This window comes from Gordonia araii NBRC 100433 (genome assembly GCF_000241265.1).
Classification (GTDB): Bacteria; Actinomycetota; Actinomycetes; order Mycobacteriales; family Mycobacteriaceae; genus Gordonia; species Gordonia araii.
Window position 1 is genome coordinate 1 of sequence record NZ_BAEE01000050.1, and the last position, 54,679, is coordinate 54,679.

Here is a 54,679-nt window from a genome sequence, read left to right on the forward strand (position 1 = left end):
GAAGGTCGAGGGTGACCTGCGCCGCGAGGTGCAGGCCGACATCCGCCGCAAGATCGAGATCGGTTGCTACCAGGGTCTGCGGCATCGTCGCGGCCTCCCGGTCCGCGGTCAGCGCACCAAGACCAACGCCCGCACTCGCAAGGGCCCGAAGAAGACCATCGCCGGGAAGAAGAAGTAATGCCTCCTAAGTCACGTAGCGCTGGCCCCAAGAAGGGCACCCGCCGCCGCGATAAGAAGAACGTCCCGCACGGCCACGCGCACATCAAGTCGACGTTCAACAACACGATCGTTTCGATCTGCGACCCCAACGGCAACGTGATCAGCTGGGCGTCGTCGGGTCACGTGGGCTTCAAGGGCTCGCGCAAGAGCACCCCGTTCGCCGCGCAGCTCGCCGCTGAGAACGCGGCTCGCAAGGCCCAGGAACACGGCGTCAAGAAGGTCGACGTGTTCGTCAAGGGTCCGGGCTCCGGTCGCGAGACCGCGATTCGCTCGCTGCAGGCCGCCGGCCTCGAAGTCGGCACGATCTCCGATGTCACCCCGCAGCCGCACAACGGTTGCCGTCCGCCCAAGCGGCGCCGGGTCTAGCGGGAAGGTAAGGACTAGAAACAATGGCTCGTTATACCGGACCCGCAACCAAGAAGTCGCGCCGTTTGCGCGTCGACCTCGTCGGCGAAGACAAGGCGTTTGAGCGCCGTCCCTACCCGCCCGGCCAGCACGGCCGCGCGCGGATCAAGGAGACCGAGTACCTGCTCCAGCTGCAGGAGAAGCAGAAGGCTCGCTTCACCTACGGCGTGATGGAGAAGCAGTTCCGCCGCTACTACGAAGAGGCGAACCGTCGCACCGGCAAGACCGGCGACGAACTGCTGAAGATCCTCGAGACCCGTCTCGACAACGTGGTCTACCGCGCCGGGCTCGCCCGCACGCGTCGCCAGGCCCGTCAGATGGTCAGCCACGGACACTTCACCGTCAACGGCGTGAAGGTCGACGTCCCCAGCTACCGCGTCAGCGCCTACGACATCATCGATGTCCGTCCGAAGTCGCTGTCGACGGTGCCGTTCCAGATCGCCAAGGAGATCCAGGGCGATCGGCCGGTGCCGGCGTGGCTGCAGGTCGTGCCGTCGACTCTGCGCATCCTCGTGCACAACGTGCCCGAGCGCGCGCAGATCGAGGTGCCGCTGACCGAGCAGCTCATCGTCGAGTACTACTCGAAGTAGCCGCTGATCCGGGGCCGTGCGGCCCCGGATCGGTCCGCCGCCTCCCGGCCATGCCGGGTCGGGGCGGAACGAACGCAAAAGCCAACAGCCACAAGGCTGTTCGGTCCACTTCTAGGCCGTCAAATAGCGGGCGGCCACAAGGAGAGAACAACCAACAATGCTCATTTCACAGCGACCCACCCTGTCCGAAGAGGTCATCGCCGAGAACCGCTCGAAGTTCGTCATCGAACCGCTCGAGCCCGGTTTCGGCTACACCCTGGGCAACTCGCTGCGCCGCACCCTGCTGTCGTCCATCCCGGGCGCCGCAGTCACCAGCGTCCGCATCGACGGTGTCCTGCACGAGTTCACGACCGTCGCCGGGGTCAAGGAAGATGTCACCGAGATCATCCTGAACCTCAAGGGCCTGGTCGTGTCCTCCGAAGAGGACGAGCCGGTCACCATGTACGTCCGCAAGCAGGGTCCCGGCGACGTCACGGGCGCTGACATCGTGCCGCCGACCGGTGTCACCGTGCACAACCCGGATCTGCACATCGCGACCCTCAACGACAAGGGCAAGCTCGAGATCGAGCTGGTCGTCGAGCGGGGCCGCGGCTACGTTCCGGCCGTGCAGAACAAGGCCACCGGCGCCGAGATCGGCCGCATCCCGGTCGACTCGATCTACTCGCCGGTCCTCAAGGTGACCTACAAGGTCGAGGCCACCCGTGTCGAGCAGCGCACCGACTTCGACCGCCTGGTGCTCGACGTCGAGACCAAGAACTCGATCACCCCGCGCGACGCGTTGGCGTCGGCCGGTACGACCCTGGTCGAGCTGTTCGGCCTGGCGCGCGAGCTCAACGTCGAGGCCGAGGGCATCGAGATCGGCCCGTCGCCGATCGAGGCCGACCACATGGCGTCGTTCAACCTGCCGATCGAGGACCTGGAGCTGACCGTGCGCAGCTACAACTGCCTCAAGCGCGAGGGTGTGCACACCGTGGGCGAGTTGGTTGCCCGGACCGAGTCGGATCTGCTCGACATCCGCAACTTCGGCCAGAAGTCGATCGACGAGGTCAAGGTGAAGCTGCACGCCATGGGCCTGTCCCTCAAGGACAGCCCGGCCAGCTTCGACCCGTCGCAGGTCGCGGGTTACGACCCGGCCACCGGCACCTGGTCCGACGATGCGGGCCTCGATGACGGCGGCGAGGATTTCGCTGAGACCGAGCAACTGTAAGCGGCTGTACCAAAACCCCGACCCACTCGTGAGAGTCGGTCACCTCTGAGGAGAAGACAATGCCCAAGCCCACCAAGGGTGCCCGCCTCGGCGGGTCGGCCAGCCACCAGAAGGCGATCCTGGCGAACCTCGCCACCTCGCTGTTCGAGCACGGCCGCATCACCACCACCGAGGCCAAGGCCAAGCGCCTGCGCCCGTACGCCGAGAAGCTCATCACCCACGCGAAGGCCGGCACGCTCGCCGATCGCCGCCAGGTGCTGAAGTTCATCCGCGACAAGGACATCGTGCACGTCCTGTTCGCCGAGATCGGCCCGTCCTTTGCCGAGCGTCCGGGCGGCTACACCCGCATCATCAAGACGCTTCCGCGCAAGGGTGACAACGCCCCGATGGCCGTGATCGAGCTCGTTCGCGAGTCGACCGTGACCACCGAGGCCAACCGCGCGAACCGGGTCGCCGCGTCGAAGAAGGCCGACGACAAGCCGGCCAAGGCTGACGAGGCGAAGGCCGACGAGAAGCCGGCCAAGGCCGCGAAGGCGAAGGCCGATGACGAGCAGGCCGCTGAGGCGGACGCCAAGCCCGCGAAGGCCGTCGAGACCGAAGCCGCGGCCGACGAGCTGCCGGCCGGCGCGCACGCGCCGCTGGCCGACGGCGGGGAGCCCGAGGGCTTCCCGATCAAGGGCAACGCTTCGTCGAAGCTGTACCACCGTCCCGGCACCCGCTTCTACGAGAGCACCGAGGCCGAGATCTGGTTCGCGACCGACGCTGACGCCGAGGCCGCCGGTTACCAGCTGCCCCCGTCGCAGCGCGACGAGGACTAGTCTCGCGACGATCGTCAGATCGTCGTGCCTGATCAGATGACGTCGAACCCCGCTACCGATTCCGGTGGCGGGGTTTGTCGTCTGCGGTTAGACGTCGGCTACGACGGCACCGACTTCCACGGCTGGGCGGCGCAGCCGGGCCGCCGCACCGTGGAGGGCGTCCTCACCGATGCACTGGGCACCGTGCTGCGCGAGTCCGTCAACCTCACCGTCGCCGGCCGCACCGACGCCGGGGTTCACGCGACGGGGCAGGTGGCCCACTTCGACGTGCCGCGCGCGGCGCTGGACACCCGGTCGATCCACGGCGACCCGTCCACGCTGGTCCGGCGTCTGGCCAAGATGCTGCCCGACGACGTACGGGTCAAGGCGGTGGAGGACGTCTCCACGGATTTCGATGCCCGGTTCGCCGCGTTGCGCAGGCACTACGTCTACCGGCTGTCCGACGCGTCGTGGGGAGCGGAGCCGGTGGCAGCGCGCACGACCGCCGACTGGACGCGACCGATCGACCTCGAACTGCTCAACGCCGCGTCGGCGACTCTCGTCGGTCTGCACGACTTCGCCGCCTTCTGCCGGTTCCGTCCGGGGTCCACGACGATCCGCGACCTACAGGCCTTCGAGTGGCGCCGCGACGGCGACGGGGTGCTGGTCGGGCGGGTCACCGCGGATGCCTTCTGCTGGTCGATGGTCCGCTCCCTGGTCGGGGCGGTCGCGACGGTCGGCGAGGGTCGCCGCGACGTCGATTGGTGTGCGGGGCTGCTCGCCCAGACGAGTCGCAGCGCAGAGGTCCCGGTGGCCCAGGCGCGGGGTCTGTGCCTGACCGGCGTCGACTATCCGTCGCCGGACCAGTGGGCGGCGCGAGCCGAGAAGACCCGCGACCTACGGGATCCCGGGCAGGTAGACGGGGACGTCGGGCAGGTGTCCGTGCAGGTGGACCAGGACTCCGGGCAGGTCGACCAGGACTCCGGGCAGGTCGACCGGGATTCCGGTGGAACGGGTTGTTGCGGCGGCTAGCGAAACCTCCGCCGACCGTGCCCAGATTTCCGCCGACCGTGCCCACAATCCCGCCGACCGTGCCCACAATTTCGCCGATCGTGCCCACAATTCCGCCGACTGGGCGTCGGCGCGACGCGATTGCCGCGCTGTCTCAGGCGGCCGCGAGCGACCGGGCGTAGGCGACGCGGTTGCTGATGTCGGCCATCGACGCCGGGCTGACGGCCGGAATGTTGCTGACATGCGTGCGAGTGCCGTCGGTGACGACGACCTGGATGTAACCGGAGGTGACCTGGTCCTTCATCAACAAGAACAGCAAGCTCAGCGCGCAGATGAGGACGAAGCCGACCAGCGCGAGAATCAGGCCGGTCTGCGAGATCTGCTCGGTCGTCACCGACATGTCGGTCACCGACCACTGAGTGTTCGCGATGGGGAAGGTGCCCGTCGGGGTGATTACGTGCGTCTGGGTGACGGTGATGTCGCCGATGACGACCAGGGGCTGGCCGTACCCGCCATCGGGTGCCGGAGTCGGAGCGTTCGCGAACCCGGGCTGCGCGCCCGGAGCCGGGTACGTCGGGTACCCGGGCGGCGTCGGCATCGGCTCGTAGGGCCCGTTCGGTTGCTGCTGGGGGTCGGTCACCGGCCCATCGTGCCACATCACGGGCCTGCTGTGTCCACTACGTAGCGCTGCGCTCGATCGCCATCGCCTCGTAGACGTCGCTGCGGGTTTCGGCGCTGAGCGCGCCGGTGCTGTCCTGCTCGACCGGGTCAGCGCCGTCGAGGAGCATGGTGCGCCAGGCCCGCGGGTCGAAGGTGCCGGGGCTGCTCGTCGCGATGAAATCGTCGACGAGGCGGGCGAACCTGTCGGGCTCGTCGCGGAACGGGAAGTGGCCGCAGCCGTCGAAGGTCGCGAGCCGTGCGCCAGGAATGGCGGCGTGGGCGAGTTCGGCGTGCCGGTACGGAATCACGGCGTCGTCGGTGCCCCATGCGACCAGCACCGGGATGTTCGCCGTCAGGTAGCTGCGATCGAGCATGGACACGTGCTGGCCGCGCCAGTCGACGACCGCCCGCAGGGTCCGGCCGAAAGCGGCGCGCGCATCAGGCGGGCTCAGGTCGCGCAGGATGCGCATGAGGTCGGCCCGGTCGATCAGGTGGCGACTAGGTGAGAGCGGCTTGGCCGGGCCGGGCAGCAGCGGGGAGGCGGCCAGCGCGCGGGCCGCGGTGTCGAGCGCCGTCATGACTCCGGGAACACGCAGGAGTGCCAATGCCTGACTCGTCCCCGGCAGCGTCGCCAAACGTAGTGCGGGCGACACGTCGCGGGTGACGCCGCCGGCCGAGACGAGTACCAGTCGCGACACCATCGACGGGTACTGGTAGCTGAACTGCATCGCCACGCCACCGCCGAGCGAGTGGCCGACCAGGGTCACCCGCTCGTGGCCGAGAACCCACAGCAGGTCGCGGACGCCGTTGGCGAATGCCGCGACCGAGTAGTCCGCACGCGGCTTGTCGGAGAAGCCGTGGCCGAGCAGATCGGGAGCGATGACGGTGTAGCGCGCCGCGAGCCTGGTCATGATCGGCTCCCACGTCGACGAGTTGTCGCCGATACCGTGGATCAATACGACGACCGGCCCGCTGCCCACGATGCGATAGGCGCGTCGATAGCCGTGAATCGTCCGGTAGCGAAGGCGGATTCGGGGCCGGCCGACGGCAGGTGTGCTGCCGACGTGAATCGCGTCGATGGTCATGACGACCTCCTTGCTTCGACGTGGTACCCCGAGTCAACCGCACAGCGGACGGTCGTGCGCGTCGGCAGCACCGATGTAGCAAGGTTTTTACATTCGCCCCGTCGACCGGGAAGCAACGGAAGTCCGGTTTCCTTGTGCCGTGCCGACCGGTCTTGTGTACTGACGACCATGTCTTCCACCCGATCGTCGGAGATCACGCTGCCCTCGTTGCTCGGCGGCGCCTGGAAGTTGTCCCGCGACCTGCCCCGGATGGCCGGACAGCTTCCATCGCTGATCAATCTCAGTCCCAGTCGCAAATGGACCATCGGCAAAGCGTTCGCGAAAGCGGCCGCCGCCCACCCGGATCGACCGTTTCTGCGCATGGGTTCGTCGATACACACCTACGGCGAGTGCAACCGCCGGGCGAACCGGTGGGCGGCGGTCCTCGCCGACAACGGGGTCGGCAGGGGCGACGTCGTCGCCGTCATGGCCCGCAACAGTGTCGAGGTCGTGATCGCGGTGCTGGCGACGGTGAAGCTCGGGGCCATCGCCGGCATGGTCAACTACAACCAGACCGGCGAGGTTCTCGATCACAGCCTCGGGCTGTTGGCGCCGCCCGGTGAAACGCGCCGAGGTGCCCGTGTATTGATTACCGACGGCACGTGCGACGGCAACCTCGCGACCGCGTCGGCCCAAGCGGTGCCCCCGACGCGGTTGACGTTCGCCGACCTCGACGCGACCGGGAATGATCTGGCAGTCGCCGATCCGGCCGTCAACGCGAATCCCGCGGTCACCGCGGCGCTGCCCGCCGACATTCCGGCGTTCTACATCTTCACCTCCGGTACGACGGGTTACCCGAAGGCCTCGATCATGAGTCACTCCCGGTGGCATTTCGTGATGGCTGGAATGGGTGCCGCGATCCGGTTGCGCAGCGACGACGTCATGTACTGCGCCTTGCCGCTGTACCACAACAACGCCTTGACGGTCTCGTTCGGCGCCGTGCTGGGGGCGGGGGCCTGTTTGGCGATCGGCGAGAAGTTCTCGGCGTCGCGCTTCTTCGACGACATCATCGCCAACGATGCGACCGCCTTCTGCTACATCGGTGAACTGTGCCGCTACCTGCTCGCCGTCGAGCCCAAGCCCACCGACCGGGCCCACCGCGTGCGGCTGGCCGCGGGCAATGGTCTGCGCCCGGACATCTGGGACGAGTTCCAGCAGCGGTTCGGGATCGAGCGCATCATGGAGTTCTACGGGGCCAGCGAATCCAACATCGGATTCGTGAACCTGTTCGGCCAGCGCAAGACGGTGGGCTTCTCGCCGTTGCCGCATGCCATCGTCGAGGTGGACGTGACCACCGGCGAGCCGTTGCGCGACGCACGCGGTCGTTGTCGGCGCGTGAAGAAGGGCGAGCCCGGCCTGTTGCTGGGCCGCATCTTGCCGGTGGCGCGACTCGACGGCTACACCGATCCGGCGGCGACCGAGAAGAAGATCGTGCGCGACGTGTTTCGTCGCGGCGACGCCTACTTCAACACGGGCGACCTGGTGTATTCGCAGGGCTACGGACATATCGGGTTCGCCGACCGGCTCGGCGACACCTTCCGGTGGAAGGGGGAGAACGTAGCCACGACCGAGGTCGAGAACGTTCTCAACGGTGTGGACGGCATCGCGGAGTCCGTCGTATACGGGGTCGCGGTGCCCGGTGCCGACGGTCGCGCCGGGATGGCCGCGGTCGTCGTCGGCGACGACCTCGACTGGGAGGGGCTGGCGCGCGCGGTGCGGGCGAAGCTCCCCTCCTACGCGGTGCCGTTGTTCGTGCGCGTCGTGCCTGAGCTCGAGCACACCTCCACGTTCAAGGCGCGTCGTGTCGAACTGCGCGAGGAAGGGTATTCGCGAATCGGCGACGACGAGGTTCGCGTCCTCGACGGCGATGCCGGCTACGTGCCGTTCTACCCGGAGTTCGTGTCGAACCTGACCGCGGGGAGAAGGTAGGAACCACTGCTTGCTGCGAAAGCAGGTCTATGCAATCGCGCGATGAATGATAGTATGTCTACTACATTCAGTCCTACTGTGAATACGAAGGAGTGCGATGAGATCAACGGACGAGGATCTAGACGGCGAGGTGGCGGTCGACGTCGACGGCCTGCGCATGCGATACGGATCGACCGACGTCCTGCACGATGTTTCGTTCCGGGCACGACGGGGCGAGGTGCTGGTGATGCTGGGTCCGAATGGAGCCGGCAAGACGACGACCGTCGAGATCCTCGAGGGGTTCCGCGGGCGCTCGGCGGGCCGAGTGGTCGTCCTGGGAACCGATCCCGAACACGGCGACGAGAGGTGGCGCTCGCAGATCGGCGTCGTGCTGCAATCGTGGCGCGACCATGCGAAGTGGCGCGTCCGCGAACTCATCAACCACCTCGGCTCGTTCTATCGTCCGTATTCCACCGACACCATCGGCAGGCCGCGCGACAGTGACGAGCTCATCGAACTCGTCGGTCTCACCGACCAGCGCGACGCCAAGGTTTCGACGTTGTCCGGCGGTCAGCGGCGCAGGCTCGACGTGGCGATCGCCATCGTGGGCAAGCCGCAGCTCTTGTTCATGGACGAGCCGACCGCGGGACTGGATCCGGCCGCCCGCCGCGATTTCCACGACCTCGTTCATCGGCTGGCGGACCTCGAAGACACGACGATTCTCCTGACCACCCATGATCTGGACGAAGCGGAGAAGGTCGCCGACCGCATTCTCATTCTGGCCGGCGGCCGGATCATCGCCGATGGTTCGGCCGACGAGTTGTCCCGCCTCATCGCCGGGGAGGCCGAGGTTCGCTGGACCGCCGACGACCAGCGGTTCGTTCACACGACGACCGAGTCGACCAAGTTCGTACACGAACTCTTCAAACAGCACGGCGACGGCATCGGCGAACTCGAGGTCCGGCGCGCCAGTCTTGAGGACACCTACATGACGTTGGTCCGCCGCCACGAATCCGGCGAGTCCCTCGGCGAGCGATTCGCCCCTCGTTCAAACCTCGTGGAGGTAACCCGATGAACCCCACCAGCAACGCCGTTCGGGCCGGTTTCGTCCGCGGCGGCGTAGAACTCCGGCAGGTGTTCACGCACGCGCCCGACCTGATCGGTCAATTCCTGACACCCGCGATCACCCTCGCCGTGCTGTACCTCCTGCGCGACCGTCAGTACGCGGACAGCGATCTCTCCATCGCGCAACTCGCGCTCCCCGGCCTGATCGCCACCATCGTCGTGTTCAACGGGCTGTTCGCCGTCACGAACGTCCTGGTCCTCGACCGCGAGGACGGAACCCTGCTCCGGGCGAAGACGGCGCCGAACGGGATGGTCGGCTACTTCGTCGGCAAGGTCGTCACGGCGACCGGTTCGGTGCTCCTCCAGGTGGCGGTCGTGCTGCTGGCGGGAATGGCGATCATCGGCGGGTCGTCGTTCGACGGTGCCGGTGCGTGGGCGACGTTCCTGTGGGTCGTGCTCCTCAGCCTGCTCGCGGCGCTGCCGGTCGGCGCCATACTGGGGAGCATGCTCGACGGACCCCGCGCGACTTTCCTGTTGACCATGCCGCTGATGGGCCTGGTCGGCATCTCCGGGATCTTCTACCCGCTGTCCGCGCTCCCCGGTTGGCTGCAGGGCGTCGCGCAGGTGTTCCCGATGTACTGGAGCGGGCTCGGTATGCGGTCGGCTTTGCTGCCGCCCGAGGCGGCCTCGGTCGAACTCGGCGAATCTTGGCGCCACGTCGAGACCGCCGCGGTCCTGGGTGTGTGGGCTGTGGTCGGATTCGCGGTCGCGCCCGTCGTGTTGCGACGAATGGCGAGTCGCGAATCGGGGTCGAGCGTCGCGGCGCGGCATGAGAAGGCGATCCAGCGTGCCTTCTGAAGTCATCTACAACCGCATCGCGATGTTGCGGGCCGAGCGCGGGATCTCGCGACGAGAGCTGGCGCAAGCTCTCGGCGTCCACTATCAGACCGTCGGCTACCTGGAGCGCGGCGAGTACAGCCCGAGCCTGCACCTGGCACTGCGCATCGCGGCCTACTTCGAGGTGGCGGTGGAGGTGGTCTTCTCGACGGAACCGTTCCCACGGCTGGGTTCGGCAACCGGGACGGCATAAGCCCGGGCGGGAAGGCTGCCGGTTGCGCCCGCCCGATCATCCGATGGAACCGTTCGGCCCTCCGGTGCGTCTAATCCCATATGCGGCGAGACGCGCCGCGAGGGGGAGGGGCAATGACGACCGGTGCGATATCCACCGCGCACGAATGGGTTGACTCGCGGACCACGACGCAATCGCGATCCGGTGCCGTCACGGTGACGACCACCGCTCAGGGGCTGCCCGTGGCCATCCGCCTCGCCGATTCGGCGATGAGGCTTGGCGCCGATGCGCTCGCCTCGCAGGTACTGGCACTGTGCGAGCAGGGCCGGATCGCGGCCAGCGTGCGGCTACGCGAACTTCTGGCCGCGGACGGGGTCGACGACGAGGTGCTCGCGACGATGTCGCTGGCCACGACGGATGACTTGGCCAGGGTCCAAGCCGTCGACGACGAGCAGGCGTGTGCGCCGCGGACCTGGTTTCGGTGACGCGATGGCTAATCCGCAACTCGACGAACTCCTCGCCCAAGCCACGGTCGCGGCCGGGCGAATGGCCGACCTCGCCGATGGCTACGCCGCGCTCGTCGGTGAGGCGAGCGACGCGAACAAGCTGGTCGTCGCACGGGTCGACGGATCGGGTGCGCTCGTCGGACTCGATCTCGACTCGGCCGCCATGCGGCTGGGTTCTGCGGACCTGGGTGAGCTGATCGTGTCGACGGCGATGGTCGCCGCGCAGCGGGCCTATGCGCAACGGGCGGCGCTCACCGACGATTTCAATCGCGAGTTCGGCGAACTCGCTTCATACGATCCGGCGAATCAGGGGGAACGTCGATGAGTTCGGTGACGGTGTTCGGCGGAGCACTGGAGGGTTTGGCGGCCACCTCCGGAGCCATGGGGACGGCTCTCGCGACGGGCGGAGGGGTCAACGCGGCGGCCAACACCGCAGCGATGGCCGCGGTGTTCGGCGTGATCGGCCAGGAGTTCGTCGCGGCCTTCGTCGCAGCCCAGGCGGCGCATCTCGCGGCGGTCGGAAACATCGCGGCCGTACACGCCGGGACGGCCGCGTCGCTGTTGGCCGGGTCCGTCGAGTTCTCCGCAGCCGATGCGGCCGGTGCCGCCATGGTTCGGTGAACAGCGTTCCCGGCCCGGCCGCGGGCACGTCGACGGGGGAGCTGACAGTGGAGGGAGCGTTGCGCTCCGCTGGGTTGGGGCCGGTCCTCGACGCGCCGGTGTCGCAGGTGCTGAGGTCGCTCGGACTGCCGTCGTTGCCCGCCGTGCCTCCCTTGCCGCCGCTGCCCGGATTGCCGCCGCTGCCGGTGCTCGACCTGACCGCTCTGCTGAAGCCGCTCACCGACCTGCTCGGGGCGTTCGGAACCGCCGACCTCGCCGGTGCCGGTGACCCGAGCAAGATCTTCAGCGGCCTGTCCACCCTGCTCGATCTCACGGTGCAGGGGACCACCGCCGCCCTCCGCGCGGTCGACCAGGTGTGGACCGGTGCGGCGTCGACCACGGCTGCCGCGAAGATGGGGAAGACGGCGGCGGAGACCGCGATGGTGTCGCGGCAGGGCAGCGCGATGTCGGTCGACATCACCGCGGCCGGAGGCATCGTGGCGACGGGACTCGCCGCGTTGCAGGCGGTTATCGTCAAGACCGTCGGTTTGGTGGCAGCGACGATGCCGGTCATCTGGACCCCACCGGGCCAGGCTGCCGCGCTCGCCGCCATCGGCGCGGGGCTCGCCGAGGCGACCGCGGTGGTCACCGCGACCAAGGTCCAGCTGCTCGCGCCGACCGCCACGATGGCGGCCAACGGTGCGCCCGTCGCGGTCGGCGGCGCTCCGGCAGCGGGAAGCTCGCCCTTCGGAATCGCCGCGACGGTCCTCGACTCGGTGGCCGGGCCGTTGAAGGCCGCGACCGGGGTGCTCGGCTCGGCACTGGCGGCCGGTGCCCGCGGCACCGTCGGGGCGAAGGCGGTGAAATCGGCGGCCGACCGGACGGGTACCCGAGCTGAGAAAGACAAGTCTGGAAACTGTCGAACCGACGGGCAGCGCGACGGCGCCACCGGGCTCGCCGGTGTGCGGGGATCCGCGGTTTCCGGGATGGGCGGCGGTGGGCGTGCCAGCGGCCTCGGCGTCGCCCGGGAGGTGACGGCCGAATACAGCGCCCGCACCCCGGTGCCGGGAGGCACGGAGCCGGCGGCGGTATCCGTCGCGCCTCATGCGACGCCGGGTGCGACGGCGACCGCGGGATCGGGGGCAGCGGTCGCACCGATGGGAGCGGCCGGTGCGCTCGGTGCCCATGCGATGGGACGAGTCGTCGGCGGTGCGGCGATCGTTCCCCGATCCGACGAGGCCGTCGCCGACTGCGACCAGACCTGGGCGCCTGCCGTGTTCGGGGACGATCAGCGTCCGCCATCCGATCCCGCGGCAGATGTCGATACGACGAGCGAAAGGCTCGCGGCACTCAAGGAGGAGTTGTTGTCATGACGTCGAATCTGACCGCCGACCTGTCGGCCATGGCCGATGTTGCCAAGGCACTCGACGACGTCGCGTCGTGTCTCGACACCTTGGTCGCTGACCGCGCCGCCGGGTTCGCTCCGTCGTCCGCCGGCGACGACGAAGTCAGCCGGGCGGTAGCAGGGGCATTGCGCAGCGCGGGAGAGCGCCTGGGTGTCGACGCTGCCGACGGAGCCGCGCAGCTCCGGGCCTTCGCCGTCGCCTTGCGCTCCCAGGCCGAGGCCATGAGGGCGGCCGACGCCGCCGAGGTCTGACCCGTGGACCCGCGGACCGGTTTCACCGGCGTTGATTGGTCGGCACGCCCGGCCGAGCGACTGCGCGCTGATTTGATGGCCGGGGCCGGGCCGATTCCGCTCGGTGACTGCGCACAGGCCTGGGCGAGCGCGGCCGACGACCTGGCCGCGCTGGTGATCCGCACCCGCCGGGCCGCCGCGGCGATATCGGCGCATTGGGACTCTCCGGGCGCGAGCCAGGCGGTGACGGTGCTCGGCCGGTTGCCGGGGTGGCTCGACGCGCTTGCGCGCCGGGCCCAGCAGGAACGCGACCTCGCTCGTGCGGCGATGAGTGCGGTCGAGGCGGCCAGGTTGTCGATGCCGGCCGCCGCGGTGCTCGACGATGCTCGTGCTCGCGTCGTGGCGCTCGGCAACACGATCGGATTCGCCGCCATGATGACCGGTGGTGTGGCCCGCTCCGAACGTGCGCTGGCGGAATCGGCTGCTGCCGCCGCCAGGGTGATGGCCGACTACGAACGCTCGTCGACCGAGGCGGCGACCACTCCGCGCCCACCGCTGCCCGCCCCGGTGCTTACGCGTGCGGACGGCGCGAGTGCGCCGGCAACCGCTAGCCGTGGGGCCTCCGGGGGTGCTGGCGGAGCCGTCGCCGCATCGGTACCCCGGGTCCTCGGCGCCTTTTCCGCACCCCGATTCGCCGGCGGCCGTGTGGTGGGTGACGCCCGGAGTGGGGACGGGCAACGTCAGTCGCAGACCGCGGCGGGTGACCCCGCGCACCGCGTCGGCGGGGTGGGGCCAGTGGCGCCGCCCGCGGGGACTGCTGGCTCGTCGCGCGGTGCCTCCGCGTCGACGGATACCGCGTTCACCGTGCCGCTCGCCGCCGTCGACGACGCTTCCGACGAACCACTGACCTGGGCGGAGTTGACCACCCACGACCAGGTGCGGGTGTGCGGGGAGCCGACGAAAGACTCGGATCGCACAACCGTGTGATCCGGACCGAGAAAGAAGGGGGAACACCATGCCCGGATCAGGGCTCAACCTCGACGTCGCGGCGTCGATGGCGTCGACCAAGTCGGTCGCCGGGATCGTCGATGAAATGCAGCAGGTGATTCGCGCCATCCAGCAGGCGTCGCAGAACGCCGCGACCACCTGGAAGGGGAGGGCGTCGGGGGCGTATGACACGACGCATGCCGACTGGAGCGCGAGTGCCACCAAGCTGAACGTCGCGCTTGAGGACATCAAGGCCAAACTGACCTCGTCGTTCGCCGGCTACGGCGACGAAGACGACTCGGGTGCGGCGACCATCACCGGTTCGTTGGCCGTCTGAGACGGCGGGGAGGGGAGAACCATGAGTGTCATCCAGTACGACTTCGGCGCGCTCGACGCGTTGACCAGCGACCTGAACCGTAACTTCGCCCGACTCGAACAGTTGTCGGGCCAGTTGCGCACCCAGGTGAACGCCTTGGCCTCGCACTGGCAGTCCGTGCAGGGCGCGCAGGCCTACCAGGAGGCTCAAGCCCACTGGGATCGCGTTTTCGACGAGTCACGCGGTCGCCTGAACAACCTGAGCAATGCGGTCTCCAAAGCGTCTTCGACGATGGGGAACACCGACATGCGGGTGGGTCGCACCTTCGCGGTCTGATTCGTCGGGGGCCGCCGCCACCCACGCGGGTGGCGGCGGTCGTTCCGGCGTCGCCACGAGGGGAATCGGCCGGGCGTCGCGCGTCCGCATCGGCGTGCGCCTAAGCTTCGTGGGGTCTGTCCCACAACGAAAGGTCCGCACCGATGGCCGGAGGACTCGCGGCGCTCCTCGACGATGTCGCAATGCTGGTGAAGCTGACCGCCGCCTCCATCGACGACGTCGGTGCTGCCGCCGGCAAGGCGAGCACGAAGGCGGTGGGCGTCATCGTCGACGACGCTGCCGTCACCCCGCGCTACGTGCAGGGCATCTCGCCCAAGCGCGAGCTGACGATCATCGGGAAGATCGCGCGTGGCTCGATCCGCAACAAGCTCGTCTTCATCCTCCCGGCGATCATGCTGCTCAGCCAATTCGCGCCATGGGCGCTGACGCCGCTGCTCATGATCGGTGGAACGTACCTCTGCTTCGAGGGCGCCGAGAAGATCTGGGAGAAGATCACCGGCCATCACTCGGAGGTGCAGACGCCCGCCGCGCAGGCGGGGCCCGATCAGGAGAAGACCCTGGTCGGCGGAGCCGTCCGCACCGACTTCATCCTTTCCGCCGAGATCATGGTCATCGCCCTGAGCGAAGTGGCCGACGAGAGCTTCTGGATGCGTCTCGGCGCCCTGGTCGTCGTCGCCTTCTTCATCACCGCCCTCGTCTACGGGGTCGTCGCGGTGATCGTGAAGATGGACGACGTCGGGCTGGCGATGGTGCGGCGACGCAGCAAGCTGGCGAGGCGCACCGGTCGGTACCTGGTGCGCGCGATGCCCGTCCTCATGGCTGTGCTGTCCTACGTCGGTGTCATCGCCATGTTGTGGGTCGGCGGTCACATTGTGCTCAACGGGATTCATGAGCTCGGCTGGGACCCGCTCTACGACTTCGTGCACCACCTCCAGGAGAAGGCGGCCCACGCCGCGCCGTTCTTCGGCGGCTTCGTCGGCTGGCTGGTGAATACCTTCTTCTCCGCCATCCTCGGCTTCGTCGTCGGCTCCGTGGTGGCGGGAATCGTGCACGTGGTCAAGCCGCACAAGCCCGCGCCCTCCGAGCAACCTGCGCCGGGCGAGGCCCAGACGTAACACGACTGTCACAGCATCAGCCGGTGCCGGCGGTTTCAGTGCGCTAGCGTCTACGGGCAACCGAAGTACGACGCCGTTGACCACCGAATCCCGGGAGCGCGATGAGCAACCCACTGCTGCGCACGAAGTCCATCGAGCAGTCGATCGCCGACACCGACGAGCCGGGTCGTCGGCTCCGGCGAAATCTCAGCGCATGGAACCTCGTCGTATTTGGCGTTTCGGTCGTCATCGGGGCGGGGATCTTCGCGGTCGCCGCGCAGATGGCGGGCGACAAGGCCGGGCCGGCGATCTCGCTGTCCTTCGTGATGGCCGCCGTCGCGTGCGCGCTGGCCGCGCTCTGTTACGCGGAATTCGCGTCTACCGTGCCGGTCGCGGGCAGCGCCTACACCTTCGGCTATGCCACCTTCGGCGAGTTTCTTGCTTGGGTCCTCGGTTGGGATCTTGTGTTGGAGTTCGCGGTCGGCTCGGCGGTGCTGGCCAAGGCTTGGTCGTCCTACCTCGACAACGTCATCGGCGTGTCGGGGACCGCTGCCGTCTCAATCGGGTCGAGCCAGCTGTCGGTCGACTGGGGGGCGTTGTTGGTCATCGCGGCGATGGCGACGCTGCTGGCCATCGGGACCCGGATGTCGTCGTTGTTCACCGCTGTCGTCACGGTCATCAAGGTGTCCGTCGTGCTGTTCTTCATCGTCGCCGGCATCTTTTTCATCGAGAAGAAGAACTACACGCCGTTCGTGCCGCAGAGTGTGCCGGGTGATCATGAGCCCGGTGTCGACTCGACGCTGTTCTCGCTGATCACCGGCGGCGGAGGATCGGCGTACGGTTGGTACGGGGTTCTCGCGGCCGCGTCGATCGTCTTCTTCGCCTTCATTGGCTTCGACGTCGTCGCGACGACCGCGGAGGAAACGCGCAATCCCAGTCGCGACATCCCGCGTGGAATCATCGGCTCGCTGGTCATCGTGACGGTCCTTTATGTGGCGGTCTCGATCGTCGTCACGGGCATGGCGCCCTACAAGGATCTCAAGACCACCGTGAACCCGGACGGCACGAAGGACCACAAGACGCTGGCCGACGCCTTTGCGCTCCACGGTGCCGACTGGGCGGAGAAGCTGGTCGGCATCGGCGCGCTGATCGGCCTGACGACAGTGGTCATGGTGCTGTTGCTCGGCCAGATCCGGGTCCTATTCGCGATGAGTCGCGATGGACTGATTCCCCGGTCAGCGTCGGTCACGAGTGCGCGGTTCGGCACCCCGCTACGGCTGACGGTGATCGTCGCGGTCGGCGTGGCATTGTTGGCCGCGGTCTTTCCGATGGATCGCCTCGAGGAGATGGTCAACGTCGGAACGTTGTTCGCCTTCGTGGTGGTGGCGGCCGGGGTTCTCGCGCTGCGGCGGATGAGGCCCGACCTGAAACGTGGGTTCACGGTGCCCGGTGGCCCGGTGATCCCCGTCCTGGCGATCGTCGCCTGTCTGTGGCTGATGCTCAACCTCACCGCGCTGACCTGGATTCGGTTTGTCGCGTGGATGGCGCTCGGTGTCGTCGTGTACTTCGCCTACAGCATGCGTCATTCGATGGTCGGTCGTCGGGAACGCGGTGAGCTGCCCGCCGCGGGCGGCGACTGACCCGACACGATAGCCTGGTCTGCGACCGTGCACCGCCCGCCGACGACGCGCGTCCGGGGGCATCTGAGTAGGGGAGCGAATGAGCCTCGTGTCCAAGTCCAAGTTGAGCGCCGACAACCGGAACGGAATCGACTTCAAGGTCGCCGACCTGGACGAAGCAGCCTTCGGCCGCAAAGAGATCGACCTCGCCGAGCACGAGATGCCGGGTTTGATGGAACTGCGCCGCGAGTACGCCGACGTGCAACCGCTGAAAGGTGCGCGGATCTCCGGTTCGTTGCACATGACGGTGCAGACGGCTGTTCTGATCGAGACCCTCGTCGCCCTGGGCGCGCAGGTCCGTTGGGCGTCGTGCAACATCTTCTCCACCCAGGACCATGCGGCCGCCGCCGTCGTCGTCGGGCCGCACGGCACGGTCGACGAGCCGAAGGGTGTGCCGGTCTTCGCCTGGAAGGGCGAGACCCTCGAGGAGTACTGGTGGTGCGCCGAGCAGATGCTCACCTGGCCCGACGATTCCGAGGGCAATCCGGCGCCGGCCAATATGATCCTCGACGACGGCGGGGACGCGACGATGCTCGTGCTGCGCGGCGCCGAGTTCGAGAAGGCCGGTGTCGTGCCGCCGGCCGACGACGACCACTCGGCCGAGTACAAGGTCTTCCTCAACCTGCTGCGCGACCGCTTCGAGGTCGACAAGGGCAAGTGGACGGCCATCGCCGAGTCGGTCAAGGGCGTCACCGAGGAGACCACCACCGGCGTCCTGCGGCTCTACCAGTTCGCGGCCGCCGGCGACCTGGCCTTCCCTGCGATCAACGTCAACGACTCGGTCACCAAGTCCAAGTTCGACAACAAGTACGGCACCCGCCACTCGCTGATCGACGGCATCAACCGCGGCACCGACGTCCTCATCGGCGGCAAGAAGGTGCTGATCTGCGGCTACGGCGACGTCGGCAAGGGATGCGCTGAATCTCTCGCCGGGCAGGGCGCCCGGGTGCAGGTCACCGAGATCGACCCGATCAACGCGCTCCAGGCACTGATGGACGGCTTCGACGTCGTCACCGTGGAGCAGGCCATCGCCGATGCCGACATCGTCATCACCTCGACCGGCAACCTGGGCATCATCACCTTCGAGCACATGCAGAAGATGAAGAACCAGGCGATTCTCGGCAACATCGGCCACTTCGACAACGAGATCGACATGGCCGGTCTCGAATCCGCCGACGGTATGCGCCGGATCAATATCAAACCGCAGGTCGACCAGTGGATCTTCCCCGACGGCCACTGCATCATCGTGCTGAGCGAGGGGCGGTTGGTGAATCTGGGCAACGCCACCGGCCACCCGTCGTTCGTCATGAGCAACAGCTTCTCCAACCAGGTGATCGCACAGATCGAACTGTGGACGAAGAACGACGAGTACGACAACGAGGTGTACCGCTTGCCCAAGCACCTCGACGAGAAGGTCGCGCGCATCCACGTCGAGGCCCTGGGCGGTTCGTTGACGAAGCTCACCAAGGAGCAGGCCGAGTACATCGGCGTCGACGTCGAGGGGCCCTACAAGCCCGAGCATTACCGCTACTGATTTGCCGGGTCAGGCGAGGAGGTCGGCGGCCAGTCCCGGCTCCGGGTCGCCGCTCAGCACCCGCCACGGCGACACCCACTGTGCCGCGGCCAGCCCGCGATAGGCCTCGTCGACGCGTTCCTGCAGCGCGGCATCGCGTTCGTAGCGGTCGCGATCGCGACTGGCATCGTGCTCCGCGCGCGAGACGGCGCGCTGCGCTGCCACCTCGACCGGCACGCCCAGGAAGAGCTGCCAATCGGGGACGGGCAACCCGAAGCGCTCGAACTCCAGGGTGCGCACCCATTCGGTCGCGGCGACGGCGCCGCTCACCGATTCTTCGGCCAGCCGCGCCGACGTGTACGCCGCATTCGACGCGACGTAGCGATCGGCGATCACGACGTCGTGCCCGGCGATCAGCTCGCGCAACGCGGGGGCCGCTTCGCGACGGTCGAGGGCGAACAGCAGCGCCATCGCGTAGGCGCTGTCGGTGACGTCGCCGTGCTCGCCGCGCAAGGCCTCCGCCGCGAGGTCGGCGTGCACTGACTCGCCATAGCGCGGAAAGGCGATCGTCGTGACGCGCACGCTGTCGGCCTCCCATTGCCGTCGCAAACCGTCGACGAGAGTGCGCTTCCCCGCGCCGTCGAGCCCTTCGACGGTGATGAACGTTGACACGATCCACGACACTACCGATCGATCTCCCATTTGCTTCGCCCGACCGCACGTCCGCGCTATCGGCGCGTCAATCCGAACAAAAGATCACAGCAGTGTCACTATGGAGCGCATGAAGCCACGTGTCCTCGTCGTCGATGACGACGCCGCCCTCGCGGAGATGCTGACCATCGTGCTTCGCGGCGAAGGGTTCGAGCCCTTCCATGTGGCCGATGGGACCCAAGCGTTGACCGCTGTGCGCGAGATCCGCCCCGACCTCGTGCTCCTCGACCTGATGTTGCCGGGCATGAACGGCATCGACGTCTGCCGAGTTCTGCGGCAGGATTCGGGTGTGCCGATCGTCATGCTGACCGCGAAGTCCGACACCGTCGACGTCGTCCTCGGCCTGGAATCGGGCGCCGACGACTACATGGTCAAGCCCTTCAAGCCGAAGGAGCTCGTCGCTCGCATCCGGGCGCGTCTGCGTCGCACCGATGACGAGCCGGCCGAGATGTTGTCGATCGGTCCGGTGGAGATCGATGTCCCCGCACACAAGGTGACCCGCGACGGCGAGCCGATCTCCCTGACCCCGCTGGAGTTCGACCTTCTCGTCGCGCTCGCCCGCAAGCCCCGTCAGGTGTTCACCCGTGACGTGTTGCTGGAGCAGGTGTGGGGCTATCGCCACCCTGCTGACACGCGTCTGGTCAACGTGCACGTGCAACGCCTGCGCGCGAAGGTGGAGACGGATCCGGAGAACCCGGAGATCGTCCTGACCGTGAGGGGTGTCGGCTACAAAGCCGGTCCGCCGTGAGCGAGCGTGGAGGGCGGACCCGAACTCCCCGCCCGCGCCGCCCCAACAGTGCCACCGCCCGACTGCGTCAGACACTGGCCCGGCTCGGGCACAGTTTCGGCAGCATCTGGCGGCGGTCTCTGCAATTGCGCGTCGTCGTATCGACGCTGGCGCTGTCGTTGGTGGTGCTCCTTATCCTGGGATTCGTCCTCATGTCCCAGATCACCAACAGTCTTCTCGACGCCAAGCTGGTCGCGGCCGGCGAGGAGATCGACCGTGCGCGGGCCGTCGTCGAGCGGGACATGGCGAGCCCCGACCCGTCGACTCCGATCATCACCCGGCTGCGCCAGACGCGTGCCCTGCTGACCGAGCGCGACGCCGCCGAGTCGGGGCCGGGATCGCGGGCCGTGGGCGCGTTCGACACGGTGTTGCTGGTGCGCGGGCCGGGCAACGAATCCGCCGACACCGGTGTCGGACCGGTCGCCGCGATCCCGCAGAACTTGCGGACCATGGTGCAGAGCGGCCAGGTCGCCTACCAGTATTCGACGGTGGAGACGACCGGCGGCGCGAACACCGCCGCACTGCTGGTCGGCACGCCGACGAACTCGGCCGTCCCCGGGCTGGAGCTGTATCTGGTGTTCCCGCTCACCGCCGAGCAGGACACCGTCAACCTGGTGTTCCGCACTCTGCTGACCGGCGGCATCGTGCTGCTCGGTCTGCTCGCCGCGATCGCGTGGCTGGTGTCGCGCCAGGTCGTGCTGCCGGTGCGGTCGGCGGCACGGGTCGCCGTCCGCTTCGCCGGCGGGCGCCTGTCCGAGCGCATGCCCGTGCGCGGCGAGGACGACATGGCAAGGCTGGCGATGTCGTTCAACGACATGGCCGAGAGCCTGCAGCGGCAGATCACCCACCTGGAGGAATTCGGCGGTCTGCAACGCCAGTTCACCTCGGATGTCTCCCACGAGCTGCGCACCCCGCTGACGACGGTGCGGATGGCGTCGGATCTGCTGTACGAGGGGCGCGACGACCTCGATCCGGTGCGGAAACGTTCCGTCGAACTGCTCGACAAGGAACTCGACCGCTTCGAGACGCTGCTCAACGAACTGCTGGAGATCTCCCGCCACGACGCCGGCATGGCCGAATTGGCCGCCGAGCAGATGCCGATGTCCATCCCGATCGAAGCGGCGCTGTCGACGGTGCGCCACCTGGCCGACGAGACCGGGACGGAGCTGATCATCGATCTGCCCGCCGAGCCGGTCATCGCCGAGATCGACCCGCGCCGCGTCGAACGGATTCTGCGCAATCTCCTCGCCAACGCGATCGACCACTCCGAGCAGCGGCCGGTCACACTCACCATGCGTACCGACGGTGACGCCGTCGCGGTGACCGTTCGCGATCAAGGCGTCGGCTTGCGCCCGGGGGAGGAGAAGCTGGTGTTCAACCGATTCTGGCGCTCCGATCCGTCGCGGTACCGGCGTTCTGGCGGCACCGGCCTCGGGTTGGCGATTAGCGTCGAGGATGCCCACCTGCACGCGGGCCGCCTGGAGGCCTGGGGAGAACCCGGGCGAGGTGCGAACTTCCGGCTGACGCTGCCGCTCAAGCGCGGTCACAAGGTCCTGGGCAGCCCGCTGCCGCTGCGCCCGTTCGATGTGCGCGGTGGATCCTCGTCGACCGGAGGTGCCCGATGATGACCCGTGTCGCACGGCCCCGCCGGCGTGCGGCGATGATGGCTGTCCTCGCCGTCGTGGCCGTCATGGCGACGGGTTGCGTGGCGATTCCGACCGACTCGTCGCCGCAGCCGCTGAAGAGTTTCGAACGACAGCCGGCCGCGCAGCCGCTGCCCAAACCCGACTCGGCGACCGATCCGGAATCGCTGGTGCACGGATTCTTGCAGGCCACCGCCGATCCGACCGCCGCCCATTCGGCCGCTCGCGCCTACCTCACCCAGGCCAACGGCGCCCGCTGGGACGATCGCGGCGACACGGCGGTCCTCAGCAACATCAACGTGCTCGTCGACTCGCGGACCGACGACGAGGCGACCGTGCGGGTGATCGGGGACAACACAGCTTCGTTGAAGGTCAACGGGCAGTTGCTCCCCGCGACCGGCCGCGTGGAGGCGCGGCTGCGCCTCGCGCACACGCCGACCGGGTGGCGCATCGACGGCCCGCTGCCGGCGGGCGTGCTGCTCGATCGCGCTCAGTTCGAGTCCACCTATCGCCTGGTCACGCTGTACTTCACCGACCGCGACCACCAGCGGCTGGTCGGTGATCCGCGGTGGTTCTACGTCGGGCAGACCGGCCCGTCGTCGGTCATGGCGCGGCTGCTCGCCGGCCCCAGCCTCGACCTGGTGCGCGCCACCGCTTCGTCGATTCCGCTCAAGACGGAACTCGGCGAGGTGGCCCCGCGCGACGAAGGCGGCGTGCGGGTCGATCTGAAGGGGACGACCTCGCCGTCGGAGGCCGAGCGCACGCTGATCGCCGCGCAGACGGTGTGGACGCTGAGCAGCGCCGACGCGCCCGCGCCCTACGCCATCACGTGGAACGGGGCCCCGCTCCTGCCGCAGCACCCCGACGGCATCAGGGTGAGCGACGTGCAGCGGTTCTCGCCGACGGGCGTCTCGGGTGAAGAGGACCGGCTCGACGTGATCAGCCGCGGAGAGCTGTTCAACGTCGCCGACGGCCAGCTCAAGCCGGTCGCGGGCAACCTCAACGACGGCAAGCAGGTCGAGTCGGCGAGTTTGAGCAGCGACCGCGCGCGCATCGCCGCGGTCCGGACCGCCAGACCGGCGCAGCCCGCTCAGCAGGCGTCGCCGCCTGCGCCAGGCGCGCCGTCGACGCCGACGTCGGCTCCGCCCGGACCGTCCGGCCCGGCGCGCGCGACCCTGGTGACGGGCCTGTACGGCGGTGCGGTGCAACCGTTGTCCGCTGGTACCTCGATCACGCGACCGTCGTTCGGGATGAAGAACGACGTGTGGGCCGTGGTCGACGGTAAGCCGACGCGATGGACGGCCGCCGAAGGCGCCATGCGCACGTCGGTCGCCGACACCGCGGCGCTGACCGAGCTGGCTCACGGGCCGATCAGCGAGTTGCAGGTCTCGCCCGACGGGGTCCGGGTCGCCGTCATCGTCGCCGGCCAGGTGCTGTTCGCCGTGATCGAAGAGCGACCGGACGGGCAACTGGCATTGGCCCATCCGCGATTCGCGGCCTACAACATCGGCAACCGCGCGGTCGCCCTGGACTGGGCTTCGCAGACGACGCTGGTGGTGGCGCGCGACGCCACCGAGGCGCCGGTGACCCAGGTGCCGTTGTCGGGACTGCCCGCCGCCGGGCTGGTTTCGGGCAATCTCGCGCCGCCCGTCCACGCCGTCGCGGCCAACCTGTCCTCGACCTACGTGGCCGACACCCGCGGGGTCCTGGTGCTGTCGAGCAGTACGGGCAACCGCGACCAGACGTGGGTGGACGTGCCCGCTGCGAAAGGCGCCGGCCTCATCCCGGTGCTGCCGTAGGCCGCGCAGGACACGCCGCACCGCGATCGGATCATTCGGCGGCGGCCAGGACGACGACGGCATCGACGTCGATGTCGTGTGCGGCCAGCACGCGGATCGATTCGGCCGCGGTTGCCCCGGTGGTGACGACGTCGTCGACGAGGACGACCGCGCTGCGCCGCGGTACCGCGAGGGCCGCCGATGCACGCGGGCGCATTCGTATCGCGCCGCGCAGATTGGCGCTGCGGGCCCCGGCGGACAGGCCGGCGGAATCGCGTACCCACGCCGCCGTGCGCAGCGCTGGCGCCACCTGCACCGACCGGCCGAGATGAGCGGCGGCCGCCCGGCAGATCGCCTCGACCGGGTCGCCGCCGCGACGACGGGCGGCCGCGGCACGCGTGGGCGCGGGAACGAGCACGAGGTGTTCGGCGTCGGGGATCTCGCCCCACCGGGCCAGGGTGACGACCGCGCGGGCGTGGGCGGCGCCGAGCGGCTCGACGAGGTCGCGGCGCCCCCGCTCCTTGAGTCGGATGACCGCGCTCCGCAACGGGTCCCGGTAGGCGCCCAGCGCCCACACGGGCACACCGACGCCGACCCGGGGCGTGACCAGGCGCGGCGCGTCGGAAATCCGGCGATCGCATCGCCCGCACCACGGCACACCCGGCGCCCCACAACCACCGCAGGTCAGGGGGAGTACGAGGTCGACGAGTGCCCGCGCCAACGATCCCGGCGCGAATCGGCGCGCAGCTTCCCCCATTCGAGCCCCCGGTTCTCGTCTGCTCCGTGCGGCCGGCCGCATCGGGCGTGCCCAGCTAAACACGCGCGACGCGCACGGGGGTTCAAAACCTGGCAGCGAACTGCAACTGCGACTACGGTCGAGTTCAACATCCCGCACCGTTCGCGGTAGCGACAACGACGGTCCGCTCGCGTCAGCGAGACCGGCGGCGACAGGGAGGTGAGGCCGCTGCCACTGAGTGTCAGCCGTCCGGCTGGCATGCCTCGCTTCGAGTTGTTCCGCCAGTAGGAGGAAGTTGTATGTCGTCCGTCATTCACCGCAAGGGTCACCGCGAGTCCAAGGTCAGCCGGCCGCGCGAGGCGGAGCCGTTCGACGCAAAGGCCGCATTCACCAGGCCGGCGGGCACCGTCGTTTCGGAGAACCCGGTCGAGCCGAACGCCTCGGTCAACTTCTCCGGCCGCAACGTCGAGATCCCCGACCACTACCGCGTGTACGTGTCGGACAAGCTCGCTCGCCTCGAGCGCCTGGACCCGTCGATCTTCCGATTCGACGTGCAGCTCTACCACGAGAACAACCGCAGGCAGCTGAAGGCATGCCAGCAGGTGGAGATCACCGCGATCGGCAAGGGCCCGGTGGTGCGCGCCCAGGCGGGCGGCGAGAACTTCTACGCCGCGTTGGAGTTGGCGCTGGACCGCATGGACTCCCGGTTGCGCAGGGTCAAGTCCCGGCGCGAGATCCACTACGGTCTGCGGACCCCGACGTCGCTGGCCGAGGCGACCGCCAACGGCCTGGGCGACCTGGCGGGCAGTGCCGAGGCGACGAAGTCGGCGGCGGCGGCCGATCAGGAGCCGGCGGACAAGTACGCGGTCGACCACTACGAGCCCGGACAGGTCGTCCGCGTCAAGGAGCATCCGGCCGTGCCGATGACCGTTGACGACGCGCTCTACGAGATGGAACTCGTCGGACACGACTTCTTCCTGTTCCACGACAAGGAGACGGATCGGCCCTCGGTCGTCTACCGCAGGCACGCGTTCGACTACGGACTGATCCGGCTGACCTGAGTCCGCGCATCCTTCGCCGACGCGCTGGAGCGCGACGTGCTGCGGCACGTCGACCCGTCGTTCCGTACCATGTCAAAGGGCTTGCTCTGCGGCCTCCGCGTAGGGGGACGCAGATCGACCGAGACATTCACGGTTACACAACAAGGGATTGCCAGTGCTGAACAAGCTTCTTCGCGTCGGCGAGGGCCGGATGGTCAAGCGACTCGACGTGATCGCCGGTCACGTCGAGGCGCTCGAGGATGAGACGGCCGCTCTCACCGACGCCGAATTGCGGGCCAAGACCGACGAGTTCAAGGAGCGCGTCGCCGACGGGGAGACCCTCGACGAGCTGTTGCCCGAAGCGTTCGCGGTCGCCCGCGAGGCGGCTTGGCGAGTGCTGGACCAGAAGCACTTCCACGTCCAGATCATGGGTGGCGCCGCCCTGCACTTCGGCAACATCGCCGAGATGAAGACCGGTGAGGGCAAGACTCTCACCTGTGTGCTGCCCGCCTACCTCAACGCGTTGGCCGGCAAGGGCGTGCACGTCGTGACCGTCAACGACTACCTCGCCAAGCGCGACGCGGAGTGGATGGGCCGCGTTCACCGCTTCCTCGGGCTGGAAACCGACGTGATCCTCTCGGCGATGTCGTCGGAGGCGCGCAAAGAGGCATACGACGCCGACATCACCTACGGCACGAACAACGAGTTCGGGTTCGACTACCTGCGCGACAACATGGCGCACTCGCTCGATCAGCAGGTCCAGCGAGGTCACAACTTCGCGATCGTCGACGAGGTCGACTCGATCCTCATCGACGAGGCCCGTACGCCGCTGATCATCTCCGGACCGGCCGACTCGTCGAGCAAGTGGTACGTCGAGTTCGCGCGCCTGGCGCCGCTGATGAAGAAGGACGTGCACTACGAGGTCGACATCAAGAAGAAGACCGTCGGCGTGCATGAAGAGGGCGTCAATCTCGTCGAGGACCAGCTCGGTATCGACAATCTCTACGACGCCGCGAACTCGCAGCTGGTCGGCTACCTGAACAACGCCATCAAGGTCAAGGAGCTCTTCCACCGCGACAAGGACTACATCGTCCGCAACGGCGAAGTCGTCATCGTCGACGAGTTCACCGGGCGCGTGCTCGACGGACGCCGCTTCAACGAGGGGCTCCACCAGGCGATCGAGGCCAAAGAAGGCGTGGAGATCCAGGCGGAGAACCAGACGCTCGCCACCATCACGCTGCAGAACTACTTCCGCATGTACGACAAGCTCGCGGGCATGACGGGTACGGCCGAGACTGAGGCTGCCGAGTTCGACCAGATCTACAAGCTGGGCGTGCTGCCGATCCCGACCAACAAGCCGATGATCCGCAAGGACCAGACGGACCTGATCTACAAGACCGAAGAGGCGAAGTTCGACGCCGTCGTCGACGACATCGCCGAACGGCACGAGAAGGGCCAGCCGGTGCTGATCGGCACCACGAGTGTCGAGCGGTCGGAGTACCTGTCGCGACAGCTGCAGCGCCGCAACGTCCCGCACAGTGTGCTCAACGCGAAGTTCCACGAGCAGGAAGCGCAGATCATCGCCGAGGCCGGCCGGGTCGGCGCCGTCACGGTCGCGACCAACATGGCCGGGCGCGGTACCGACGTCGTGCTCGGCGGCAACGCCGACATCATCGCCGACACGCGGCTGCGCAAGGCCGGGCTCGACCCGGTGCACACGCCCGAGGAGTACGAGGCGGCGTGGGACGAGGCGATCACGATCGCCCGCGAGAACGCCGAAGCCGAGGCCGACGAGGTGCGCGAAGCCGGTGGGCTGTACGTGCTCGGTACCGAGCGCCACGAGTCGCGCCGCATCGACAACCAGCTGCGCGGCCGTTCCGGTCGTCAGGGCGACCCGGGCGAGTCCCGGTTCTACCTGTCGCTGGGCGACGAGCTCATGCGACGGTTCAACGGCGCCGCGCTCGAGACGATCATGAACCGGGTCAACCTGCCCGACGACGTGCCGATCGAGGCGAAGATGGTCACCAAGGCCATCCGCTCGGCTCAGACGCAGGTCGAGCAGCAGAACTTCGAGGTCCGCAAGAACGTCCTCAAGTACGACGAGGTCATGAACGAGCAGCGCAAGGTCATCTACCGCGAGCGCACTACCATCCTCGCGGGAGAGGACCACAGCGAGCAGGTCCAGCAGTTCATCGACGACGTCGTCGGCGCGTACGTCGACGGTGCGACGGCCGAGGGCTATGCCGAGGACTGGGACGTCGACGAGCTGTGGACCGCGTTGCGGTCGCTGTATCCGACCACTCTCACCCCGCGTGAAGTGCTGGGCGAGAACGAGTTCGGCGAGCGCGACGACATCGCGCCCGAGGAACTGCGCGAGATCCTCGTCGCCGACGCGCACAAGGCCTACGAGAAGCGCGAGGCCGAGATCGACGCCATGGCCGGCGAAGGCGCGATGCGCCAGCTCGAGCGCAGCATCCTGCTCTCGGTCATCGACCGCAAGTGGCGCGACCACCTGTACGAGATGGACTACCTGCGCGAAGGCATCTACCTGCGTTCGATGGCCCAGGCCGACCCGGTCGTCGAATACCAGCGCGAGGGCTTCGACATGTTCCACGGCATGCTCGAGGGCATCAAGGAGGAGACCCTCGGGTTCCTGTACAACGCCCAGGTCGAGACCGAGCCCGTCGCCGAGCCGGGCCCCGCGCTCCCGACCGGGCCGGTCGCCGACTCGGCCGACCAGTCCAAGGTCCCCGCGGCGCTGCGTGCGCGGGGAGTGCCCGCCGAACCCGCCGAAGTGCCGATGACCTTCATCGGCCCCGACGAGAGCGGCGACGCCGCCGCTTTCGAGGAGGATGCGCAGGACGAGTCGGTCGACGCCGGGGTGAGCGATCCGGCAGCGGTGTCGGCGGCACGGCGGAATCGTCGGGCCAAGCGCGGCAAGCCGGCGGCGAAGAAGAACAAACGCCGCCGCTGACCACAGCGGAATCATCCGGTCACGGATGGCGCTATCACTTCAGTCGAATAGGCATCTGATATGTGTGGACCGAATTGGCTGACTGGGATGAGCTAGCAGGCGCCGCGAAGCGACTTATTTGGACGTATCTGTTCGTCGGCTCAATGATCGCTCTTTGGGTGTACCAGGGCCGGTCGCCCGACAACTCGGTGGAAGCGCCCATCGATGTGTACGCCACCGGTGCTGCTCCGTTGCTCGCGCTCCTGCGCTTTTATCTCGATCACCCCGAGGCACGCGACGAGCTGGACGACGGACGAGCCCACAGGCGACTCCGCGACGGCGAGATCTAGCCTCACCCCCGAGAGTGCCGAGCGGATGTGTCGCTATACGGTCCGAGGGCTCGGCGCTTTTGGTCGACCAGCGCTTTCACCGGCGCCCGATTTCGGTTTCGATGGAACCGATCGGGTCTGCGCTGCGTCCCATGTATATGGAGACCAGCCACGTCGTGCTACGCCCGGCCCCGCCGTTCGAACATCCCGGACGGTGGGCCGAGCCGTGTGACTGCGCCACGGGAGGTCCGCCACAGCGCCGGCCGGAGCGGGTCCTGCGGTCGGTGCCGCTCACCACGTCTGCGGACCAGCGGCCGTCCGATCAGATTGCGATCTCGGCGCGCGAGTTCGCCATCGCCGCGATGACCGTCGTGCTCGAAGTCGTCGATGGCCGGCGACCGGTCACCGCTCTGCGTCCCCTGGCCGCGCAGCCGGTCATCGACCATGTCGTCACGAAGGGCCGGGCCCGATTCGGCTCCGGCGCAGCCACGCGACCGGGAACGGCCGGAATGCGCCTGCGGCGCGTGCACATCCAGCTCACCGATGACGGGCAGGCCGAGTTCTACGGCAGCTACTCCTGTGGCGAGCGCGTCCGCGCCTTCGCGGGCCGGATCGTCACCGCGAAGCCGTCGGGGAGGGGCACCGTGGCCGACGCCTCGGAGCGTGCCAAGCCGCGCTGGCGGGTTCAGGGGCTGATGCTGGACTGAGGGTCGCCACTTCCGAGGGCGAGCCGACCCGCACGGCCGCACCTGCCGATAGGATCGCGTCATCATGGTGAATAGGCTGACCCCGCGCGAAGCGATGTACTACTTCCTCGATGAGGGTGGCTCCACCGTGCACGTCGGGACGCTGATCGTGGTGGATCCGGCCGCCGCGGCGAAGGGCGGGGGCCTGGACTACCAGTCGCTGGTCGCGCTGGTCGAAGGACGGATCCAGTTCGCCCCCCGCTACCGGCAGATGGTCAAGCCGGTGGTGCTGGGACTCGCGCGCCCGGTCTGGGTCGACGACGCCGATTTCGACATCAACTTCCACATCCGCCGGGCCGGTCTGCCGCAGCCCGGGGGTGCCGAGCAACTTCAAGACCTCGTGGGCCGGGTGCTGTCCCGGCCGCTGGATCGCAAGCGACCGTTGTGGGAGATGTATCTGATCGAAGGGCTGGCCGACGGCGGCCTGGCGGTGCTGACGAAGACGCATCGTTGCATGGTCGGACCGGATTCGGTGGAACTCAGCCAGATCCTGCTCGACGGCCAGCCCGATGCGGCTGACGCGACCGAGGACCTGTGGATGCCCAGGATCGCGCCGAGCAGTGCCCAGTTGGCGATGGGGGCGATCACCGAAGGACTGGCGCGACCGGGAGAAATGGTCGAGAACATCGTCGGAGGCAACGGTCCGGTGGCCGGATTGCGTTCGCTCGCGCAATCGTCGGTCGCCCAAGTCACCGAGGCCATTTCGCAGGTAGCCAACGCCGCGCCGCACAGCCCCCTGAATCATTCGACGTCCTCGACCCGGACGTTCGCGGTCGCGTCGGTGTCATCGACCGAGGCGGCGCGGATCGCCGAGCACCACGGATGTTCCTTGGGCGACGTCGAGTTGGCGATCCTCACCGGTGTGCTGCGCCGCTGGATGCTCTCCTACACCGACACGCTCGCCGCGGGCGACACGGTCCGCGTCGTGCTGCCGCTCGACGGGCGCGCAGCGGATGACGAAGCCGAAGCGCCGTCCGCCGGTGCGGACGACGACAGTTGGGTTGGCGGCGACGGGCCGGGTTTCGTCACCGATCTCCCGGTGGGCGAAGCCAATCCGTCCGTCGTCATCGCCCAGGTGGCCGGGTTCGCCGCGCGGAACGCGCACTCGGCCGCCCGCAAGTCGGGCCGCGTGACTCCGATGCTCTCGGATCTGGGCGTCGTGCCGTTCGGCGATCTCGCATCGCGCTTCTTCACCAGCTGGAACCGCCACACCTACAACCTGCCCATCTCGGTCGCTCCGGCGCCGATCGGTCAGCGCTGGTTGCGCGGTGTGCCGGTACGGGACCTGTTCGCCGTGCCCTCGTTGATGGCGGACCGTGCGCTGGCTATCTCGGTGCTGACGTACACGGACCGAGTCGAGTTCGCCTTCCTCGGCGACCGCGACGTCCTCGTCGATTTGCCCGCGATGGTCGACTACACCCATGATGCTTTCGACGAGCTGCGCCCCGAGCGCGGAACAGACGACGGGGGACAGTGATGCGGGTCTACATCCCGGCGACGCTGGCGATGCTCCAAACATTGAATTCCACTGGCGAGCTGGTGCCGGTCGGAGGCACGGCATTCGCGTTGACGCCCGCGCTGCGCGAGGCGTACACGGCCGGTGACGACGAGGAACTGGCCGAGGCGGCGATGCGCGAAGCGGCGCGCGCCAGCCTGCGCCTCCTCGACGGCGACGTGAGCGAGCCCGAGGCGTCCGAGCCTCAGACGGCTCTCCCGCCCCGTCGCGTCGTGGTCGCCGCCGACGTCGACGATGCCACCCTGCGTCCCGATCTCGACGCGGCGGTCGTACGGCTGGCCGGTCCGGTCCCACGGGCGAGTATCGCGGCCGTCCACGTGGACGGCGCCGACGCCGAAGCGGCGGTGCGCGCGGCGGTTGCCGCCGTCGATGCGGCGGATCTCGGCGACCTCGACGCCGAACTCGCCATCGGGGACGTCGAAGACTACGACCTCGGCTGGTACGCGACGCAGGAGCTGCCGTTCCTGCTCGAGTTGCTCTGAGCGCTCCGCGCGAGGGACTCAGACGTCGAGCGAGCAGTCACCCGCGGCGGCGCTGACGCAGGTTTGAATGCGTTCGCCCGCAACATGTTCGACGCCCGTGCGCAGATCGCGGACCACCCCGGCCTCGACGGGGACGACGCAGCTCTGGCAGATCCCCATCCGGCAGCCGAACGGCATGAGCACACCCGAGGCCTCACCGGCCTCCAGCAGGGTCGTCGCGCCGTCCACGGTCGTCGTCTTGCCGCTGCGAGTGAACGTCACCTCGCCGCCCTGGTCGCCGGCGGCTCCGCGCTCGAGCGCGAATCGTTCCAGGTGCAGGTGCTCGGCGGCACCGGCCCGGTCGAACATGCCCGACATCAGGTCGAGGAACCCGGCCGGCCCGCACGCCCACGTCTCCCGCTGTGCCCAGTCCGCGCAGATCGTCTCGACGTCGACCTCGGTGAGACGCCCCGAGTCGACCGTGTGGTGGAGGTGGACATCGACGAGCCCGCTCTCGGCGTAGCCGGCGAGTTCGTCGCCGAACAGGACGTCGTCGGGGCTCGGTGCCGAGTGGATCAGCACGATGTCGGTGCGCTGCTTGCGATGAGCGACGGTCCTCAGCATCGAGATGATGGGCGTCACACCGCTGCCGGCAGTGAGGAACAGCAGCTTCTCCGGTAGTGGTTCGGGAAGCACGAACTCGCCGGCCGGAGCCGCCAGCCGCACGATCGTGCCCGGCTTGAGGCCTTTGACCAGGTGGGAGGAGAGGAATCCCTCGGGCATCGCCTTGACCGTGATCGACACGGTCTGCGTCCGTTCCGCGCGCTCGGGGGCAGACGTCAGCGAGTACGAGCGCCAGATCCAGCGACCGCCGACGTCGACGCCGATACCGAGGTACTGGCCGGGTTGATAGTCGAAGGAGAACCCCCAGCCGGGCTTGATCTCGATCGTCGCGGAGTCGGCGGTCTCGCGTCGGACGGAGACGACGCGACCGCGCAGCTCGCGGGCCGACCACAACGGGTTGGCGAGGTGCAGATAGTCGTCGGGCAGCAGCGGCGTCGTGATTCGCGCGACTGCCGCGCGCACCCAGTTCGTGCCACGGTGGCGTGCGGCGACATCGCGTACCGGCGCCTCGAAGCGCTCGCGCCAACTCACCTGCCGTCTCCTTTCCGGGGACTTTTCGATCGATTATCGGGGGGCTGGACAACCTCCGCTAGCGTAACCTACGCTTGCGTAAGTTACGAAACCGTAGGTTAGGACGAAGATGGCGATCTCCGACATCCCCGAGTATGCCCACCTCACTGACGCCGACGTCGAAGCGCTGGCAGCCGAGCTCGATCAGATCCGCGCCGATATCGAATCCGATCGCGGCGAGCGCGACGCCCGCTACATCCGCAACACCATCCGGTTGCAGCGCGGACTCGACCTCGCCGGTCGCGTGATGATCGCCGGCGGCCGCCGCCGCGGCCTGTGGTGGGCCGGTGCCACGACCCTCGGCGCCGCGAAGATCATCGAGAACATGGAACTCGGCCACAACGTCATGCACGGCCAGTGGGATTGGATGAACGATCCCGAGGTGCACTCGACGACGTGGGAGTGGGACAACACCGGTCCGTCGGCGCACTGGAAGCACACCCACAACTACATCCACCACAAGTACACCAACGTGCTCGGGATGGACGACGACGTGGGCTACGGACTGCTGCGCGTCACCCGTGACCAGCGGTGGCGGCCCTTCTACCTGGGCAACCTCGTCTACAACACCTTCCTGGCGATGTTCTTCGAATACGGCGTCGCCGCCCAGCACCTCGAACTCGGCCGCAAGCGCAAGACGCCCGAGCAGAAGGCGGAGTTTCGGGCCGACCTGCGCGACGTCGGCGCCAAGATCGGTCGCCAGGTCGGCAAGGATTACGCCCTCTACCCGGCGATCGTCGGCGCGGTGACGCGCTCGCCGGAGGCGGCCCGCAAGACGGCCAGCGCGAACCTGCTGGCCAACATCATCCGCAACCTGTGGACCAACGCGGTGATTTTCTGCGGACACTTCCCCGACGGTGCGGAGAAGTTCACCAAGAAGGACATGGATAGCGAGACACAGGGGGAGTGGTACCTGCGGCAGATGCTGGGCAGCGCGAACTTCCACTCCGGACCGGTTCTCGGGTTCATGTCGGGCAATCTCTCGTACCAGATCGAGCACCATCTGTTCCCGGATCTGCCCAGCAACCGTCTCCCGGAGATCTCCCGGCGCGTGCAGGCGCTCGCCGAGAAGTATGACCTTCCCTACACGACCGGCTCGCTGCCGCTGCAGTACCTCAAAGCGTGGCGCACGATCGCCAAGCTCTCGTTGCCGGACCGGTTCCTGCTCGCCACGGCCGACGATGCGCCCGAGACCGCGTCCGAACTGCGGTTCAAGGCAGAGGATCCGTCGAAACGCCTGGTGGGGACCGTCGACCCGGTCACCGGTCGTCGTCGCGGATTGCGCTCGGCGCTCGTCGGGCTGCGACGCAGGCGCCGGGCACGCAAGAACGTGCGAGCCCTGGCCGCGTCGGACGCCTCCGGGCAGCGGCGACCGGCCGCCGCGGCCTGATCCGGCCCTGCCCCGCCACAGTGTGTGAACATTCACCGAACGCGCAATAATGGACCACGATGGCTATCACCGATATCCGCGAGTACGCGCACCTGAGTGACGCCGACGTCGAGGCGCTCGGCGCCGAGCTCGACTCGTTGCGCCGCGAGATCGAATCCGATCTCGGGGCGCGCGACGTCGCCTACCTGCGCCGCACCATCCGGGCGCAGCGAGCGCTGGAGATCGTCGGTCGAGCCGCGCTGCTGGGCAGCCACAAACGCGGCCTGTGGTGGTTGGGCACCGGCTCGTTGGCGTTGGCGAAAATCATCGAGAACATGGAACTCGGCCACAACGTCATGCACGGGCAGTGGGATTGGATGAACGATCCCGAGGTGCACTCGACGACGTGGGAGTGGGACATGGTGTGCGCGGCGCCGCACTGGAAGCACTCGCACAATTTCATCCACCACAAGTACACGAACGTGGTGGGGATGGACCACGACGTCGGCTATAAGACTTTGCGGGTGACGCGTGACGAGCCGTGGCGGCCGCGCTGGCTGCTGCAGCCCTTCTCCAACTTGTTGCTCGCCGCCACTTTCGAGTGGGGGATCGCGCTGCACGATCTCGAACTCGGCGAGGTCGCGAAGGGGACTAAGTCCAAAGAAGAGGCGATTCCGCAGATCAAGGAATTCGTCCGCAAGGCCGCGCGTCAGCTCGGCAAGGACTACGTCCTGTTCCCCGCGCTGAGCGGACCCAACTTCAAGCACACCCTGACCGCCAATCTCACGGCGAACCTCATCCGCAACGTGTGGGCATATCTGGTCATCTTCTGCGGACACTTCCCCGACGGCGCCGAGAAGTTCACCGCCGACTCCCTGGAAGACGAGACGCGCGGCGCCTGGTACCTGCGGCAGATGCTGGGGACCGCGAACTTCAACACCGGGCCGACACTGGCGTTCCTGAGCGGCAATCTGAGCTATCAGATCGAGCACCACCTGTACCCGGACCTGCCGAGCAACCGTCTGGCCGAGATCTCGGTCCGGGTGCGCGAACTCTGCGACAAATACGACCTGCCCTACACGACGGGATCGATGGCATCCCAGTATTGGCAGTCGCTGCGCACCATCAACAAGCTGGCTTTCCCCGATCAGTTCCTGCGCTACACGGCCGACGACGCGCCGGAGACCGCGTCGGAGCGCCGCTTCGACGGCATGGTGCCACGTTCCCGCGGACTCAAGACGGCGTTGCGCAGGCTGAAGGAGAACCGTCGGGCACGTCGCGCGGGGTGACGCGCGCCTACGGTGGCGTGACGATCGTGCACCGGGGGCCGTCGGCCGGCAACTCAAGGCGTGATCGTGCCGTCGGTCTGATCTGCGGGCGCCGTGTCGGAGTCCCCGGTGCGCAGTGCGACGAGGATGTTGCGAACGGCCAGCGCGCGACGCGACGCCGCACCGTCGAGCCGGTCCAGCGCACACTCCGGGTCGGCGGGCGGGCCGAGGTGGGTGCATCCGCGCGGGCAGTCGTCGATCGCCTCGCGGAGGTCGGCGAACGCGTTCACGACGTCGTCGGGGGCGACGTGGGCCAGGCCGAACGAGCGGATTCCCGGGGTGTCGACCACCCAGGTTCCGGGTGAGTCCGGGACCGGTAACGCCACCGACTGGGTGGACGTGTGACGGCCCTTGCCGACACCGGACACCGCGCCCGTTGCCCGATCCGCTTGCGGCACAAGGCGATTCACCAGGGTCGACTTCCCGACGCCGGAGTGCCCGACGAGAGCCGTGAGTTTGCCGTCGAGCAGTGCCCGCAGCTCGGTGAGGTCGTCGTCGCGGCCGACGGCGACGATCGAGAGATCGAGTCCGTCGAAGGCGGCGCGGAAGTGTGCGCCGTCGGCGAGATCGGATTTGGTCAGGGCGAGCACCGGGGACAGACCGCCGACGTAGGCGGCGGCCAGGGCGCGTTCGACGAAACCCGTGCGGGGCGGCGGGTCGGCCAGTGCGGTGACGATCAGCAGCTGATCGGCGTTGGCGACGACGATCCGCTCGAAGGGATCGGTGTCGTCGGCTGTGCGCCGAAGCACCGAGGACCGGTCGTCGACGCGCACGATCCGCGCGAGGGTGTCCTTCGTGCCCGACACGTCGCCGACCACGCCGACGCGGTCACCGACGACCACGGGCGTCCGTCCCAGTTCCCGGGCCCGCATCGCGACGACGATCCGGTGGGGATCGGCGTCGATCGCGCATCCCCAGCGGCCGCGGTCGACGGAAACGACCATCGCCTCGGCGGCGTCGGCGTGGGCGGGGCGGGTCTTCGTCCGCGGGCGCGTGCCCTTGCCCGGGCGAATCCGGACATCGGATTCGTCGTATCCGCGCGAAGAGCGGCCCCGGCTCACTCGGCGCCGGTCTCCGTGCTTGCGGAGGTATCGAGCATGTCGAGCCACATGCGCGGGAAGTCGGGGAGAGTCTTGGCGGTGGTCCCGATGTCGACGACCTCGACGCCGGGCACGCGCAGGCCGATGAGCGCGCCGGCGGTGGCCATCCGGTGATCGGCGTAGGAGTCCCACACGCCGCCGTGCAGCGGCCGGGGCCGGATCACCAGGCCGTCGTCGGTCTCGACGACATCGCCGCCGAGCCGGTTGATCTCGATGGCCAGCGCCGCCAGGCGATCGGTTTCGTGACCGCGCAGGTGGCCGATCCCGCGCAGCCGGGATTCGCCGTCGGCCAGCGCGCACAGCGCCGCGACGGTCGGGGTCAGTTCGCCGACCGCCCGCAGGTCGACGTCGATTCCGCGCAGCGCCTCGGGCCCCGTGACGGTCAGCAGCCCGTCGGGACCGCGGGTGGCCGACGCGCCGAAGGCAGCGAGGATGTCGACGATCTGCGCCCCGGCCTGGGTCGTGCGCCCCGGCCAGCGCGGCACGCTGACGGAACCGCCGATCGCGGCGGCCGCGGCGAGGAAGGCCGCCGCGTTGGACAGGTCGGGCTCGATCACCCAATCGTGAGGCGCGATCGGACCGGGAGTCACCCGCCACTCGTCCTCGCCTGCCTCGACGTCCACGCCGTGTTCGCGCAGCATTGCCACGGTCATCTCGACGTGGGGCAACGACGGCATCGGCGCACCACGGTGCACCACGCGCACGCCCTCGTCGAAGCGGGTCGCCGACAGCAGCAGTCCCGACACGAACTGTGACGACGCCGACGCGTCGATGACGACTTCGCCCCCGCGCAGCGAACCGCTGCCGGCCACGGTGAACGGCAACGACGAGCCGGTGACGTCGGCGCCCAGGTCCCGCAGGGCGTCCAAGATGGTGTGCAGCGGCCGGGTGCGTGCCTGCTCGTCGCCGTCGAAGGAGACGACTCCCGACGCCAGCGCGGCCACCGGCGGCAGGAACCGCATGACGGTCCCGGCGAGACCGCAGTCGACGGCGCCGCCGTGCAGCGGAGCGGGGACGATCGCCAGGCGCGCGGGGTCTTCGGGATCGGCGACGATCCCGGCACCCATCGCCCCCAGGCCGCCCGCCATCAGGTCGGTGTCGCGGCTGCGCAGCGCGCCGTCGATCACCGACGGGCCGTCGGCGAGGGCGGCCAGCACGAGGGCGCGGTTCGTGAGCGACTTCGACCCGGGCAGCTCGACCGTCGCCGACACCGGTGCGTGTGCGGTCGGGGCTGGCCAGGTCGTCATGCTTGACAGTCTTTCACGCGGCCGCGCTCCGACACCGCCACGGGTGCCGGCCGTGCGTGTCCGCAAATCGTCTCGACCAGTCAGAATGGTCCCATGGCTGTGACGAGCGCGGCGCTGCTGATCCACCGGGACCGCCCTCCGGCAGGGCTGGAGGTGTTCCTCGTGCATCCGGGCGGGCCGTTCTGGGCGCGCAAGGACGCCGGCGCCTGGTCGCTACCCAAAGGCGAGTTCGGGCCCGACGAGGATCCGCTGGACGCGGCGCGGCGCGAATTCGCCGAGGAGACCGGGCAGGAGCCGCCGGACGGGCCGTCCGTCGACCTCGGCGAAGTCCGCCAGCGCGGCGGGAAGGTGGTGCGCGCCTTCGCCATTCGCGGCGACGTCGATGCCGCGGCGATCGTCTCGAACACCTTCCAGATGCAGTGGCCGCCGAAGTCGGGAACGCTGCGCGAGTTCCCCGAAGTCGACCGCGGCGAGTGGTTCGGAGTGGACGAGGCCGTGCGCCGGATCAACCCCGCCCAGGCGGAGTTCCTGCCCAGGCTGGCCGACGCGTTGTCCGCCGGTCGGTAAAGCCACAGTTCAGGTGTCTGTCCGCTAGGCGCGATTTGGCAGGGCCACCGTCGATATGGCAGTTTTGCGCTCAGCAGAACCCTCGCAGTTGTGAGGGTTTCATTGTGAGGCCTCAGCGTTGAGGCCGGGTGGAGGGTGTCAAACTATGGACGCGAAGCTGACCGAACTCTTCGACGAGGTTGTGGGCCGCAACCCCGGGGAACTCGAGTTCCACCAGGCCGTGCGCGAGGTCTTCGACAGCCTCGGTCCGGTCGTCAGCAAGCACCCCGAATACACCGATTCGGCCGTCATCAAGCGTCTGTGCGAACCCGAGCGCCAGATCATCTTCCGCGTTCCGTGGGTCGACGACAACGGCAAGGTACAGATCAACCGCGGTTTCCGCGTCGAGTTCAACTCGGCGCTCGGCCCGTTCAAGGGCGGCATGCGGTTCCACCCCAGCGTGTACCTGGGCATCGTCAAGTTCCTCGGCTTCGAGCAGATCTTCAAGAACTCGCTGACCGGCCTGCCGATCGGCGGAGGCAAGGGCGGCTCGGACTTCGACCCCAAGGGTCGCTCCGACGGCGAGATCATGCGCTTCTGCCAGTCGCTGATGACCGAGCTCTACCGTCACATCGGCGAGTACACCGACGTCCCCGCCGGTGACATCGGCGTCGGCGGCCGCGAGATCGGCTACCTCTTCGGCCAGTACAAGCGGATCACCAACCGCTACGAGTCCGGTGTGCTCACCGGCAAGGGGCTGGCGTGGGGCGGATCGCAGGTGCGCACCGAGGCGACCGGCTACGGCGCGGTCTTCTTCACCGACGAGATGCTCAAGACGCGGGGCCAGTCCTTCGACGGCAAGAAGTTCTCGGTCTCGGGCTCGGGCAACGTCGCGATCTACGCCATCGAGAAGATCCACGAACTCGGCGGAACGGTGATCGCCTGCTCGGACTCCTCGGGCTACATCGTCGACGAGAAGGGCGTCGACCTGGAACTGCTCAAAGAGGTCAAGGAAGTGCAGCGCGGCCGGATCGGCGACTACGCCAAGCTGCGCGGCAACGGCGTCTCGGTGGTCGACCACGGCAACATCTGGGATGTCGCCGTCGACGTCGCGCTGCCCTGTGCGACGCAGAACGAACTGCACGGCGACGACGCGGTGAAACTGATCAGCGGCGGGGTCGTCGCGGTCGCCGAGGGCGCGAACATGCCGTGTACCCCGGACGCGACCAAGGCTTTCGCCGACGCCGGCGTGCTGTTCGCCCCGGGCAAGGCCGCCAACGCCGGCGGCGTGGCCACCAGTGCCCTGGAGATGCAGCAGAACGCGTCACGCGATTCGTGGAGCTTCGACTACACCCAGGATCGTCTCGCCGAGATCATGCGCGGCATCCACGACAGTTGCGTCGAGACGGCCGACACCTACGGAATGCCGGACAACTACGTCGCCGGCGCCAACATCGCGGGCTTCATCAAGGTCGCCGACGCGATGCTCGCCTTGGGCGTCATCTAGGGCAACAGGACGAACTTTCCGCGCGGATGCGGGCCCGACAGGTCCGCGAGCGCGCGACCGGCCTGATCGAGCGGGTAGGTCGCACCGACCTCCACGACGAGATCGCCGCTCGTCGCGTCGGCGATGAGCCCGGTGACGGCCTCGTCGCGTCGACGTCTGCTGTCGGGAGTGGAGCCGTCGACGATCACGATGCCGTCGTCGGCCCGGCCGAACGCCGCGATGGTCACGATTCGCGACGGTGCTATCCCCAGCTCGAGGCAGGCGTCGATGGCCTCGTCGGTGCCGGCCGTGTCCAGCGCGGCGGTGACGGCACCGTCCGCGGCGTCGCGGATCCGCCCGGCAACGCCGTCGCCGTAGCTCACCGGCACGGCACCGAGTTCGGCCAGGTACTCGTGGTTGCGCGGCGCGGCCGTCGCGATGACCCGTGCTCCGCGCCGGGCCGCGAGTTGGACCGCCATCGACCCGACGGCTCCCGCGCCGCCGTGGACGACGACGGTGTCGGCGCCGGTGATCTCCGCCGCTCCGACCAGGTCGGCAGCGGTGACGCCGACCAGCAGCAGCCCGGCGGCGATCGGGAACGGCAGCGGGGAGGGCTTCGGATGCACGGCCGTGTCGCGGGCGACGAGTACGTCGGCGAAAGCACCGGACGCCGGGTAGACGATCACCTCGTCGCCGACGTGAATCGCACGACGGTCGCCGTCGTCGACGTTGAAGTACCGCGCGTCGTCACCGACGGCGAGGACGACCCCGGCGGCCTCGGAGCCGATGCGTCGCGGCAGCTTCTCCGGGTCGGCACCGAATAGCCCGCGCACGATCTTCGCGTCGATCGGATTGACCCCGGCCGCCCGCACGTCCACGACGACCTGTCCCGGTCCGGGGACCGGCACCTGTGAGCTGATCGCGACGACCACCTCGTTCGGGTCGCCGTATCCGGTGGCCGCCATCGCGCGCACCGTTCGAGTTGCCAGGGGATCCATGTGTCCTCGCTTTCTTCGTCGAGTCGGCGGTACGCGGTGATCGTCGGCGTACGGTGACAAGTATGAGCGTCTCCGTCTGTCGGGTCTACGACGACGTGCGGCCCGGAACGACCCGCCTATTCGTCGACCGCCTCTGGCCCCGCGGAGTCCGCAAAGACGACCCTCGAATCGGCGAGTGGTGCAAAGAGGTCGCTCCCAGCACCGAGCTGCGCGAGTGGTATCACCACCATCCCGACCAACGCGATCTGTTCGCCGCCCGGTACCGCCAAGAACTCGGTTCGGGCGAGCAAGCCGAGGCTCTGACGCACATTGAGAAGCTCGCGAAGGCCGGGGACGTGGAACTCGCCACGGCGACGAAAGACCCGTCGACCAGCCATGTGCCGGTGATCGTCGGGGAACTCGCCGGCGCGGGTTCCTAACCGGATTCGGGGTCCTCGCTGGAATCACGGACACCGACGTAGCGCCGCAACGACTGGTCGTCGGAGACCAGTCGATCGACCTCCTCGCCGCCGTCACAGCGGAACAGGCCGATGACCAGGACGTCTCCCCGGCGGGCGAGCACTCGCCACACGGCACCCGCATCGGTCCAGCGCCGAAGGAGTCCGACTGGATCGGATGCGGGATCGGGACGCGCGGCCACCCTTCGATCGTAGGCCGACCGAAATTGTCGGTGGGCGATGGTTCACTTCGAACATCAGTTCACCGGCACCCGGTGGCGGACTCGGTTCGAGGAGGCGTCCATGGACGGCACACAAGGATTCCGCGAGACGGACACGGCGGCCCGGTGGGCCGGCTTCACCGCATGGCTCGCAACCAGGCTGGCCGAGCTACCGGTGGCCTGCGTAATCGACGCCGGGCGCGCCGATGCTTCCATGGAGACCCACGGCTACGACGTCGAATGCGCGCAGATGCAGCGGCTGCACGGCGGCCGCATCCTGTTGCGGCTGTCGACGACGCTGATGGTCATTCCGCTCCTCGATACGTACGACGGCGACGTCATGGAAGCCGACCGGTGGCACCACGACGATCTGTTTGAGGACTGCACGCACGGCTACCTCGTGAGCAGTTCGCCCGCACTGGTCGCGGACCTCGTGACCGGGTGGTTTCGGGAGCGGTGCGGCTTCGCCGAACCCGACCAGATCGGCTTCGCCTACATGAGTGCAAAGTCGTTGCCGCGCACCGCAGATGCCGGTGGCGCCGACACGGCGTGGGCCCGGGCAGCCGTCGCCGACGACGAGTAGCCGGGCCGGCGCGGATCTGTAGACCACCCCCGGTATGCCCACTAGGGTGGAAAGCGCATTACGGAACTTTCGACGAGGAGCGCACACGCATGGGAAACATCATTGGCCTGATCATCTTCGGAGCCGTCATCGGCGTGCTTGCCCGGCTGGTGATGCCCGGCAAGCAGTCGCTCTCCGTGTTGGCGACCGTCATTCTCGGTGTGCTCGGCGCACTAGCCGGGTACTGGATCGCGGGCAAGCTCGGTGTGGACAACACCGGTGGCGTCGACTGGATTCGGTGGATCATCAGCGTCGCTGCCGCGGTCGTTCTGACGTTCGGTTACGAGGCGATCACCTCGCGTTCGAAGAGCTGACGTGCGGATCGTCGTGGTTGGCGGTCACGGCAAGGTCGCCATGCGCGCGGCCACGCTCCTGACCGAGCGGGGAGACGAGGTCACCGCGCTGATCCGCAATCCCGATCATGCCGCGGACGTGCGCGCCACCGGCGCTGCACCGCTGCTCTTCGACGTCGAGGCTGCCAAAGAGTCCGCTTTCGCCGACGTCTTCGTCGGCCATGACGCCATCGTCTGGTCGGCCGGGGCGGGTGGAGGCAACCCGTCGCGTACCTATGCCGTCGACCGGGATGCGGCGACCAGGTCGATGGAGGCGGCGTCATCGGCCGGGGTGAAGCGATACGTGATGGTGTCGTACTTCGGCGCCGGCCTCGAGCACGGCGTGCCGGAGGACAACTCGTTCTATCCGTATGCGCAGGCGAAGGCCGCTGCCGACGAGTTCTTGCGCAATACCGAACTCGACTGGACGATCCTCGGTCCGAGTCGGCTCACCGACGAGCCCGGTGGCGGCATCGCCGTCAGCGAGCCCGGCAGCTCGGCCGAATTGGCCAAAGGGTCGGTGAGCCGGGACACGGTGGCCGCGGCGATCGCCGCCGCGGTACACGACGATTCGACGATCCACCGCCAGCTGGAGTTCAACGACGGCCCCGACGCCGTCGGCTCGGCATGGTGAGCGACCCGGACCTTTCCGCTCTCGCGACGATCGTCGGCGACGCCCATGTCCTGACCGACACAGACGTGATCGCCGGTTACGTCACCGACTGGACGGGGCGACGGGTCGGCCACGCCGAGGCGGTCGTTCGACCGCGCACCACCGACGAGGTCGCCGGGGCGCTGACGGTCTGCGCCGCGTCGGGGATAGCCGTAGTTCCGCAGGGCGGAAACACCGGCTTGGTCGGCGGCTCGGTTCCAGCGCCCGCCGCGTCGCAGGCGGGGCCGACGGTCGTGGTGAGCACAGCGCGCATGACCGACATCGGGGCCGTGGATCCGGTCGAGATGAGCGTCGGCGTTCAGGCCGGAGCGACGATCGCGGCGATCCAGGGCGCCGCAACCGCCGCCGGGCTGCACTTCGGGATCGACCTCGCTTCGCGTGACTCGGCCACGGCGGGAGGGATCGTGGCCACCAACGCGGGCGGCGTCCACGTGGTCCGGCACGGGACGACCCGCGCCAACGTCCTCGGCGTCGAGGCGGTCCTGGCCGATGGTCGCATTCTTCGACGGTGGCGCCCGCTGCGCAAGGACAACGTCGGTTACGACCTGCCGGGACTACTCGTGGGCAGCGAGGGCACGCTCGCCGTGGTCACCGGGGTGTTGTTCGCTCTTGCCGACCGGCCGTTGGCGACGGCCGTCGCGATGATCGGGGTTGAGCGGGTCGACGAGGTGTTCGGCGTGGTCGGGGCAGTGCGGCGCGCCGGGCTCACGGTCGAAGCCGCCGAGCTGATGACCCGGGCCGGCGTCGACCTGGTCGTCGATGCCGGGGCGCGGCCGGCGCTGGCGTCGTCGCCGGCGTTCCAGACCTTGGTCGAAGTGTCGGGGGCCGATCCGCAGCAGCGCCTGGCCGAGGTGCTCGACGACATCGGCGTCGCGGACGCGGTGGTCGCCGAAGGCCCGGCCCAGGCACTGTGGGAGTTGCGCGAACGACACACCGAGACCATCGCCGCGGTCAGTGCGACCGTCCCGGTGAAGCTCGACATCTCGGTGCCTCGACGCTGCCTCGGGGAGTTTCTCGACGAGCTCGACGAGCTGGCCGAGTCCCAGCCGTATCGGTGCCGGCCGATCGTGTTCGGCCACGTCGCCGACGGAAATCTGCACGTCAACCTGCTCGACGTTCCCGCCGACGAACAGGCGGCGCTCACCGATCGGGTGCTGGAATCGGTGGTCGCGCGCGGTGGGAGCGTGAGCGCCGAGCACGGCGTGGGGCGGGACAAGCGCGATTGGCTGGCCAAGGTCCGCGACGCCCCCGACGTCGAGATGATGGCCGCGATCAAACGGGCCTGGGATCCCGACGGCCGACTCAACCCCGGCGTCCTCTTCCCGGCCGACTGACCGCCGACCGTGCCCAGCTTCTCGCCGATCGTGCCCAGTTTCTCGCCGATCGTGCCCAGTTTCTCGCCGACCGTGCCCGGTTTCCCGTCGACCGTGCCCGGTTTCCCGTCGACCGTGCCCTACCGACCCCAGGCGACGATGACGCCGGCGACGAGAACGACCACGCTGCCCACCTCGCCGATGATGAGTGCCACCATGAAGGCCCGCACCACCGCGGCCGGCCGCGGACGGAACTGGTTCGAAGTGTCGCGCAGTGCTCCGTGCAGGATGTAGCTCCCGATCGCCGCGACGAAGAAGAACACCGCGACCGCGACGCTCGCCGCGTTGACCCATGCGGGCCACGCCGACAGTGCGACCAGGGCGGCGAGCACCAGCGTCGCGAACGAGTACATCAGCGCGGCGCGATGGGCGATGTCGACGTAGACGTGCGCCTGCCCGTCGGGCGACGCGAGGATCTGCTGGTACTTCCACACGCCCAACACCATCGCGCCGGCCAGGAGCACGCCGGCGGCGACGATCGTCGCGATGGTGACATTGTCCAAGTGGTCGATGAGCATCGGCTGGCTCGGCTTTCGGTGGGCTGGGCTGTCCTCGTGATCTGGCAACCGTGACATTGAGCACTGTAAGGTTCAAGTACGCCGATGAATCGAGGAATTGTGGCTAAGAAGGACGTTACTTCACCCGATCGAGCGGACCGACGGGGATCACCTCAGTACGACGCCGTCATCGTGGGGGCGGGGTTCGGCGGCATGGGCGCGGCCATCGAACTCAAACGCCAAGGCATCGAGAACATCGCCATCGTCGAACGCGAGGACGACCTCGGGGGTACGTGGCATGTCAATCACTACCCGGGCCTGGCCGTTGACATCGCGTCGGTGACCTACAGCTACTCCTTCGAGCCGAATCCGTACTGGTCGCGCCTTTTCGCCCCCGGCGCGGAACTCAAGCGCTACGCGGAGCACATCGCCGACAAGTACGATCTGCGCCGCCGCATGTCCTTCGGCGAGCAGATCGAGCGCGCCGAATGGGACGAAGCCAACTCGTTGTGGCGGGTGTTCAGCGAGGACGGCACGGAGCGCACCGCGCGGTTCCTGCTCACCGCTACCGGGTTCCTTTCGCAGCCGCACACGCCCGACATTCCGGGCATCCGGACGTTCGCGGGCAAGGTCATCCACACGACCGCCTGGGAAGACGGCCACGACTTCACCGGTGAGCGGGTCGCGGTCATCGGCACCGGCGCGACCGCCGTGCAGTTGATCCCGGAGATCGCCAAGCAGGCGGCCGAACTCACGGTCTTCCAGCGCACGCCTATCTGGGTGGTGCCCAAGGTGGACTTCGCGATTCCGCGCCCGGTGCAGAAACTATTCGCGCGCGTACCGCTTACGCAGAAGGCGGCGCGGCTGGCGAACACGACCTTGCTGGAACTGCTGATGGTGACCGGAGTGCTGCACTTCAAGCAGTTCAAGTTCGGCAACCGGGGGGCGGCCGCGCTAGCGAAAGCACACCTGCGTCGCCAGATCCCCGACGCCGAGCTGCGAAAGAAGCTCACCCCCGACTACGACTTCGGGTGCAAGCGGCCGACCTTCTCCAACACGTACTTCACGACGTTCAACAAGCTGAACGTGCATCTGCAGACGTCGTCGATCGTCAAGGTCGACCCCGACGGTCTGCTGACCGCCGACGGCGAGAAGACGACGATCGACACGTTGGTGCTGGCGACGGGGTTCGACCTGTGGGACACCAACTTCCCCGCCTTTGAGATCCGCGGCCGGGACGGCAAGGACCTGGGCAAATGGTGGCGTGCCGAGCGCTTTCAAGCGTACGAGGGCATCACCGTGCCGAAGTTCCCGAACTTCTTTACCCTCAACAGCCCGTACTCCTACAGCGGGCTCTCGTACTTCACGACCATCGAAGGCCAGATGCGCCACATCGCGCGGTTGCTCGGCGAGTTCAAACGCCGCAAGGCGACCACCTTCGAGGTGACCGAGGAAGCCAACACCCGCTTCCTCGACGACGTGACGCGTCGCCTTGATTCGTCGGTGTTCTACAACGGCGATTGCTCGACGTCGCGCAGCTACTACTTCAACCATGCGGGCGAGGCGACGCTGTTGCGACCGCGCTCGACGCCGGGAACGCTGCGCGAGCAGGCGACCTTCCCGCTCGCGGATTACGAGTTCGCCGGCTGACCTCGCCAGCGCCGGGAGAAGCGGATCCTATTCGGGCAGCGTGAGGATTCGTGGCCCGCTGTCGGTGATGGCGATGGTGTGTTCGCTGTGCGCCGTCCGAGAACCATCGGCGGATCGGATCGTCCAGCCGTCGGCGTCGTAGACGATCCGGTCTGTTGTCGCCGCGAACCACGGCTCGAGGGCCAGCGTCATGCCGGGCCGTAGGCGGAGCCCGCGTCGGGGTCGACCGACATTGGGCACGTGTGGGTCCTCGTGCATCGTCCGTCCTAGTCCATGGCCGCCAAACTCGGTGTTGACCGGGTATCCGTACTCGCCTGCGACCTCGCCGATTGCCGCCGAGATGTCACCCAGGCGATTCCCGGGCCGGGCGGCGTCGATGGCGGCGTCCAGCGCCTTGTGTGTCGCGTCGATCAGTCTGAGGTCCTCTGAGCGTGGCGTTCCGACGACGATGGTGCGTGCCATATCGGCGACCCACCCGTCGACCGACAAGGCGATGTCGATGGAGAGAACGTCACCGTCCTGAAGCTGGTAGTCGTGCGGAAGACCGTGCAGTACAGCGTCGTTCACCGAAAGGCACGTCACGTTGCGGAACGGTCCGCGCCCGAACGAGGGCGCGTAGTCCCAGTAGCAGGAGACTGCGCCTCGTGCGTCGATCAGCTCGCGTGCCCGGTGCTCCAAGCTGAGTAGATTGACGCCGGGCGCAGCTCGTGCCGACAACTCGTCGACGACACCGGCGAGAAATCCGCCGGTGACTCGCATCGCCGCGATTTCGCCAGCGGTTTTCAGTTCGACCATCGTGCCCGTTTCCATTCGTCAGGTACCGGTATTTTCATACCGACGGTATATAAATACCACAGTGCTCGGTATTTTCATACCTGACCGACTACGATGAACGAATGGTTCGACTTCCGTTGACTGCCGAGCAGATCGCCGCCGGAAAGCGCCTCGGCGAGCACCTCCGCAGGGCGCGAGGAGGACGCACCCTCGTCGACGTCGCTGTGCATGCGCGGATCTCGCCGGAGACGTTGCGCAAGATCGAGGCCGGGCGCCTGGTGACTCCGGGATTTCCGACGGTGGTCGCGATTGCCCGGAGCCTGGAGATCCCGCTCGACGAACTCGCCGACATCTGCCTGGGCGCGGAGACGCTGGGGGAGACCGGCTAGCTTTCCCGCGTGGAGGCGGTCGTATCGCTCGGTCGGCCGGCGACGAGATCGCCGATGGCCAAGCCGCGCCGGCCCCATCGCGCGTCGAACCCGTCGGCACGCTGCTTGGCTCGCGTCAGCTCATCCGGCGAGTAGCGCTTGTCGGCCCACCGAGAACCCGGGCGGGCGAGCCGGAGCGCACCGGCCCACGCGATCGGCGGCAGGAAGGCCCCGAAGACGGCCGTCGAGAACTTGCCCTTGTTCACGCAGGTGACGACGGACAGCAGGTGGATCGGCAGGTTGGCCAGCAGGACGATATGGCCGATGTGCATCCCGTTCTCGGTGAAGGGATCCACGCCCAGGGCGAGCAAGCCGAGCACGGCGCCGGTCAACATCACGACCTGGACCGACAGCTGTCCCTCGCGCGACCAGTAGACATCCTGCAGATGCAGGAGCAGCGCGAATTCGTCGAGGACCAACGAGGACCCGACGCCGATCATCACGGCGCTGATCGCTGCCGCGGGTGCAGTGCCGTTGGCGGCGACCGACGTGATCGCGCCCGCGATCGTCAGGACGATGCCGGGAATCGAGTGGTGGATGTGCACGCCGCCGCGGACGTTGTTGCGGAACGGACCTTTGCCGGCGCGGATGAGTCGCGTGATGGCGCGCGTGATGACGAAGGTGGCCAAGAACGCGACGAAAAGCAGCGTGAGCGGCAGCCGTTCGGTGCCGGTGAGATTGTCCAGGACGCTCATGGTTGGTGAGGCTCAGCCCTTGGCGATGCCGGTGCGACGCTGCTCGATGATCAGGCAACGGTCCTCGACGTAGGCCAGGCCCGCCTCGGTGGCGATGCGGCGAGCCTCGGGCGAGGTGATCCCGAGCTGCAGCCATAGCGCGGTCGCCCCGGCTTCGACGGCGGCGCGCGCGACTTCGGCGCAGTCGGCCGACGGGCGGAATACGTCGACGAGCCCGATCTGCTCGGGCACGTCCGACAGTGAGCGGTACACCTTCTCGCCGACGATCTCGTCGGCCTGCGGATTCACCGGGATGATCCGCCACCCGTGTTCCTTCATGTACGCGGGCACTTCATTGGCGGCTTTGGCCGGATTGGCGCTGGCTCCGACGACGGTGATCGTGTCGTAGTCGCGCAGGATCCGCTCGACGGTGGCGTCCATGCTCGCTCGATCGCTCATACCGATCGAGCCTACGTCGAAATCGATCTCGGCAGACGTGAAGGGTGATGCGCTCACACGGTCTTCAGCACGCCACCGTCGGCGAGATAGTCGGCGCCGGTGAGGTTGGCGGCCCGAGGTGAAGCGAGGAAGGCGATCAGTGCCGCGGTCTCCTCCGGTTCCGTGAGCCGGCCGGTGGTGATCGACATCGCCGACGGCACGCTGGCGAGGAACTCGTCGAGTTCGACGTCCGACTGCTGAGCGAGGTAGCCGGCGTATCCCTCGGGATCCGACCAGTTCGCCGTCCTCGTCGGGCCGGGACTGACGGTCACCGCGCGCAGACCTTGCCCGCCGAACTCCTCGGCCAGCGCCTTGGTGAGGTTGTTGAGTGCGGCTTTGGCGGTGCCGTAGTCCACCGGCTGGAATGCCGCCCTGGCCCCGATCGAGGAGACGTTCACGACGACGCCGCGACGCACGAGAAGTCCCGGCAACAATGCGCGAGTCACGCGGACGGTCGCGAAGAGGTTCAACTCGTAGGTCGCTTGCCAGGCGTCGTCGTCGATGTCGAGAAAGCCGGTTGCTCTCATGCTGCCGGGGACGACTCCGCCCAGGTTGTTCACGAGGATGTCGATCTCGCCGACGATGTCTGACAGCGCGGCCGCCGCGGCGTGATCGATGAGGTCGAGGCGGACCGGCGTAATGCCGTCGAAGGGCGCCGCCTCCGACCGGGCGACGCCGTATACCTGCGCACCCTCCTCCGCGAGGAGACGGGCGGTCGCGAGGCCGATCCCCTTGCTGGCGCCGGTGACCACGGCCTTCTTTCCTGCGAGTGCTAGATTCACGACTGATCCTTTCTTTACCTACAAGTACAAAATCTAGGGTCGGATGTGCAATGGGTGATTCGTTCCAGGTCGGTCTGGGGTCAGAGGCCGCGCATGGCCGCGTCGGCGAGCACGCGCAGCCTGCGCGGGTCCGGATCGGTTCTGGCGAGGACGCGGATGCCGTTGAGTGTGGTGACCAGGAGCAGAGCGGTGGCCGCCGGATCGACGTCGTCTATCTCGCCCGCGGCGATGCCCTCTCGAATCACGGAAGCGAATGCGTCTTCTTGTTGGGAGAGCACGGCGCGCACGATCTTGCGCACCGCGGGATCCTGCGCTGCGCGCTCGATCGCGGCGTTCGTGATCATGCAGCCGCGTCGACCCCCGTCGTTCGCGGACTCATCGATCACGAGATCCAGCGCGCGCCTGATCCGCTCGCGGGCCGTGCCCGGTTGTTCCAGCGCCGCGAGCAGTGCTGTACCGCTGGTCTCGCGGTAGCGTTCAAGCGCGAGTTCGTACAGCTCGTGTTTGCTGTGGAAAGCGTTGTAGAGACTGCCCCGGCCGATGCCCAGATGGTCGACGAGCTGCGCGGGCGTCGTCGCCGCGTATCCGCGGGTCCAGAACAGGTCCATGGCGGCCCCGACGGCGACATCGGGATCGAATTCCTTGGTGCGGCCCACACGTCGAGACTAGCCGAAACTGGAACTGCGGGTCCATTATTGCCGAGGCTGAGGAAAACCTAGGTCGCCACCGGGTCCAGCAGGTGCGGGCCGTTGTTCGCGACGCGATTGACCAGCGGGGATACTTCCCGAATCTCGATGTCGTCGACTAGTTCCGGTACGGGCGGGGCGAAGAACTCCGCGGGCGCGGGGGCGTCGGGGTCGAGCCATTCCGGCCACCACTGCACCGGCATGATCAGCGGCATGCGGTCGTGGACCTCCCGCAGCCGGCCGACCGAGTCGGTGGTGAGAATCGTGCAGCTCAACAGCGGCGGCTCCGACGGGTCGGCATCTTTGGGCCGCCACACCGACCACAGTCCGGCCATGAACAGCCGCGTGTGATCGGCCGGCGACATGAAGTAGGGAACTTTCCGCTGCTTCCCGTCGTCGCCGGTGGCCTTGCGCCACTCGTACCAACCGTCCATCGGTATCAGACAGCGTTTCGACTTGACCGACGAGCGGAACGACGCCTTCGTCGAGACGGTTTCGGCACGCGCGTTGAACAGGGAACCCTTGCCGATTTCCTTCGCCCATGACGGCACGAGCCCCCAGCGCATCGCCCGAATCCGGCGAGTGGGGTCCTCCTCGGCACCCTCGGCACCGTGGGAATGCCGGTCTACGACGGTGAGGATTGTGGTCGTCGGCGCGACGTTGTAGTTCTCCCAGCGCGAGCGCGGCGCCTTGTCTTCGTCGGCGGCCGCGACGTCGTCGAGCGTCTGCTGTGCCGGCGGCTCGGGAGCGGGGAGGTCGGGTACCTCGTTGGCCGCGTCGAGCTCGGCCGCGAGCTTGGCCGGGTCAGTGGTCACCGCATACCGTCCGCACATGCCGCCAATGATAGGTAGTGGCCCCGACAGGCGCCGAAGTCCCGGCGGAGGGGAATGCGCGCCGCACCCGTCGCGTTGACTCATCGCAGACGGCCATGAACGACGAGGAGTCCCCCTATGTCATGCGCAACTGCGCACCCGATTGCGGAGCGCCAGATCTTCGGCTCGCTAGACTTGGGCGAGCGTCCGGTGGAGTTCCGCCCGGCGCGAACCGAAAGGACCGTCTTGAGCGACGACGAGGGCACCGACGCGACCGGTGATGGGCGCATCGCACCGGGTGATGAGCGTGCCGCCGAGACCGACGAGCAGCGCACCGAACGGTTCGAGCGCGACGCCCTGCCGATGCTCGATCAGCTGTACGGCGCGGCCCTGCGCATGACGCGTAATCCGTCTGACGCCGAAGACCTCGTCCAGGAGACCTTCATCAAGGCCTTCTCGGCCTTTTCGTCGTTCCGCGAGGGCACCAACCTCAAGGCGTGGCTCTACCGGATCATGACGAACACCTACATCAACAGCTATCGCAAGAAGCAGCGGCAGCCGGCCCAGTATCCGACCGACGAGATCACCGACTGGCAGCTCGCGCAGACCGCGGAGCATTCGTCGACCGGCTTGCGTTCGGCCGAGATCGAGGCGCTCGACGCGCTGCCCGACGACGAGATCAAAGCCGCCCTCCAGGCGTTGCCCGAGGACTTCCGCATGGCGGTCTACTACGCCGACGTCGAAGGGCTGCCGTACAAGGAGATCGCCGAGATCATGGATACGCCGATCGGCACGGTGATGTCGCGGCTGCATCGCGGTCGGCGCCAGTTGCGCGAACTGCTCGCCGATGTGGCGCGGGAACGAGGGTTCAACCGCGGTGCGGACACTCACACGGGAGTAGGCCAATGAGCGAAACCGACCCCGAATTCGAAGCGCTCGACTGCACCAACATCCTGGCCGACGTCTGGCTGCTGCTCGATAACGAGTGCGACCCAGGTGCGCGCGCCCGGGTGCAGGAGCACCTCGACAAGTGCCCTTCGTGCCTGGAGCAGTACGGCATCGAGCAGCAGATCAAGGCACTCATCGGGCGCAAGTGCGGCGGCGAGCGGGCACCGCAGGGCCTGGCCGACCGGCTGCGGCTGCAGATCCGTCAGTCGACCACCGTCACCCAGACCACCGACGGCGACTCGGTCTCGCGGGTCACGGTGACCCGGACGAGCATCACCGCCAGCGAAACAGAAAACCCGGGCGACCGGCGCTGAGCCGGCGGCACCCGGGTTCGGATCGGTCGACGACCGATCAGGCGTTCGGCCGCTTACCGTGGTTGGCGGCGTTCTTCTTGCGAGCGCGCTTCTTGCGTCCACGCTTACCCATGGGACTCTCCTTCTCCTTCGGTGGTGCCATTCTTTCACGACCGACGGCGCAGACGGAAAACGAGCCGACGGTTCGGCACCGGAAACGCACCATCGGTGCGCTAGCTTTGAGTGCATGCCGGAAGACGTTGTAGCGGAGATCGTAGCCACCGTTCTCGAGGTTCGGGTTGCCGGCGGCCAGTCCGTCGAGGTCGGGGACACGCTGGTGTTGCTGGAGTCGATGAAGATGGAGATCCCGGTGGTCGCCGAGGATGCCGGGGTGCTCGACGAGGTCAAGGTCGCCGTCGACGACGTCATCCAGGCCGGTGACGTGATCGCCACGTACAAGTAGTCGACTTGTCCACTCTCGCCGATCTCCTCGCCGCCCATACCGGGCTCACCGACGAACAGGCCGGCCATTTGCAGCGCCTCGTCGGCGAATGGCAGTTGCTCGCCGACCTGTCTTTCGCCGATCTGCTGCTCTCGGTGCCGGACACGTCGACGGCCGACGACCAGCACCCCGGATTGCTGACGGTGGCACAGTGCCGTCCCAACACCGCCGCGACCGTGCTCCCCGGCGACGAGGTGACGCGCGTCGTCGACGACCAGCAGGCGCAGGCGCTGCGCACGGCCATGACGAACGGCGAGATCATCGCCGCCCAGGGCAGCACTCTCGGCGGCATCGACCTGCGGCGCGACCTCATCCCGGTGCGTCACGACGGACGGGTGATCGCCGTGCTGACACAGGCGTCGGCCAACACGGCGCGCCGCGTGCCCTCTCCTCTCGAACGCGCCTATCAGGCGTCGGCGGCCGATCTGTGCAACATGGTCGCCGACGGCACCTTTCCGGTCGTCGAAGGCAGCGAGACCGGCCTGTCCACACCGCGCGCCGGCGACGGTTTCGTCCGGGTCGGTGTGGACGGCCTGGTGCAATACGCGAGTCCCAACGCGCTGTCGGCGTTCCACCGGATGGGATTCAACAGCGATCTTTCCGGCGCCGCTCTCGCCGAGGTGTTCACCGAACTGGTCAGCGACGCGTTCGACGCTCAGGACGCCGCGTCGATGATCACGCTGGCCGCGTCCGGTCCCGCGCTCGAACCGGCCGCCGATGCACAGGAGCGGGTGTTGCGGATGGAGGTCGATGCCCGCCGCGCCACCGTGTTGGTCCGGGTGGTGCCGCTGCGTCCCCGGGGCGTGGCGACCGGTGCGATCGTGCTCGTCCGCGACGTGACCGAGGTCAAACGTCGTGACCGGGCACTGATCAGCAAGGACGCCACCATCCGCGAGATCCATCACCGGGTGAAGAACAACCTGCAGAGCGTATCGGCGCTACTGCGTCTGCAGGCGCGCCGGACCGCCAACCCGGATGCGAGGACTGCGCTCAACGAGGCGGTGCGGCGCGTGGCGTCGATCGCGCTGGTGCACGAGTTCCTCTCCGGGAGCGTCGACGAGGAGGTCGACGTCGACGAGGTGGTGAACCGTCTGCTGCCGGTTCTCGTGGACGCGACGAGCCGCGGCGCAGCGCAGGCGCAGGTCAACGTGGACGGTCGTTTCGGCGTGCTGTCGGCCGACCTGGCGATGCCGCTCGTCATGGTGCTGACCGAACTCATTCAGAACTCCGTCGAGCACGGATTCGCCGACGGTCGTTCGGGGCGGATCGACGTGGTGGCGAATCGCGGCCTGCGGGAGCTGGAGATCCGGGTCAGCGACAACGGCACGGGCATTCCCGAGGACTTCGACCTCGAGGGCAGCGGCAGCCTGGGGCTTCAGATCGTGCGCACCCTCGTCGAGATCGACCTGGGCGGCAACGTGGAGTTCGCCAACGCCCCGGGCGGGGGGACGTCGGTGCGAGTGGTGGTGCCGGTCGTCGCGGCCGAGGGCGTCTCCGCACGCGACTCGGTCCGGACATGACTCAGCCCCGGGCGCTCGCCGCGTCCGGGGCTGAGTTCAGAAGGGTTTAAACGGTGCTGCGAGCGCGGGTGCGTGCGTTGCGTCGCTTGAGGGCACGACGCTCGTCCTCGCTCATGCCGCCCCAGACGCCGGCGTCCTGGCCGGAGTCGAGCGCCCACGTCAGGCACTCCGCGGTCACCGGGCAGCGGTTGCATACGAGCTTCGCGTCGGCGATCTGCGCGATCGCCGGACCGCTGGTCCCCACCGGGAAGAACAGTTCCGGGTCTT

63 protein-coding genes (1 of these 63 cut by a window edge) are annotated in these 54,679 nt (G+C 68.1%); 45 read left to right on the plus strand and 18 right to left on the minus strand.

Annotated features, from left to right (window positions below; translation table 11 throughout):
• The 6 genes from rpsM to truA form a co-directional block, all read left to right on the plus strand.
• The coding region (rpsM, locus tag GOARA_RS08890) for a 30S ribosomal protein S13 (protein ID WP_007322014.1) at positions 1 to 178 on the plus strand (178 nt) is incomplete at its 5' end.
• Positions 178 to 585, plus strand: coding sequence for a 30S ribosomal protein S11 (rpsK, locus tag GOARA_RS08895; protein ID WP_007322015.1), 408 nt, complete (start codon positions 178 to 180; stop codon positions 583 to 585). The genes rpsM and rpsK, both read left to right, overlap by 1 nt.
• A 23-nt stretch (positions 586 to 608) precedes the next feature.
• Positions 609 to 1,214: a 30S ribosomal protein S4 gene (gene rpsD / locus GOARA_RS08900; protein WP_007322016.1), complete on the plus strand. Its 606-nt coding sequence runs from the start codon at positions 609 to 611 to the stop codon at positions 1,212 to 1,214.
• A 157-nt stretch (positions 1,215 to 1,371) separates the two neighbouring features.
• Positions 1,372 to 2,421, plus strand: a complete 1,050-nt coding sequence (locus GOARA_RS08905) for a DNA-directed RNA polymerase subunit alpha (protein ID WP_007322017.1) — start codon at positions 1,372 to 1,374, stop codon at positions 2,419 to 2,421.
• 59 nt (positions 2,422 to 2,480) lie between these two features.
• Positions 2,481 to 3,239, plus strand: coding sequence for a 50S ribosomal protein L17, sunset domain variant (gene rplQ, locus GOARA_RS08910; protein ID WP_007322018.1), 759 nt, complete (start codon positions 2,481 to 2,483; stop codon positions 3,237 to 3,239).
• 36 nt (positions 3,240 to 3,275) lie between these two features.
• Positions 3,276 to 4,250, plus strand: a complete 975-nt coding sequence (gene truA / locus GOARA_RS08915) for a tRNA pseudouridine(38-40) synthase TruA (RefSeq protein WP_007322019.1) — start codon at positions 3,276 to 3,278, stop codon at positions 4,248 to 4,250.
• Between the two features lie 133 nt (positions 4,251 to 4,383).
• On the opposite strand, the gene GOARA_RS08920 is transcribed toward truA, so the two are convergent.
• On the minus strand, positions 4,384 to 4,887 hold the full coding sequence (locus tag GOARA_RS08920) for a hypothetical protein (protein ID WP_007322020.1): 504 nt from the start codon (positions 4,885 to 4,887) through the stop codon (positions 4,384 to 4,386).
• 19 nt (positions 4,888 to 4,906) lie between these two features.
• Positions 4,907 to 5,974: an alpha/beta fold hydrolase gene (locus GOARA_RS08925; protein ID WP_007322021.1), complete on the minus strand. Its 1,068-nt coding sequence runs from the start codon at positions 5,972 to 5,974 to the stop codon at positions 4,907 to 4,909.
• 168 nt (positions 5,975 to 6,142) lie between these two features.
• Here GOARA_RS08925 and GOARA_RS08930 point away from each other — a divergent pair, with 168 nt between their 5' ends.
• From GOARA_RS08930 to ahcY, 15 genes are all read left to right on the plus strand, one after another.
• Complete coding sequence (locus tag GOARA_RS08930; RefSeq protein ID WP_007322022.1) at positions 6,143 to 7,942, plus strand: long-chain-acyl-CoA synthetase; 1,800 nt, start codon at positions 6,143 to 6,145, stop codon at positions 7,940 to 7,942.
• 97 nt (positions 7,943 to 8,039) lie between these two features.
• The gene (locus GOARA_RS08935; RefSeq protein WP_007322023.1) at positions 8,040 to 8,996 is read left to right on the plus strand and encodes an ABC transporter ATP-binding protein; all 957 of its coding nucleotides are present in this window, start codon (positions 8,040 to 8,042) and stop codon (positions 8,994 to 8,996) included.
• Positions 8,993 to 9,844 carry an ABC transporter permease gene (locus GOARA_RS08940; protein ID WP_007322024.1) on the plus strand — a complete coding sequence of 284 codons (852 nt, stop codon included), beginning with the start codon at positions 8,993 to 8,995 and terminating at the stop codon, positions 9,842 to 9,844. The genes GOARA_RS08935 and GOARA_RS08940 overlap by 4 nt, the downstream gene beginning before the upstream one ends.
• Positions 9,834 to 10,076, plus strand: coding sequence for a helix-turn-helix transcriptional regulator (locus GOARA_RS08945; RefSeq protein ID WP_007322025.1), 243 nt, complete (start codon positions 9,834 to 9,836; stop codon positions 10,074 to 10,076). The genes GOARA_RS08940 and GOARA_RS08945 overlap by 11 nt, the downstream gene beginning before the upstream one ends.
• A gap of 113 nt (positions 10,077 to 10,189) precedes the next feature.
• Complete coding sequence (locus GOARA_RS08950; RefSeq protein ID WP_007322026.1) at positions 10,190 to 10,540, plus strand: hypothetical protein; 351 nt, start codon at positions 10,190 to 10,192, stop codon at positions 10,538 to 10,540.
• 4 nt (positions 10,541 to 10,544) lie between these two features.
• Positions 10,545 to 10,886 (plus strand): YbaB/EbfC family nucleoid-associated protein, encoded by a 342-nt coding sequence (locus tag GOARA_RS08955; protein WP_007322027.1) that lies wholly within the window; start codon positions 10,545 to 10,547, stop codon positions 10,884 to 10,886.
• Positions 10,883 to 11,182, plus strand: coding sequence for a type VII secretion target (locus GOARA_RS08960; RefSeq protein WP_007322028.1), 300 nt, complete (start codon positions 10,883 to 10,885; stop codon positions 11,180 to 11,182). The genes GOARA_RS08955 and GOARA_RS08960 overlap by 4 nt, the downstream gene beginning before the upstream one ends.
• Positions 11,179 to 12,534, plus strand: coding sequence for a hypothetical protein (locus GOARA_RS08965; protein WP_007322029.1), 1,356 nt, complete (start codon positions 11,179 to 11,181; stop codon positions 12,532 to 12,534). Before GOARA_RS08960 ends, GOARA_RS08965 begins: the two co-directional genes overlap by 4 nt.
• Complete coding sequence (locus GOARA_RS08970; RefSeq protein WP_007322030.1) at positions 12,531 to 12,818, plus strand: PE domain-containing protein; 288 nt, start codon at positions 12,531 to 12,533, stop codon at positions 12,816 to 12,818. The genes GOARA_RS08965 and GOARA_RS08970 overlap by 4 nt, the downstream gene beginning before the upstream one ends.
• Positions 12,819 to 12,821: 3 nt before the next feature.
• The gene (locus tag GOARA_RS08975) at positions 12,822 to 13,784 is read left to right on the plus strand and encodes a PPE domain-containing protein (protein WP_007322031.1); all 963 of its coding nucleotides are present in this window, start codon (positions 12,822 to 12,824) and stop codon (positions 13,782 to 13,784) included.
• 28 nt (positions 13,785 to 13,812) lie between these two features.
• Complete coding sequence (locus GOARA_RS08980) at positions 13,813 to 14,121, plus strand: WXG100 family type VII secretion target (RefSeq protein WP_007322032.1); 309 nt, start codon at positions 13,813 to 13,815, stop codon at positions 14,119 to 14,121.
• A gap of 21 nt (positions 14,122 to 14,142) precedes the next feature.
• Positions 14,143 to 14,436 carry a WXG100 family type VII secretion target gene (locus tag GOARA_RS08985; RefSeq protein ID WP_007322033.1) on the plus strand — a complete coding sequence of 98 codons (294 nt, stop codon included), beginning with the start codon at positions 14,143 to 14,145 and terminating at the stop codon, positions 14,434 to 14,436.
• 143 nt (positions 14,437 to 14,579) lie between these two features.
• A complete protein-coding gene (locus tag GOARA_RS08990; RefSeq protein WP_007322034.1) occupies positions 14,580 to 15,551 on the plus strand; it encodes a DUF808 domain-containing protein in 972 nt (323 codons plus the stop codon).
• Between the two features lie 101 nt (positions 15,552 to 15,652).
• The gene (locus GOARA_RS08995; protein WP_007322035.1) at positions 15,653 to 17,170 is read left to right on the plus strand and encodes an amino acid permease; all 1,518 of its coding nucleotides are present in this window, start codon (positions 15,653 to 15,655) and stop codon (positions 17,168 to 17,170) included.
• Between the two features lie 79 nt (positions 17,171 to 17,249).
• On the plus strand, positions 17,250 to 18,743 hold the full coding sequence (ahcY, locus tag GOARA_RS09000; protein WP_007322036.1) for an adenosylhomocysteinase: 1,494 nt from the start codon (positions 17,250 to 17,252) through the stop codon (positions 18,741 to 18,743).
• Positions 18,744 to 18,752: 9 nt separating this feature from the next.
• Here the strand turns inward: ahcY and GOARA_RS09005 are convergent, their stop codons facing one another.
• Positions 18,753 to 19,394: a dTMP kinase gene (locus GOARA_RS09005; protein ID WP_040522494.1), complete on the minus strand. Its 642-nt coding sequence runs from the start codon at positions 19,392 to 19,394 to the stop codon at positions 18,753 to 18,755.
• Positions 19,395 to 19,503: 109 nt separating this feature from the next.
• Between GOARA_RS09005 and mtrA the strand changes: the two genes are divergently transcribed.
• From mtrA to GOARA_RS09020, 3 genes are read left to right on the plus strand one after another with little or no spacing between them, the layout of a single operon-like run.
• The gene (mtrA, locus tag GOARA_RS09010) at positions 19,504 to 20,181 is read left to right on the plus strand and encodes an MtrAB system response regulator MtrA (protein WP_007322038.1); all 678 of its coding nucleotides are present in this window, start codon (positions 19,504 to 19,506) and stop codon (positions 20,179 to 20,181) included.
• On the plus strand, positions 20,178 to 21,845 hold the full coding sequence (gene mtrB / locus GOARA_RS09015) for an MtrAB system histidine kinase MtrB (RefSeq protein WP_007322039.1): 1,668 nt from the start codon (positions 20,178 to 20,180) through the stop codon (positions 21,843 to 21,845). Before mtrA ends, mtrB begins: the two co-directional genes overlap by 4 nt.
• Positions 21,845 to 23,662, plus strand: a complete 1,818-nt coding sequence (locus GOARA_RS09020) for an LpqB family beta-propeller domain-containing protein (RefSeq protein ID WP_040522453.1) — start codon at positions 21,845 to 21,847, stop codon at positions 23,660 to 23,662. The genes mtrB and GOARA_RS09020 overlap by 1 nt, the downstream gene beginning before the upstream one ends.
• Before the next feature lie 31 nt (positions 23,663 to 23,693).
• Here GOARA_RS09020 and GOARA_RS09025 read toward each other — a convergent pair whose 3' ends face one another.
• Entirely contained in the window at positions 23,694 to 24,398 is a 705-nt protein-coding gene (locus tag GOARA_RS09025) for a ComF family protein (RefSeq protein WP_007322041.1), read from the minus strand.
• A 278-nt stretch (positions 24,399 to 24,676) separates the two neighbouring features.
• Here GOARA_RS09025 and hpf point away from each other — a divergent pair, with 278 nt between their 5' ends.
• From hpf to GOARA_RS09050, 6 genes are all read left to right on the plus strand, one after another.
• Entirely contained in the window at positions 24,677 to 25,438 is a 762-nt protein-coding gene (hpf, locus tag GOARA_RS09030; RefSeq protein WP_007322042.1) for a ribosome hibernation-promoting factor, HPF/YfiA family, read from the plus strand.
• A 154-nt stretch (positions 25,439 to 25,592) separates the two neighbouring features.
• The gene (gene secA, locus GOARA_RS09035) at positions 25,593 to 28,391 is read left to right on the plus strand and encodes a preprotein translocase subunit SecA (RefSeq protein ID WP_007322043.1); all 2,799 of its coding nucleotides are present in this window, start codon (positions 25,593 to 25,595) and stop codon (positions 28,389 to 28,391) included.
• Positions 28,392 to 28,453: 62 nt separating this feature from the next.
• A complete protein-coding gene (locus tag GOARA_RS19810) occupies positions 28,454 to 28,720 on the plus strand; it encodes a hypothetical protein (RefSeq protein ID WP_007322044.1) in 267 nt (88 codons plus the stop codon).
• A 131-nt stretch (positions 28,721 to 28,851) separates the two neighbouring features.
• Entirely contained in the window at positions 28,852 to 29,406 is a 555-nt protein-coding gene (locus GOARA_RS18935; RefSeq protein WP_138947618.1) for an Rv3235 family protein, read from the plus strand.
• Positions 29,407 to 29,470: 64 nt separating this feature from the next.
• On the plus strand, positions 29,471 to 30,922 hold the full coding sequence (locus GOARA_RS09045) for a wax ester/triacylglycerol synthase domain-containing protein (RefSeq protein ID WP_007322046.1): 1,452 nt from the start codon (positions 29,471 to 29,473) through the stop codon (positions 30,920 to 30,922).
• On the plus strand, positions 30,922 to 31,443 hold the full coding sequence (locus GOARA_RS09050) for a DUF6912 family protein (RefSeq protein WP_007322047.1): 522 nt from the start codon (positions 30,922 to 30,924) through the stop codon (positions 31,441 to 31,443). The genes GOARA_RS09045 and GOARA_RS09050 overlap by 1 nt, the downstream gene beginning before the upstream one ends.
• A gap of 18 nt (positions 31,444 to 31,461) precedes the next feature.
• Here GOARA_RS09050 and GOARA_RS09055 read toward each other — a convergent pair whose 3' ends face one another.
• On the minus strand, positions 31,462 to 32,577 hold the full coding sequence (locus tag GOARA_RS09055) for a ferredoxin reductase (RefSeq protein ID WP_007322048.1): 1,116 nt from the start codon (positions 32,575 to 32,577) through the stop codon (positions 31,462 to 31,464).
• A 109-nt stretch (positions 32,578 to 32,686) separates the two neighbouring features.
• Between GOARA_RS09055 and GOARA_RS09060 the strand changes: the two genes are divergently transcribed.
• The gene (locus GOARA_RS09060) at positions 32,687 to 34,006 is read left to right on the plus strand and encodes a fatty acid desaturase family protein (RefSeq protein WP_007322049.1); all 1,320 of its coding nucleotides are present in this window, start codon (positions 32,687 to 32,689) and stop codon (positions 34,004 to 34,006) included.
• A gap of 59 nt (positions 34,007 to 34,065) precedes the next feature.
• Positions 34,066 to 35,274, plus strand: coding sequence for a fatty acid desaturase family protein (locus GOARA_RS09065; RefSeq protein WP_007322050.1), 1,209 nt, complete (start codon positions 34,066 to 34,068; stop codon positions 35,272 to 35,274).
• Between the two features lie 53 nt (positions 35,275 to 35,327).
• On the opposite strand, the gene rsgA is transcribed toward GOARA_RS09065, so the two are convergent.
• Together rsgA and aroA are read right to left on the minus strand one after the other, a co-directional pair.
• Positions 35,328 to 36,374, minus strand: coding sequence for a ribosome small subunit-dependent GTPase A (rsgA, locus tag GOARA_RS09070; protein WP_007322051.1), 1,047 nt, complete (start codon positions 36,372 to 36,374; stop codon positions 35,328 to 35,330).
• Entirely contained in the window at positions 36,371 to 37,660 is a 1,290-nt protein-coding gene (gene aroA, locus GOARA_RS09075; RefSeq protein WP_007322052.1) for a 3-phosphoshikimate 1-carboxyvinyltransferase, read from the minus strand. Before aroA ends, rsgA begins: the two co-directional genes overlap by 4 nt.
• 93 nt (positions 37,661 to 37,753) lie before the next feature.
• Between aroA and GOARA_RS09080 the strand changes: the two genes are divergently transcribed.
• Positions 37,754 to 38,227 (plus strand): NUDIX hydrolase, encoded by a 474-nt coding sequence (locus GOARA_RS09080; RefSeq protein WP_007322053.1) that lies wholly within the window; start codon positions 37,754 to 37,756, stop codon positions 38,225 to 38,227.
• Between the two features lie 145 nt (positions 38,228 to 38,372).
• Positions 38,373 to 39,713: an NADP-specific glutamate dehydrogenase gene (gene gdhA / locus GOARA_RS09085; RefSeq protein WP_007322054.1), complete on the plus strand. Its 1,341-nt coding sequence runs from the start codon at positions 38,373 to 38,375 to the stop codon at positions 39,711 to 39,713.
• On the opposite strand, the gene GOARA_RS09090 is transcribed toward gdhA, so the two are convergent.
• Positions 39,710 to 40,690 (minus strand): NADP-dependent oxidoreductase, encoded by a 981-nt coding sequence (locus tag GOARA_RS09090; protein ID WP_007322055.1) that lies wholly within the window; start codon positions 40,688 to 40,690, stop codon positions 39,710 to 39,712. The two genes, gdhA and GOARA_RS09090, sit on opposite strands and share 4 nt — an antisense overlap.
• 62 nt (positions 40,691 to 40,752) lie before the next feature.
• On the opposite strand from GOARA_RS09090, the gene GOARA_RS09095 reads away from it, so the two are divergent.
• Positions 40,753 to 41,109, plus strand: a complete 357-nt coding sequence (locus GOARA_RS09095; protein WP_007322056.1) for a DUF488 domain-containing protein — start codon at positions 40,753 to 40,755, stop codon at positions 41,107 to 41,109.
• Here the strand turns inward: GOARA_RS09095 and GOARA_RS09100 are convergent.
• Positions 41,106 to 41,330 (minus strand): hypothetical protein, encoded by a 225-nt coding sequence (locus tag GOARA_RS09100; RefSeq protein ID WP_007322057.1) that lies wholly within the window; start codon positions 41,328 to 41,330, stop codon positions 41,106 to 41,108. The two genes, GOARA_RS09095 and GOARA_RS09100, sit on opposite strands and share 4 nt — an antisense overlap.
• Positions 41,331 to 41,430: 100 nt before the next feature.
• On the opposite strand from GOARA_RS09100, the gene GOARA_RS09105 reads away from it, so the two are divergent.
• From GOARA_RS09105 to GOARA_RS09120, 4 genes are all read left to right on the plus strand, one after another.
• Complete coding sequence (locus GOARA_RS09105; protein WP_007322058.1) at positions 41,431 to 41,931, plus strand: hypothetical protein; 501 nt, start codon at positions 41,431 to 41,433, stop codon at positions 41,929 to 41,931.
• Between the two features lie 89 nt (positions 41,932 to 42,020).
• Positions 42,021 to 42,284: a GlsB/YeaQ/YmgE family stress response membrane protein gene (locus GOARA_RS09110; RefSeq protein ID WP_007322059.1), complete on the plus strand. Its 264-nt coding sequence runs from the start codon at positions 42,021 to 42,023 to the stop codon at positions 42,282 to 42,284.
• 1 nt (position 42,285) lies between these two features.
• On the plus strand, positions 42,286 to 42,936 hold the full coding sequence (locus tag GOARA_RS09115; protein ID WP_007322060.1) for an SDR family oxidoreductase: 651 nt from the start codon (positions 42,286 to 42,288) through the stop codon (positions 42,934 to 42,936).
• Positions 42,930 to 44,309 (plus strand): FAD-binding oxidoreductase, encoded by a 1,380-nt coding sequence (locus tag GOARA_RS09120; RefSeq protein ID WP_007322061.1) that lies wholly within the window; start codon positions 42,930 to 42,932, stop codon positions 44,307 to 44,309. The genes GOARA_RS09115 and GOARA_RS09120 overlap by 7 nt, the downstream gene beginning before the upstream one ends.
• Before the next feature lie 119 nt (positions 44,310 to 44,428).
• On the opposite strand, the gene GOARA_RS09125 is transcribed toward GOARA_RS09120, so the two are convergent.
• A complete protein-coding gene (locus GOARA_RS09125) occupies positions 44,429 to 44,866 on the minus strand; it encodes a hypothetical protein (protein WP_007322062.1) in 438 nt (145 codons plus the stop codon).
• Positions 44,867 to 44,950: 84 nt separating this feature from the next.
• Between GOARA_RS09125 and GOARA_RS09130 the strand changes: the two genes are divergently transcribed.
• Positions 44,951 to 46,495 (plus strand): flavin-containing monooxygenase, encoded by a 1,545-nt coding sequence (locus GOARA_RS09130; protein ID WP_083834835.1) that lies wholly within the window; start codon positions 44,951 to 44,953, stop codon positions 46,493 to 46,495.
• Between the two features lie 27 nt (positions 46,496 to 46,522).
• Here GOARA_RS09130 and map read toward each other — a convergent pair whose 3' ends face one another.
• Complete coding sequence (gene map, locus GOARA_RS09135) at positions 46,523 to 47,290, minus strand: type I methionyl aminopeptidase (protein WP_007322064.1); 768 nt, start codon at positions 47,288 to 47,290, stop codon at positions 46,523 to 46,525.
• Between the two features lie 101 nt (positions 47,291 to 47,391).
• Between map and GOARA_RS09140 the strand changes: the two genes are divergently transcribed.
• Positions 47,392 to 47,658 carry a helix-turn-helix domain-containing protein gene (locus GOARA_RS09140; protein WP_040522459.1) on the plus strand — a complete coding sequence of 89 codons (267 nt, stop codon included), beginning with the start codon at positions 47,392 to 47,394 and terminating at the stop codon, positions 47,656 to 47,658.
• On the opposite strand, the gene GOARA_RS09145 is transcribed toward GOARA_RS09140, so the two are convergent.
• The 5 genes from GOARA_RS09145 to GOARA_RS09165 form a co-directional block, all read right to left on the minus strand.
• Positions 47,655 to 48,392: a hypothetical protein gene (locus tag GOARA_RS09145; RefSeq protein WP_007322066.1), complete on the minus strand. Its 738-nt coding sequence runs from the start codon at positions 48,390 to 48,392 to the stop codon at positions 47,655 to 47,657. The genes GOARA_RS09140 and GOARA_RS09145 overlap by 4 nt on opposite strands.
• A gap of 12 nt (positions 48,393 to 48,404) precedes the next feature.
• Positions 48,405 to 48,830, minus strand: coding sequence for a CoA-binding protein (locus GOARA_RS09150; RefSeq protein ID WP_040522508.1), 426 nt, complete (start codon positions 48,828 to 48,830; stop codon positions 48,405 to 48,407).
• 53 nt (positions 48,831 to 48,883) lie between these two features.
• Positions 48,884 to 49,651 carry an SDR family oxidoreductase gene (locus GOARA_RS09155; protein ID WP_007322068.1) on the minus strand — a complete coding sequence of 256 codons (768 nt, stop codon included), beginning with the start codon at positions 49,649 to 49,651 and terminating at the stop codon, positions 48,884 to 48,886.
• An 80-nt stretch (positions 49,652 to 49,731) separates the two neighbouring features.
• Positions 49,732 to 50,307, minus strand: a complete 576-nt coding sequence (locus GOARA_RS09160; protein ID WP_007322069.1) for a TetR/AcrR family transcriptional regulator — start codon at positions 50,305 to 50,307, stop codon at positions 49,732 to 49,734.
• A gap of 59 nt (positions 50,308 to 50,366) precedes the next feature.
• On the minus strand, positions 50,367 to 51,170 hold the full coding sequence (locus GOARA_RS09165) for an SOS response-associated peptidase (protein ID WP_007322070.1): 804 nt from the start codon (positions 51,168 to 51,170) through the stop codon (positions 50,367 to 50,369).
• A gap of 117 nt (positions 51,171 to 51,287) precedes the next feature.
• Here GOARA_RS09165 and GOARA_RS09170 point away from each other — a divergent pair, with 117 nt between their 5' ends.
• Positions 51,288 to 52,058 carry a sigma-70 family RNA polymerase sigma factor gene (locus tag GOARA_RS09170; protein WP_007322071.1) on the plus strand — a complete coding sequence of 257 codons (771 nt, stop codon included), beginning with the start codon at positions 51,288 to 51,290 and terminating at the stop codon, positions 52,056 to 52,058.
• Positions 52,055 to 52,411, plus strand: a complete 357-nt coding sequence (gene rsrA / locus GOARA_RS09175; protein WP_007322072.1) for a mycothiol system anti-sigma-R factor — start codon at positions 52,055 to 52,057, stop codon at positions 52,409 to 52,411. Before GOARA_RS09170 ends, rsrA begins: the two co-directional genes overlap by 4 nt.
• A 37-nt stretch (positions 52,412 to 52,448) precedes the next feature.
• Here the strand turns inward: rsrA and GOARA_RS20835 are convergent, their stop codons facing one another.
• Positions 52,449 to 52,523: a 50S ribosomal protein bL37 gene (locus tag GOARA_RS20835; protein WP_369758845.1), complete on the minus strand. Its 75-nt coding sequence runs from the start codon at positions 52,521 to 52,523 to the stop codon at positions 52,449 to 52,451.
• 114 nt (positions 52,524 to 52,637) lie between these two features.
• On the opposite strand from GOARA_RS20835, the gene GOARA_RS09180 reads away from it, so the two are divergent.
• Together GOARA_RS09180 and GOARA_RS09185 are read left to right on the plus strand one after the other, a co-directional pair.
• Positions 52,638 to 52,853 carry a biotin/lipoyl-binding carrier protein gene (locus GOARA_RS09180; protein ID WP_007322073.1) on the plus strand — a complete coding sequence of 72 codons (216 nt, stop codon included), beginning with the start codon at positions 52,638 to 52,640 and terminating at the stop codon, positions 52,851 to 52,853.
• Between the two features lie 5 nt (positions 52,854 to 52,858).
• A complete protein-coding gene (locus tag GOARA_RS09185) occupies positions 52,859 to 54,412 on the plus strand; it encodes a sensor histidine kinase (RefSeq protein ID WP_007322074.1) in 1,554 nt (517 codons plus the stop codon).
• Positions 54,413 to 54,458: 46 nt separating this feature from the next.
• Here the strand turns inward: GOARA_RS09185 and GOARA_RS09190 are convergent, their stop codons facing one another.
• Positions 54,459 to 54,679: the 3' portion of a WhiB family transcriptional regulator gene (locus GOARA_RS09190; protein ID WP_007322075.1), read on the minus strand. 34 nt of this gene lie beyond the right edge of the window; the window shows 221 of its 255 coding nt (coding positions 35-255); its start codon lies off the right edge, out of view; it ends in the stop codon at positions 54,459 to 54,461.

Coding starts and splice junctions, on each gene's coding strand:
- hpf (WP_007322042.1), top strand. CDS start 24,677: ATGTCGTCCGTCATTCACCGCAAGGGTCACCGCGAGTCCAAGGTCAGC.
- GOARA_RS08985 (WP_007322033.1), top strand. CDS start 14,143: ATGAGTGTCATCCAGTACGACTTCGGCGCGCTCGACGCGTTGACCAGC.
- GOARA_RS08905 (WP_007322017.1), top strand. CDS start 1,372: ATGCTCATTTCACAGCGACCCACCCTGTCCGAAGAGGTCATCGCCGAG.
- GOARA_RS08935 (WP_007322023.1), top strand. CDS start 8,040: ATGAGATCAACGGACGAGGATCTAGACGGCGAGGTGGCGGTCGACGTC.
- rpsD (WP_007322016.1), top strand. CDS start 609: ATGGCTCGTTATACCGGACCCGCAACCAAGAAGTCGCGCCGTTTGCGC.
- GOARA_RS09165 (WP_007322070.1), bottom strand. CDS start 51,170: ATGTGCGGACGGTATGCGGTGACCACTGACCCGGCCAAGCTCGCGGCC.
- GOARA_RS09180 (WP_007322073.1), top strand. CDS start 52,638: ATGCCGGAAGACGTTGTAGCGGAGATCGTAGCCACCGTTCTCGAGGTT.
- GOARA_RS09060 (WP_007322049.1), top strand. CDS start 32,687: ATGGCGATCTCCGACATCCCCGAGTATGCCCACCTCACTGACGCCGAC.
- ahcY (WP_007322036.1), top strand. CDS start 17,250: ATGAGCCTCGTGTCCAAGTCCAAGTTGAGCGCCGACAACCGGAACGGA.
- GOARA_RS08995 (WP_007322035.1), top strand. CDS start 15,653: ATGAGCAACCCACTGCTGCGCACGAAGTCCATCGAGCAGTCGATCGCC.
- GOARA_RS08990 (WP_007322034.1), top strand. CDS start 14,580: ATGGCCGGAGGACTCGCGGCGCTCCTCGACGATGTCGCAATGCTGGTG.
- rpsK (WP_007322015.1), top strand. CDS start 178: ATGCCTCCTAAGTCACGTAGCGCTGGCCCCAAGAAGGGCACCCGCCGC.
- GOARA_RS08960 (WP_007322028.1), top strand. CDS start 10,883: ATGAGTTCGGTGACGGTGTTCGGCGGAGCACTGGAGGGTTTGGCGGCC.
- GOARA_RS08970 (WP_007322030.1), top strand. CDS start 12,531: ATGACGTCGAATCTGACCGCCGACCTGTCGGCCATGGCCGATGTTGCC.
- GOARA_RS09105 (WP_007322058.1), top strand. CDS start 41,431: ATGGACGGCACACAAGGATTCCGCGAGACGGACACGGCGGCCCGGTGG.
- GOARA_RS09095 (WP_007322056.1), top strand. CDS start 40,753: ATGAGCGTCTCCGTCTGTCGGGTCTACGACGACGTGCGGCCCGGAACG.
- rplQ (WP_007322018.1), top strand. CDS start 2,481: ATGCCCAAGCCCACCAAGGGTGCCCGCCTCGGCGGGTCGGCCAGCCAC.
- map (WP_007322064.1), bottom strand. CDS start 47,290: ATGGTCGAACTGAAAACCGCTGGCGAAATCGCGGCGATGCGAGTCACC.
- GOARA_RS18935 (WP_138947618.1), top strand. CDS start 28,852: ATGTATATGGAGACCAGCCACGTCGTGCTACGCCCGGCCCCGCCGTTC.
- GOARA_RS09025 (WP_007322041.1), bottom strand. CDS start 24,398: ATGGGGGAAGCTGCGCGCCGATTCGCGCCGGGATCGTTGGCGCGGGCA.
- GOARA_RS09125 (WP_007322062.1), bottom strand. CDS start 44,866: ATGCTCATCGACCACTTGGACAATGTCACCATCGCGACGATCGTCGCC.
- GOARA_RS08950 (WP_007322026.1), top strand. CDS start 10,190: ATGACGACCGGTGCGATATCCACCGCGCACGAATGGGTTGACTCGCGG.
- truA (WP_007322019.1), top strand. CDS start 3,276: ATGACGTCGAACCCCGCTACCGATTCCGGTGGCGGGGTTTGTCGTCTG.
- GOARA_RS09150 (WP_040522508.1), bottom strand. CDS start 48,830: ATGAGCGATCGAGCGAGCATGGACGCCACCGTCGAGCGGATCCTGCGC.
- mtrA (WP_007322038.1), top strand. CDS start 19,504: ATGAAGCCACGTGTCCTCGTCGTCGATGACGACGCCGCCCTCGCGGAG.
- GOARA_RS08925 (WP_007322021.1), bottom strand. CDS start 5,974: ATGACCATCGACGCGATTCACGTCGGCAGCACACCTGCCGTCGGCCGG.
- GOARA_RS08940 (WP_007322024.1), top strand. CDS start 8,993: ATGAACCCCACCAGCAACGCCGTTCGGGCCGGTTTCGTCCGCGGCGGC.
- GOARA_RS09145 (WP_007322066.1), bottom strand. CDS start 48,392: ATGAGCGTCCTGGACAATCTCACCGGCACCGAACGGCTGCCGCTCACG.
- GOARA_RS09130 (WP_083834835.1), top strand. CDS start 44,951: ATGAATCGAGGAATTGTGGCTAAGAAGGACGTTACTTCACCCGATCGA.
- GOARA_RS09045 (WP_007322046.1), top strand. CDS start 29,471: ATGGTGAATAGGCTGACCCCGCGCGAAGCGATGTACTACTTCCTCGAT.
- GOARA_RS09080 (WP_007322053.1), top strand. CDS start 37,754: ATGGCTGTGACGAGCGCGGCGCTGCTGATCCACCGGGACCGCCCTCCG.
- GOARA_RS09120 (WP_007322061.1), top strand. CDS start 42,930: ATGGTGAGCGACCCGGACCTTTCCGCTCTCGCGACGATCGTCGGCGAC.
- gdhA (WP_007322054.1), top strand. CDS start 38,373: ATGGACGCGAAGCTGACCGAACTCTTCGACGAGGTTGTGGGCCGCAAC.
- GOARA_RS09065 (WP_007322050.1), top strand. CDS start 34,066: ATGGCTATCACCGATATCCGCGAGTACGCGCACCTGAGTGACGCCGAC.
- GOARA_RS08920 (WP_007322020.1), bottom strand. CDS start 4,887: ATGTGGCACGATGGGCCGGTGACCGACCCCCAGCAGCAACCGAACGGG.
- GOARA_RS09170 (WP_007322071.1), top strand. CDS start 51,288: ATGTCATGCGCAACTGCGCACCCGATTGCGGAGCGCCAGATCTTCGGC.
- GOARA_RS09050 (WP_007322047.1), top strand. CDS start 30,922: ATGCGGGTCTACATCCCGGCGACGCTGGCGATGCTCCAAACATTGAAT.
- GOARA_RS08980 (WP_007322032.1), top strand. CDS start 13,813: ATGCCCGGATCAGGGCTCAACCTCGACGTCGCGGCGTCGATGGCGTCG.
- GOARA_RS08955 (WP_007322027.1), top strand. CDS start 10,545: ATGGCTAATCCGCAACTCGACGAACTCCTCGCCCAAGCCACGGTCGCG.
- GOARA_RS09110 (WP_007322059.1), top strand. CDS start 42,021: ATGGGAAACATCATTGGCCTGATCATCTTCGGAGCCGTCATCGGCGTG.
- GOARA_RS09090 (WP_007322055.1), bottom strand. CDS start 40,690: ATGGATCCCCTGGCAACTCGAACGGTGCGCGCGATGGCGGCCACCGGA.
- GOARA_RS08930 (WP_007322022.1), top strand. CDS start 6,143: ATGTCTTCCACCCGATCGTCGGAGATCACGCTGCCCTCGTTGCTCGGC.
- GOARA_RS09140 (WP_040522459.1), top strand. CDS start 47,392: ATGGTTCGACTTCCGTTGACTGCCGAGCAGATCGCCGCCGGAAAGCGC.
- aroA (WP_007322052.1), bottom strand. CDS start 37,660: ATGACGACCTGGCCAGCCCCGACCGCACACGCACCGGTGTCGGCGACG.
- GOARA_RS09020 (WP_040522453.1), top strand. CDS start 21,845: ATGACCCGTGTCGCACGGCCCCGCCGGCGTGCGGCGATGATGGCTGTC.
- rsrA (WP_007322072.1), top strand. CDS start 52,055: ATGAGCGAAACCGACCCCGAATTCGAAGCGCTCGACTGCACCAACATC.